The following is a 57,290-nucleotide window of genomic DNA, read 5'->3' as shown; positions in this document are numbered from 1 at the left end:
CGTTCTCCTCCATCTCCAGCAGATCCTCGTCGGAGACGCTGCTGTCGGCGGCGGCGACCATCGGGTCGATCAGGTCGAGCTTGCGGCCGGGCGTCTTGCCCGCCTCCATCGGTCCGCCGGAGACGAAGATCGTCGGGATGTTCAGCCGGAAGGCGGCCAGCAGCATGCCCGGCGTGATCTTGTCGCAGTTGGAGACGCAGATCATCGCGTCGGCGCAGTGGGCCTGGACCATGTACTCGACGGCGTCGGCGATCAGCTCGCGCGACGGCAGCGAGTAGAGCATCCCGCCGTGGCCCATCGCGATGCCGTCGTCGACCGCGATCGTGTTGAACTCACGCGGGATCGCCCCCGCCTCGCGGATCGCGGCGGACACCACGTCGCCGACATCGCGCAGATGAACATGGCCGGGGACGAACTGCGTGAAGCTGTTGGCCACGGCGATGATGGGCTTGCCGAAATCGCTCCCGGCTACGCCGGTCGCCCGGAGCAGGGCCCGGGCACCGACCATGTTCCTGCCGTGGGTGACCGTACGTGACCTGAGGGCGGGCATTGGACTTCTCCCATCGTTGCGAGTCTTCACATGGTACGACCATTGCCCGGGTGTTGAGACAACTGTCCATCGCTCGGAACGCGTACGGTGGCGAACCGCGTGGACCCGGCCACGAGCCGGCCCTTGCCGTCCCAGACGCCGGCCGTCTCGTCGATGCCGTCGCCGCCCACCTTCCAGGGCAGCGGCCGGACGTGGCCCGGACCCGGGTCGGACGTGGTGCGGACCCGGGTCGGACGGCTCGATCACGTCCGCCGGGCGGTTCGGGCGGCACGACGAACGCACAGCTGACGACGGTCACGTGCGAATGGCCGGTCCCTCATGCGCCCTTGGCGCGGCACGCCTGCGCGGTGCGTTGTCAGGACGGGACGCCTTCGCGGTGCGTCGTCAGGGCGGCATGCCTTGAGTGCCGCCGCCGGCGGCACTCTTTCAGGCTGCTCAGTCCTCGCCGTATCGGGCGGGCAGGACCTGGGCCGCGATCTCGTGCAGGCGATCGATCTCGGCCTTGGTCAGCGCCCGCTCCCGCTTGGTGATCCACTTACGGGCACGGCCGCCCTCATAGACGTCCACACCGCGGATCGTCATGATCTTCCACGGCACCGGTGGCCCGTAGATGGCCAGCGAGGGCACGACCGAGATCTCCTTGCCGTAGGCCTCGCTGATCAGCTCGCTGGCCCGCGACGCCTCCCACTTGGCCTCGGTGAGACGCGGCTTCATGTCGAACGGCCCGTGGAAGAGCTTCTTGCCCATCTGGACGCGTACGGGCAGGCGCTTGTCCCACTTCTCGGAGTCGACCGCGTACACGCCTGTCGGGCCCACCACGAGGTGGTCGATCTGGGCCTCGCTGTCCGGGATCGCCCTGGCGTGCAGCGTGCGGTAGCCGTTCCGTTCGAGCTTGCGCAGCTGGGCCTCGGTACGGCGCTCCGCGATGGACGAACGCCGCCAGGCCGGCACGGTCGACTTGGACCGCGCTCGGTAGACGGTGTCGAGGATGGCCGCGAGCACGCCTGCGGTCACGCCTACCCGCCAGTCGCCCACGAGGAAGCCCACGACCACGCCGACCGGGACCGCCAGCAGCGCGCGATTGCGCAGGCGGCGGACACGCGGTTGCTGGAGCAGGCTGCCCAGGGACGCGCGCTCGATGGGCGCGTAGGTTGACGTGGGCGCCGAGTGCTTGGCGGGGGCCGGCTCGCCTTCGGGTCGGTCACTCACCCAGATGGGTGACGAGGTGTGACCGTCTTCTCGCTGATGATCGGAGTCCACGTAAGTCACCGTAGCCCGAGGGTCTTGTCGTTTCCTAGTGTTGCCTTGTCCATAGTTTTATGGCCCAGCTCACCGTGTTCTACGCCCGTTTTCCGGGTATCTATTACGTTCTTCTCTAGAGAAGCCTAGTGTGCGGTAGCGTGCGAGAACTTCACGAGCTGTCGGCGCTCGAGCAGGCGCAAGCCATCCGTGACCAGGAGATTTCGCCGGTCGAACTCACTCAGCACTACCTCGATCGGATCGAGCGTATCGATCCGCGAGTGGGCGCGTATGTGACCGTGACCGCAGAGAGAGCACTCGAACAGGCGCGTCGTCTGACGAAGGAGCTGCCAGACGGACCGCTCGCCGGAGTGCCGATCCCTGTAAAGGATCTTAACCTGGTGAAGGACGTCCCGATCACGTTCGGGTCCTCGACATACCAGGGATTCGTCGCACCCGTGGACGACACGGTGGTCGAGCGCCTGCGTGACGCGGGCACGGTGATGCTGGGGAAGACCGCGACGCCGGAGTTCGGACTGCCCTGCTACACGGAGACCTACCTCTCGCCGCCCGCCCGCTCGCCATGGGATCTGAACACCTCGGCGGGCGGGTCGAGCGGCGGCGCCGCCGCGGCCGTGGCCGCCGGGCTGGCGCCGGCCGCGCAGGGCAGCGACGGAGCCGGTTCGATCCGTATCCCGGCGTCGGTGTGCGGGCTGTTCGGCATCAAGCCGACCCGCGGCCGGATCAGCTTCGCGCCGATCATCCCCGACCTCGCGGGCCTGTCGACGAACGGCCCCCTCGCCCGCAATGTCGCCGACGCCGCGGCGCTGCTCGACGTGATGGCGCACAACAGCCCCGGCGACCTGTACCTCGCGCCGCCGCACGACGGCACGTTCCTGGAGTGCGCCACGCGCGAGCCCGGACGGCTGCGCATCGCCCGCTACGCCCAGCCGGTCGTGCCCGGGGCCGACGTCGCTCCGGAGGTGCTCACCGCCTACGAGGCCGCCGCCGCGACGCTGGCCGCGCTCGGCCATGAGGTCGTCGAGATCGACCCGCCGTTCGGGGCTGAGACCGTGCCGGTGTTCACCATCATGTGGTACGCCTTCGCGTGCATGCACCCCGTGGCCGACGACCAGGTCGAACTGCTCCGGCCGCTCACCAGGCGACTGCGCGAGCACGGCTTCGCCACCTCCGCCCCGGCGTTCCTGCAGGCCCAGGCCGCCCTGCAGCTGGCCACCAGGGCGGCGCTCGCGGTGACCAACGCTTATGACGCGGTGCTCACTCCGACCGTCACCCAGCCGCCGCGGCCGGTGGGCTGGTTCGAGGACGTGGACGACGTCGAGGAGACGTTCGAGCGGATGAAGCGGTTCGCCGCCTTCCCCGCGATCTACAACGTCACCGGCCAGCCCGCCGTGAACCTGCCCCTGCACTGGACCGCCGACGGGCTGCCGATCGGCGTCATGCTGGCGGGCCGCCTGGGCGGCGAAGGCACGCTGATCTCGCTGTCGGCCCAGGTCGAGTCGGCCAGAGGCGGCTTCTGGGGCGACCGGCGACCGCCCGTCTGGTAGCCCCTGGAACCTTATAGCTGGTGGGTTGCCGGGCAAAGGCGTACAACCATCCGCATGCGTACCGTACTCATCCAGACCGACACGGCTGTGGCGGCCGACCTCAAGCCAGGCGAGACCGCCACGTTCGGTCGCGGCGCCGACGATGTCCCGGTCGACATCGTGGTGGCCGACCGGGCCGTGTCGCGGCTGGCGGGGCGGATCCAGGCGGTCGAGGACTACTGGCTCATCAGCAACCTCAGCGCCGAACGTACCTATGTGGTGGAGAACCCGGAGGGCGGCGGCGAGTTCGTCAAGGTGCCGCCGCTGCGGATGGGGATGCCGGTGCCGTTCGAGTTCTCGCGGGTGATCCTGCCGGCCGAGCACGGCACGACCGGCTTCCTGGTGTTCGCGCCCGAGCACGTGTACGGCACGTCGGCTGCGCTCCCCGGCACGGGCGCCACGACGAGGGGCGTCTTCCCGCTCGACCGGACGGCCAAGTACTTCCTCATCCTGGTCGCGCTCTGCGAGGCACGGCTGCACGACCCGTCGAGCACGGTCGTCCCGACGGTGCCGCAGCTGATCGAGCGGCTGGCGGGACACGAGCTGACCAGGAGCGGCGTGAACTTCCACATCGACTACCTGGCCGGGACCAAGCTCAGGGTCAAGCGGCCGGACGAGGGCGGCAAGGCCGACTGGCAGCGGGCCGCGCTGATCAACCTGGCCCTCCGGTTCGACCTGGTCACGGACGCGGACCTGCGACTGCTGCCGTGACAGGTCCATTAGGACTGATACTGGTCCCGATATTTCAGGACTTGCTGCACGTGGGTCTTCCACTTGGCCGGTACGCCCTGATCCCGCCGCACCGGCACCACACCGGAGACGTAGAGAGCGGCCAGCTTGGCGGCCGGATCCGCCGGCACAGTGGCGACCTGGGGGCCGAGCCCGCAGAAGAAGCGGCCCATGGCGGGAATGGACAGCTCGGGGGAGAAGGGCGGCTTGGGCACCGGGTCGTCGCTGCCGTTGGGCTGCCAGTACTGGAGGACTCTGGGGGTCCACCTGGCGATGCCGTACTCGTCGGCGGTGGGGTCGCTCAGGTCGGGGTCGAAGTCGCTGGCCATCTTGAGTACACCGGCGACCAGCGCCGGCGACAGCCCCTCGACGTCGTCGCACCAGGTGCCCGCCTGGATGATCAGGCTCCGGTACTTCTGGGGGATGCCCGCATCGTCCCGCAGCCCCATACCCACCCGCAGACCCCCTTTCCCGGTCGGCCGCCCCGTCGCGGTTGGTCCTGCGGATCCGGTCGGTCCCGCTGACTCGGACGAGCCTGGAGATCCGGACGGCGAGCCGAGCGCCGTGGTCGGCTGGTCGACGGGGCGCAGCGTGAGCACCGCGACGACCAGAGCCAGGGCAAGACCCACAGCTCCCACCCCGGCCACCACCCCCTTGCCCCGCCCCGCGCCCGGATCCGTACCCGCGTCCACTTCCGCGCCCTCATCGGGGCCTGCGCCCGCGCCTGGGCCAGCTTGCGAGCCAAGGCCAACGCCTGCGTCGGCGCCAACTTCCGCACCTGCGACGTCCCCTTCGCCTGCGTCGGCACTCGCGTCATCGCCCGCCACCATGCTTGCACCGGCGCGGTCGCTTCTGTGGACCGTGGCCTCGGGGCCGATGTCTGCCGCCATCAGTCGCCGCTCGGGATTCGGCTCCGGGAGCCCGTCGGCAGGGGGCAGAAGGGCGGTGGCGAAGGTGGCGATGCTTTGCCAGCGGTGGTCCGGGTCCGGGTCGATGGCCTTCATGACGGCCGCCCCCACCCGTACCGGCACCTCCGGCCGCAGCCGATGCGGTGCCAGGCGTACCGGACCCGAGGCGGGCAGTTGGCCGGTGAGCAGGTGGTAGGCCATGGCGCCCAGCCCGTGCACGTCGGCCCGCTCGTCCGGTGCGCCGTCGAGGCGCATCTGTTCCGGCGCCATGTAGCCGGGCGAGCCCGCCGCGATGGTGTGGCTGGTGGCGTCGGCCAGCGACCGGGCGACGCCGAGGTCGGCCACCATGAGGCGCTCGCCACCGCCCGGAAGCGAGCGGAACAGTACGTTCGACGGCTTGAGGTCGCGGTGCACGATGCCGAGCCGGTGCAGCACCGCCACGCCCTCGGCGATCTCGCCGAGGATGCGGAGCGCCTCGGGGACCGGCAGCGGGCCGTCGAGGACGCGCCCCGCCAAAGACCCCATGTCGGCATAAGTCATGACGAAGTATGGGCGGCTGTCCGGGAGTTCGCCGATGTCGTAGACCTGGACGATGCGCGGCGAGTCGGCCTGGCGCAGCAGCCGGGCCTCCTTGACGAACCGCTCGCGCACGGCCGGTTCGGCGGACCAGTTGTCGGCCAGCACCTTGATCGCCACATAGGAGTCGAGCCGGTCGTCACGGCCGAGCCACACCGACGCGAACGCGCCCGAGCCGAGAACGCGCTCGACGGGATACCTTCCGATCGCATCCACAGTTAAGTTGACCTCGTCTGGGGGATCTTGAGTCAGACTCTCTCACGACCGGGTCTGGCCGGACAGCCGAACCGGGATTACGTTCGTGGTGTGGACAGCGCGCTGGAAATTCTGGCTTTTCTCTTGGGGGTTTCGCTCGGTCTGTTCGTGCTGATCAGCCTGGTGGTCATGGTGCCCGGGCGGGGTTCGACGCGCAGGACGGAGACGGGCCCGGTGTGGCTGGGCGGTCCGTCCGGCAGCGAGCACGGCGTGAGCACGTCGGGCCTGGTTCTGGCCGACCAGGTCGCGCGGTGGGCGCCGGTGCCCGAGTCCGACTGGGTCGCGATGGCGGCGACGGCCGAGCCCGGCAGCCGCGTCGGCGGCGCCTCGGCGGGGTGGTGATGGCGATGCGTGGACTGACCTCGGCGCAGGCCGACGACATCAGGCAGGCGCTCCACCTCGCGGAGCGGCGCAGCGGCCTGCGTTTCGGCGCCTTCCTCGGCGCCCCGGTCGGCGGCCGGCGGCACTTCGCCGAGCGGCTGCACGCCGCGCTCGGCGACGAGGCCGACAAGGCGGTGGTGATCTTCGTGGACGTCGCCGGACGGGCGCTGGAGATCGTGACCGGCGAGAGCGCCCGGCGCAGGCTGCCCGACGGCGCGTGCCGGATGACCGCGATGTCCATGGCCACCGCGTTCAGCGTCGGCGACCTGGTGGGCGGGCTGTTGTACGGCATCGGCACGCTGGGCGAGCAGGCCACCGCCCGGCGATAGAGCGGGCGTCGCCTGCGCCCCCGCGGTAGGCGACGCCCACCCCGCCTTTCTAAGCGAGGCAGGCGGCGCGGTCAGCCTGGAGGCTTCCAGGGTGTCAGCGGAGCAGCAGGCCGGCGACGTGCTCGCTGACGCCGGCCAGCAGCGTGGCGGGCGCGATCGGGGCACGGGCGACGGCCGAGAACAGCGCGGGCAGGCCGGGCAGCGGAAACCCGTCGTCCTTCAGCGCGGCCGAGCCGATCTCGTTCTTGTCGAGCACGGACCGGCTGCGCTCCCAGGCGTCGAGCACCTCTTCCGGCGAGGGCACGCCGAAGCCGTGGCCGACGGGCGCCGCGTGCCGCAGGCGTACGAGCGGGGTCTCCGCGAACGCCAGCGCGGTGCGGGCCCGCACATGCAGGTCGGCGCGCTCCTCCGGCTCGATCCAGTCCATCGCCGTGCACGGGTTGCGGCAGGTCGCGATGCAGACGGCCAGCGCGCCCGCCACCTGGCTGTGCTGCCGGTCGAAGTACGCGCGCCAGCCCTCGGGTGGTTCGCTCGCCACCCGCAGGGTCCGGTTGGTGGCCGACTGCTCGGACTTGGTGTGGTCGCACTCGCGGTCGCCGATCACGCCGAACCTGCTGCCCGGCGCGCTCAGCCCCGCGGGCCAGCGCGCGGGGTCGCCCGCGTGGCCGAGGTGGGGTTCGTAGGCCAGCAGCGGCAGGTATTCGCTGGCGATGTGGACGGCGGCGATCATCGGGCTCAGCTCGCGGCGGTGCCAGCGGATGGCGATGACCTCCAGCAGTAGCCCGTAGGCGGGCCGCAGCGACTCCAGGGCGCCGCGTGGCTGCTCACGCGCGGTCTGCGGCATGTGGCAGGCCCGTGCCCGCCGCCGCAGCTCCGCGGGCACGGTCTTCGCTTCGGCCGCGAAGTCCTCCGCGTCCAGTGAGAGCAGCCGCTGACCGAACTCGCACACGCCGGCGATCTCCTCGGACGGGCACAGCGCCCCGAGGTCGGCGAAGGCGTAGCGACGGGCCAGCGCTACGAGCAGATCGCGAGTCGTATCCACCCGATTACCTTCTCATGGCCCGATGACCGCCGGTCCGGACACGGCGGCCAGGAGGCTAGCTCGGGCAGGGCGCCTTGATGCACTGGATGTCGCTCGGCGGCTCGCTGACCGGCGGCTCGATCGTGGGCTCCGTCGGCTCGGGCGTGGTGGGCTTGTCGGTCGGCTCGGGGTCGTCGGGGGTCGAGGTGGTCGTCGGTTTGGTCACGGTCGGGCGGGGGGTGGACGTCGCGGTGGCGGTCGGCGTCTGGGAGATGATCGGCCGGGTGGTGGGGGAGTGCTTCGACGGAGGCACCAGCGGCTTCTTGCTCGGTGTGGCGGAGGCCGGGTGGGTGCTCGAGGCGGGCGTGACGGGGGGCAGGACACTGCCGCTCTGCTCGGCCGCCTGGTCGCTGCGGATCCACACCGACCCGGCGACTGCCAGGGTCACCAGGACCGCGACGGCCACGGCCAGCGCGGCGGTCAGCGCGCGGCGGCTGCGTGGCGTGGGCGGCAGATCCAGTAAATCCGGCGAGTCCGGCAAGTCTGGCGCGGGCGGCACGTCCGGTGAGTCCGCTGAGGACGGCGAGGACGCCGAGGACAGCGAGGACAGTGAGGACGGCGAGCCCAGTGAGGACGGCGAGCCCAGTGAGTCAGGCGCGTCGAAGGACTTCCGCGCCGCCTCTGCCATCACCGCGGCCGACGGCCAGCGCCGGTCCGGCGTCTTCTCCAGCGCCCTCGTCACGACCTGGCGCGGCCCCGGCGGCACGTCGGCGGGCAGGTCCGGGACGGGGGCGTGCAGGTGCTTGTAGATGATCTGGACCGGGGTGTCGCCATCGAACGGCAGGTGCCCGGTCAGGCACTGGTAGGCGACCACACCGAGCGCGTAGACGTCGACGGCCGGGGTGACGTCGCTGGCCGTGGCCATCTCGGGGGCGCAGTAGCCGGCCGAGCAGAGCATGGCGCCCGTGGCCGTCAGCTGGACCGCGGAGACCGAGTGGGCGATGCCGAAGTCGGTGAGCGCGACGCTGCCGTCGAGGCGGATCATCAGGTTGGCCGGTTTGACGTCGCGGTGCACGATGCCCTGCGCGTGGGCGGCGGCCAGCGCGTCGCCGACCTCGGCGATCAGCCGCATGGTGGTCGCCGGGTCGAGCGCCTCGCGGCGCAGCACGCGGTCGAGCGACTCGCCCTCGACGAACTGCATCACCAGGAAGCTCACCCGGCGCCCGTCGACCTCGCAGGTGCCGTAGTCGTAGACGTCGACCACGCCGGGATGGTGCAGCGTGGCCATCGCCCTGGCCTCGTTCTGGAAGCGCTGGGCGAATTTCGGATCCTCGGTCAGCGCGGGAATCAGCACCTTGACCGCCACGGTCCGGCCGAGCACCGTGTCGGAGGCCCGCCAGACCTCGCCCATGCCCCCGCCGCCCACGCGGCTGACCAGCGTGTAGCGGTCGTTGAGTGTGGTCCCGGATCCGAGCACGTCTTCGAGGCTAACATCGCGACCTCGATGGACGCGCCGGATCCGGCGGTCAGAAGGCCCCTGTGGTAGTGCCTCCCGTTCCCGTGGCGGGGCTGGTGAAGGTGCTGTTGGCGCCGGGCTGCCACTGATCGGCGGTGTCGGGGAAGTTCGCCTCCTGGCGCTTGACGCACTTCCACTCGACGGAGGTGTTCGGCGGCAGCTTGGCGATCGTTCCGGTCCAGGTCGGGTACGCGGTCGGCGACAGCTTGACCGCGCTCGCCACCGACCAGTCGCCGAGCTGCGGGACGCTGCCCACGGCGTAGACGGACTGGCCCGCGGTGGTCGTGCCGTTGTCGCACCTGAACGTCATCGACGCCGGCGCCTGCCCGATCGTGAACGCGAACGTCTTGGCCGTCGTGACGCCCGTGCTCGCCGACTTGGCGACGATCAGGTTGCCGCCCGCGTTGTACCAACCGCTGGTGGCGGCGTCGAAGGCCGCCTTGGTGGCGTGCTGGGTGAGCGCGGTGCCGTTGAGCGTGACGGCGGACGCCTGCGTGCCCGCGACCAGCTCGACCACGTTCGTCCGGCTCGCGGGCGCGCCGGTGTAGGTGCCGCTGGACGCGGCCACCGTGACGGTCGCCGTGCCGCCGCTGAGCTGCTGGCTCAGCTGTGTCGTCCGTACGGCCCCGCTCTGGTAGCCGGTCGTGGCCCCGTCGTCCTCGTACAGGGTGAAGTTCGAGGCCGTCGCGTCGGCGTAGACCCGGGCCACCAGCTCGTTCCTGGTGGTGGCGTCGGTCCGTTTGCCCACCACGTTCATGGTCTTGTCGTCCACGTACATCTTCGGGATGATCGCCCCCGCCCTGGCGAACGCCGGCAGCCGGAACGCGCCGCCGACCCAGAGCGGCCGGTCGGTGAACCATTGGCCGGTGCTGGTGAGCTTCTCGCCCGTGGAGTAGTCGAACCAGGAGCCCGCGGGCAGGTACACGTCCCGCTTGCGCTCGTTCGCACCCGCGACGACGCCTACGAGCAGGTCGCGGCCGATGAGCTTCTCATGTCCCATCTCGCGGACGTTCGCGTCGTTCTGGTACTGGTACACCAGCGGCGGCACCACCGGCTCGCCGTACAGGTAGGCCCGGTGGGCCAGGGAGTAGTAGTACGGCGCGAGCTCGTAGCGCTGCCGGAGGTTGGCCAGGTTGCTGGCCGTGTGGCCGATCGAGTCCGGAGAGGTCTGCGCGCAGTTGCACAGGTTCTCGGTGTGCGGCCTGATCGGCACCTCGAACCAGGCGCCGTCGGCGAACCACTGCGTGTAGAGCTCGTTCAGGTCGGAGTCGAGCATCTCGCGGCGGAAACCGCCGATGTCGGAGCCGTAGTAGTCGATGCCCGACATCGACATGTGCAGCTGCGCGTTCTGCTGCTGGGCGAGCGCGGTCAGCTTGGAGCCGATGTCGGCCGACCACATGGCCACGCCGTACCGCTGCATCCCGGCCGCGCCCGAGCGGGCCAGGACGAACGGCCGCTTGGTGCTGGAGGCGTAGCCCCTGGCGATGCTCTCGGCCCACTTGAGGTTGTAGACGTTGTGGTAGTCGGCGTGGGCGTGCTTGCCGGGCAGGACGCCGGACGTCCAGTCGGACGCGTCGTACATCTCCGGCTCGCCGAGGTCCAGCCAGTGGCCCATGATGCCCTGGTCGATGAGCGGCTGGCGCTTGGTCGTCTGCCAGTAGTCGGCCGCGGCGTCCTGCGTCCAGTCGATCATGCCGCCGCGTCCCCACCAGTCGTTGGTGGTGAGGTAGACGGGCGAGCAGGTCGCGCAGCCGGCCCTGACGAGGTAGCCGCGGGTGGCGAGGTCGGCGTGCTCGGCGAGGTTCTTGCCGACGTACGACTCCTCGATGGTCATCAGGCCGATGCCCTTGGTCGCCTGATAGTCGGAAATAGTGGTCGTCGGGTTGGGAAAGTTGGTTGTGTCCCAGGAAAGCGTGCCCATGCGGGTGTTGTCGGACCCTGCCGTCACTCCACCGAACCAGGGCAGGTCCAGCACGAACCCGTCCACGGGGAACTTCGCGGCCCGCAGCCCGTTCAGCCGGTTGTCGATCTCGGCCCAGTTGTCGTAGCCGAACTCCGACACCCACATGCCGAACGCCTTCTTCGGCGGCACCGGCGGCCGGCCGGTCAGCTCCATGTAGTCCTTGCGCAGGTCGGGCAGGTCCGGTCCGGTCATCGTGTACCACCTGAGCTGGTCGCCCCAGGTGTCGACGGTCCACGGGTCGCCGGTCAGGTTCCACTCCTGCTTGTAGACCTGGTCGAGCAGCAGCCCGTAGTTCAGGTTCGACGCGCCGACCCCGAACAGCACGGGGATCTGCGCGTTGCCCACCGGCCCGTTGTCGGTGTCGTAGGTCATCGCGTTGCCGTACGTGCCTCCGGGAGTACGGCTACGCCCGACCCAGTCGCCGTCGGAGCTGCCGCCCATGAAGAACTGCTCGCCCAGCCCGTACGCGTTCTGGATCGAGCCCTTGGTGATCGTCAGGCCCTTCCACGCCTGGGTCAGGTTGCGCGGGCACGCCTCGTACAGCAGCCTGGCCGGGTCCGACACCCGTACGCACAGCGTGCCGGCCGTGACCTCGACCTTCATCGAGGCCGTGGTCAGCGTGTTGCCGTTCTGACTGAAGGTGGACGGTCCGGTGTAGTCCTTCTTCGCCACCTGTGGCGTGGTGAACAGCGCCGATCCGGTGCCGGGGCTGGTCCCCGCTGCCAGCTCGAAGTGGACGAGGTCGTCGTCGAGGAACTCGACGATCAGGTAGGTCGATCCGCTGGTGAACTGCACCCGCTGGACGGCCGCCTGAGCCTCGCCCGCGACGAGGAAGGTGCCGAGCAGGACCGCGAGCATGACCAACGCACGTTTCATGGCCTTCCCACCACCAGGTTGTCGAGGTTGATGCCGCCGGTGTTGGCCGCGTCATAGGCGATCTTGACGGTGTGCGCGCCCGCGGTGAGGGTCGTGGTGAGTGTGGCGGTGGCCCAGGTGTCCCAGTTCGCCTGGGCCGGCAGGGCGAGCGTGCCCACCGAGACTCCGTCCACGTAGACGGTCCTGGTGCTCGCCACCGTGGTCGAGTAGCGGAACTTGAGCTGGTGGTTGCCCGCCGCGTCCGCCTTGACCTGGAAGCTCACCGCGTCGCCCGAGCTCGCGAAGCCGTCCGCGAACCCGGTGCCGGTGAACCCGGCGTGGTCGGTGTTGGTCGTCGTGCCCGTGCCCGTGCCGAACTCCGCCTCGTACGCCGCCTTGTCCACGCCGTTGAGCGTGACGGTCCTGCCCGACGTGCTGGCGGCCAGCTTGACGTAGGTGAGTTGCCGCACCGGGTCCCACCACCAGCCCTCGGCCGCCGCCTGGAGCGCCGCCAGCGTGGCGCGCGCGGTCGCGCCGGTCACCGAGGTGGGCTTCGTGCTCGCCACCTGCAGCGTGCCGGTCGTGGTGAGGGCGGGCACGGTCACGGTCACCTGGTGGCCGCCCCAGTTCTCGGCCGAGCTGATGGTCCGGTTCGCGTTCGCCGAGTCCTCGAAGTAGGAGTACGAGGAGCTGCCCGACGGGTAGATCCGGAAGACCAGGTTCGGATAGCTGGTGACGCTGTTGCCGATCTCGCCGCCGAGCTCGTAGTCCGTGTTGAGGTTGAGCGGGATGATCGCGCCCGGCTTGGCGTAGACCGGGATCGTGTCGAGCGCCGTGGCATAGGACTTGGTGCCGGGGCCGGTGAAGCGGCCGCCGTTCCACAGGTCGTACCACTCGCCGGCGGGCAGGTAGACGTTCCTCGACGTCGCGCCCTGCGTGGTGACCGGCGCGACGAGCAACTGGGAGCCGAACAGATACTGCTGGTCCTGCGCCGCGGCCGTCGCGTCGCCGGGGAAGGCGAAGCTCATCGCCCGCATCATCGGCGCACCGGTGGTCGAACTGGCCTTGGCCTCGGTGTACAGGTAGGGGATCAGGTTCATCCGGACGTCGGCGAACTTCCGGAAGGTCGGCACGACCGTCGTGTCGCCGCTGCGCGCCTGCACGTTCCACGGCGTGCGGGCCTCGGACGTGCCCGGGTTCGACTTCTCGGAGTGGTACTGCATGACCGGCGAGAACGTCGCCTGCGCCGCCGCCCGCAGGTAGAGCTCGGCGCTGGGGAAGTCACCGGTGAAGCCCGCCAGGTCCCAGGCCGTGTAAGGCACCCCGGACTGCCCGGCGCTGAGCTGGGCCCTGACCGCCTCCTGGAAGGCTGCGAAGCTGGAGTTCTGGTCGCCGGCCCAGAAGATCGAGTTCTGCTGACCGCCGGACGTGGCCGCCCTGCTGAAGATCACATTGTCCGCGTTCTCGGCCTTGACGTAGTCGCGGTACGCCTTGGTGTAGCTGTTCGGATAGGCGTTGTGCATCGCGTCGCCCTTGCGGCCGTCGGCGAACGTGACGCCCCGGCCGAAGATCGCCTCGCTGCCGTCGGTCTTGAAGCCGTCGATGCCGACGTCGTTCATCAGATAGTCGCGCTTGCTCAGCCACCAGCTCGTCGCCGCCGCGCTGGTGAAGTCGGGGACCATGCTGTCGCCGAACCACTGCCCGGTCGGAATCCGGTACGGCGCGTTGGACGGATTTTTCGCGACATATCCCTGCGCCTGGGCGTAGGTCTTGTCGTTGAGATGCTGCTGCGGCGCGGTCGGGGGATTGGTGTCGAAGTTCTCCTTGAACACCGGGATCTGCCAGAGGATCATCTTGATCCCCTTGCCGTGGGCGTTGGCGACCATGGCCCTCGGGTCCTGCCACTCACCGCCCGCCGGGAACGTCAGGTCGCTGTAGGCGAGTTTCCCGCCGCCGGTGGAGGGCGTGTACGTGGCGCCGTGCCACAGGTAGAACGTGGCCTCGTCGCTCCACTGCTCCAGCACCATCGCGGTGTGCGGGATCCTGTTCGTGCCGACCTTGTCCAGCTCGCTCTCCACCTCGGCCTGGGTGTTCCACTCGTTGGCCGACATCCACACGCCGAACGCCCACTTGGGCGGCAGCTCCGGCCGGCCGCTGACCGCGGTGTAGTCGTCCACGATCTCCGCGGGCGTGCCGGCGAAGAAGTGGTAGTCCAGCGTCGAGTCGAGCGCGCCGCCCGTGTCGACGGTGAACCCCGCCAGGTCGCTGAGGTGGGTGTTGAGGTTGAAGATGGCGTAGCGAGTGCTGGGGAGGTAGATCCCGTAACCGGCCGAATTCAGGAAGAACGGCACGCTCAGGTAGGTGCGCCGGGTGCTGCCCTGGTCGCGGTACTGGTTGTAGACGTAGTTGTGCACGTCGGTGCCGCGCTGGTCGAGGCGGTCGTAGCGCTCGCCGAAGCCCTCGAACCGCTCGCCCGACGGCGACATGAAATGGTCCTCGATCTTGGTGACCGTGGTGGCGCCGTCGCTGGCCCAGCCGATGTTCCTGAAGGTGGCCGGGTCGTACTGCCGGGTGATCAGCGTCGTCCCGTCGCCCTTGTAGACCGACAGCCGGTAAGGCGACTTCTGGATCTTCAGCACCAGGGACGCGGTGGAGATGGTCAAGGTGCTCGCGGAGTCCGTAACCGTGTAGCCGGTCACGCCGGAAATATTCAGACCCTGCCCGCTGGGGGCGATCTGCGTGCGGAAGCGGTCGAGTGCCGGGAAGGTGAAGCGGATCTTCGGCGTGAAGCTCCCCGCGCTGTCGCCGGTCGTGACATCTACTGACGTGCTGTTGTTCGTGTAGCCGGTCACGTTCGTCACCGTGCTCCACGAGGTGACGGTGAACGCGAACGGGCCGGTGCTCTTCTGCCCGCCCCCGTTCACGTCCGCGTTGACCGTGTAGGAGATCTTGTCACCTCGGGCGAACGAGCCCAGGTTGATCTTCCAGTAGCTGTTGTTGCCGCTGTTGTGATCCCAGGCGGCGCCGATCGGGGTCTGGGCGGTTCCGTTCTTGGTCCAGGTCACCCAGACGGTCTGGCCGGTCTCGATGGGCCAGGTGGTGGCGTTGATCTGGACCGCGTCCCCGGCCATCGGGTCGCGGGGCGCGCGTTCCGTCGGCTCGCTGGAGTAGAGGTCGTCGATTCCGGTCGGGTTGTGGAAGATGCCGTCGAGCGCGTACGCGGGGACGGTCGCAAGAGAGGCCAGCAGGGCGATCACCGCGACGATGACGCCCGACCGTAACCGGATCACGGGGGAGCTCCTATCAGGTCGTGAACACGGGGGAGAGGTGTGGCCAGTGCTCCGCCGTACAGAGGACCGGCGGATGGTCGAGCGGCGCGGGCAGCGTGACCTCGCGCCCGCCGCGATGGGTGTGTCCGGTCCAGACGTCGACCCACTCGCCGCGCGGCAGGTAGACCGGCTGTTCGGTGAGGCCCGGCGCCGTCACCGGGGCCACCAGCAGCGCGTCGCCCAGCTTGTACTGCAGCGGCCGGTCCCAGACCCGCGGGTCGTCCGGATGGTCGAAGAAGAGCCCGCGCATCAGCGGCGCCCCGCCGCCGACCGCCTGGCGGGCCTGTCCCGTCAGGTACGGCACGAGCCGCTCGCGCACCTTGGCCAGCCGCCGGAAGACCGGCAGCACCCGGTCGTCGCCGGTCTGCTCGGCCACGTTCCACGGAGTGCGGTCCCTGACGGGCACGCGGTGGTGGTTGAACTCCGAGTGGTACTGCATGATCGGCATGAACGCCGACGCCCCGGCCGCCCGCAGATAGAGCTCGGCGTCGGGCAGGTCACCGGAGAACCCGGCCAGGTCCCAGCCCCAGTAGACGATCCCGCAGGCCGACGCGGTGATCCCGGCCCTGATGGACGACCGGAACGCCGCCCAGGTCGAGTCCTCGTCCCCGGCCCAGAACACGCCGTGCGGCTGTGAGCCGGCGAACCCGGCCCTGCTGAACGTCACGGGCGCCTTGCCGTACCGCTCCAGCAGCTCGCCGAAGGCCCGCGCGTAGTGCACGGGGAAGAGGCCGTTGCCGTCGTCGCCCCTGCGCCCGTCGGCGTAACGCAGGTCATGGCCCCACGCGTGCTCGCCGCCGTCGGTCTTGAACCCGTCCACGCCCACCTCGTCCACCAGGTAGGCCCGCTTGGCCGTCCACCAGTCGCGGACCTCGGGCGACGACAGGTCGGGCATGAGCGCCAGCGGGAACCACCAGCCCCGGTTCCGGTACGGCCGGCCGTCGGCCTCTCGGACCCCGTAGCCGTGCTCGACGAGCTGCCGGGCGTCCACGGCGGCCTGGTGCCGCGGGTGCGGCCGCATCTTCTGCAGCGGGATCTGCCAGAGCAGCACCTTGACGTCCCGCTGGTGCAGCTCGTCCACCATGCCCTTGGGGTCCGGCCACGGCCCGTCCGGCGGAAAGGTGTAGTCCGCCAGCCGGTGCGGCTCCTCCGACGGCTCGTACGCGGCCCCGCGGAACGCCGTGAACGTCGTCTCGTCGCTCCACGCCTCGATGACCAGCGCGCCGACCGGGATGTCGTGCTCGCGGTGCCGGTCCATCTCGGCCATCACGCGGTCCTGTGTGTTCCACTCGTTGCCGCTGGCCCACAACCGGAACACCCACGAGGGCAGCTCCGTCGGCCGCCCCACCTCGTCCAGGAAGTCCCGCAGCACGCCGGCCGGGGTCTCGCCGTCGTACAGCCGCACCGCGGGCTCACCGTCCGGCCTCACCTCGGCCTCCACGACCAGCCGGTCCGGCCGGGACGCGCCGACGTCGTACCAGGTCCGCCTGGACGTCTCGACGTGGAACCCCCAGCTCGCCGCCCCACCGACCACGAGCGCGAACGGCATCGGCAGGTACGTCCTGCCGTGCGCCCCCTGCGCCTTGTACTGCTCGAACACCACCGCGTCCAGCCGCCGCCCACGCTGGTCCACCGCGTCGAACCGCTCGCCGAACCCCACCACGTGCTCACCGTCGGCCAGCGCCAGCTCGAACCGCACCCGCCGCGCGCCGTCACCGCCGACCAGCCACCGCACGCTCCCCGGCACCACCCGGTCGGCACCGCGCACGACGAGCTTCCCGCCCGTCCGGCCCCACGCCGCCGCCGTCACCTCGAACCACCGGCTGGTACGGCTCGCACCGCCGTCCATCGCGGCCCGGAACCGGTAGGCGTACCGCTGCCCGGCGCGCAGCACGGGCGAGCGCGTCACCCACGACCCGGCGGCGGCCCGCGCGGCCCTGGCCTGCGCCGCGGCCAGATGCCCGCCGTCAACGGTCTCCGCCTTTTCCGCCGCGTCCGGGTCCGCCGCGTCCGGGTCCGCCGCGTCCGGGTCCGGGTCCGGTGCGGCACCCGCTCTGGTCAGCGGCAGTTCGACAGGCGCCGCCCCGTCGGCGGCCCACTCGCACACCACCGAGACGACCTTCGCCGAAGCCCGCACCCGCAGCTCCACCGCCTCGCCGTCCACCGGCCAGGCCGGTACGCGCTGGTCCTCGGTCGTGGCGTACGGATGCCCGGACCCGTACGGCCGATGCCGGATCATGCCCGCACCCCCAGCTCGTCGGCGAGAATCAGATACATCCCGTGCGACCACAGCAGCGGCGTGGCCACGGTGCCCCACCGGTCGAGCCACTCCTGGAGCCGCTCGGGCGCCAGCAGCCGATCGGACACCTGCTCGGGCAGGTCACCTTCGGCGGTCGCCTGGGCCGCCATCCAGTCCAGATACCGCAGGGCCTCCTCATGCCGCCCGGCCCGCGCGTGGTTCCAGCCGAGGAACCCGGCCAGCAGCACCCACCGCCCGCCGCCGTAGAAGGTGTCGGTCAGGTACCGGTACACCCCGCCGTCCACGGCGAGCTGCCGCTCCACCTCGGTCACCGTCGCCGCGCCGACCGGATGATCGGCCGCGTAGAGCCCGAACGGCTCGACACACGCGAGCAGGCTGGCGTCCACGGCGTCACTGCCCAGCCACTTCGTCAGACGCCCGCCGACCAGACCCTCGGCGGTCACGAGGGCGGCGATGCCGTCCACCGCCTGTCCGGCCGCCGCCGACTCCGGCCCGCTCAGCACGCCCAGCGCGATGGCCGCCCGCAACCCCGCGTGCACCGCCCCCAGCGTCGCCACGTGCCGCTGCTCGACGTGCTCCTCCCACCAGTCGTAACACGGCATGTCCCAGAACGAGGTGAGATACCGGGCTGCCGTCCGCACCCCCTTCTCCACCCCCGCAACCGCCCGGCCCTGCCGGAAGGAGTGCTCGCGCAGCGCCCAGAGCCACGTGCCGTACCCGTCGAGCTGGAAGTCCCACCAGTCGACGTCCCCGTCCACGCCGTCGAGCGTGAACCGGGTCGGCAGCATCTCGGCGGGCGAGACCGGCTCACCGCGCCCCGCCCGCGAGACGAGCGAGTCGACCTGCCCCGCCCGGTCGCCGATCACCCGGGCGCACCAGGCGTGGAAGGCGTCCGCACCGGCGGCGTCGCCGTGCCTGCTCACCCCCTCGGCGATGAACGCCCCGTCACGCAGCCACGAGTAGCCGCGGTAGGCGGAGAAAGTCGGGGACGCCGGGTAGGCGCCGGTGGGGGACTGAAGCCTCTGGATCACGTCGAGGCTGTGCGACACGAGGGTCAACGGTTTCTCCTAAGACAGCAGGGCGTCGACGTCGGCGGCGGCGGTCTTGAGCGCCTCCTCCACCGGCTTGCGCCCGGCGGCGGCCTCGGTCAGCTGCTTGGTCACGGCGTCCTGCATCTCCTGCTGGCGCTTGATGACCGGCGGCAGCGCGATCGACTTCAGCGAGTCGAACACCGCCTGGCGGTTGGCGGGCTTCGGGTCCTTGAGGTAGCCGGACAGCACCGCCTGGTCGGCGACCGGCGGCAGCTCCCAGGACGACTCGACGCGGGTGGTCGCCGCGGTGTTCGACGACGACAGGAACCGGGCCCAGGCCCACGCCTCCTTGCCGTGCTTGGTGCCCGAGGAGGCGGCGACGGCGTTGTGGAAGACGGCGCTGGCCTTGGCGGCGTCACCCGGCTCGACGACCACGTCCCAGGTGAACGGCGCGTCCTTCAGCCCGGCGAACTGCCAGATGCCGTTGTGCCACATGGCGAGCTTGCCGGACTTGAAGAGGTTCGTGTCGTAGTCGGCGGTGCCGCCGATCTCCGCCTCGGTCGGCATCGTCTTGCCCACCTTGGAGACCAGCCACTGCGCCGCCTTGACCCCGGCCGGGCCGTTGAAGGCCGACTTCTTGCCGTCGGCCGACAGGAACTCGCCGCCCGCCTGCTTGAGCGTCTTGTAGAACTCGAAGAACTGCACCGGCTGGAAGTCGCCGAAGACGCCCTTCTTCTTGTCGGTCAGCTTCGCGGCGGCGGCCTGCTCGTCGGCCCAGGTCCACTCGGCCGTCGGCGGGGCCACGCCGGCCTTGTCGAACAGGTCCTTGTTGTAGAAGAGCACGACCGTGGAGAACGACGCGGGCAGCGCGTACTGCTTGCCGTCGCGCTGGAAGGCGTCGAGCGACTTCTTGGCGTACACCGACGGGTCGCCGTCGCCCTTCACCGTGTCGAGGTCGAGCAGCGAGCCCGCGCTGGCGTAGGTGACGAAGTTCTCGTAGTTGAGCTCGAAGGTGTCGGGTGCGGTGCCGCCCGCGATGCTGGTCTGGAGCTTGGTGAAGTACTCGTCGAAGGGCGCGGTCTCCACGACCACGTCGATCTTCGGGTTCTCCTTCTCGAAGGCTTTCTCGATCTTGTCCAGGTCCTTCACGTGGTCGGGCGCGGCCGAGAACGTGAAGTACCGCAGCGTCACCTTGCCGCCCTCGCCGGACGGGGCCTTCGTCGCCGAGCCCTGGGAGCAGGCGGTGGCGAGCAGCGCGGCGGCCGCCAGGGAAGCGGCGACCCTGATTCTTTGTGACATGGGGGGTTCCTTTACTTACTTGAGCCCGCTCTGCGCGACGCTGGCGATGACGTGCTTCTGCGCGAAGACGTACAGGATGAGGATCGGCACCACACTGATCACCGAGCCCGCCATGACCACGTCCCACTCGGTGGTGAACTGGCCGTGCAGCGTGGCCAGGCCCAGCGGCAGCGTCATGAACTCGGGCGACTTGATGATGATCAGCGGCCAGAGGTAGCTGTTCCAGCTGGCCATGAAGCCGAAGATGGCGAACGTCGCCAGCGCCGGCCTGATCAGCGGCAGCACCACATACAGAAAAATGCGGAAATGTCCGGCGCCGTCCAGCACGGCCGCCTCGTCGAACTCCTTCGGCACCTGGTTGATCGCCTGCCGCAGCAGGAACACCCCGAACGCCGACGCGATGGTCGGCGCCAGCAGCGCGAAGTACGTGTCGACCAGGTTGAACGTCCGCATCTCGATGAACAGCGGCACGACCAGCACGGGCAGCGGCATCATCAGCGTCGCCAGGTAGACCGAGAACAGCGCCCCCCGGCCCGGGAACGGCAGCCTGGCGAACGCGTAGGCGGCCATCGCGCTGGTGACGAGCTGCAGCGTGGTGGAGGCCGCCCCGATCCAGGCGCTGTTCGCCACGATCCGCCAGAAGGGCAGCGTGTCGAGCAGCTTGCCGTACGCGTCGAGGCTCGCGTCGTCCGGCGTGAAGTCCGGCGGCACGGCCAGCACCGCGTCGCCCGGCGTGATAGACGTGATCACCGCCCAGGCGAACGGGAACAGCATGACCACCGCGCCGAGGCCCACCAGCAGGTAGCGGAGCGTCTTACCCATAGGTCACCCACCGCCTCTGCCCCCGGATCTGCACGATCGTCACGAGCAGCACCAGGGCGAACAGCAGCCACGACAGCGCCGAGGCCGCGCCCGCCCGGCCGTACCTGAAGGTGAGGTCGTAGATCTGCGACACGACGACCTGCGTCGCGCCACCGGGCCCGCCACCCGTCATGATTTTCACCTGGTCGAAGACCTGGAAGCCGTTGATCAGCGAGATCACCACCACGAAGAACGACGAAGGCGACAGCAGCGGCAGCGTGATGTGCCTGAACCGGCGGAAGGCCGTCGCCCCGTCGACCATGGCGGCCTCCTGGAACTCCTTCGGGATCGCCTGCAGCCCCGCCAGCAGGATGATCATCACGAAGCCCAGGTCCTTCCAGGCCGAGGCGAAGATGATCGACGGCATCGCCCAGTCGGGATCGGTCCACCAGCCGGGCCCGCTGACGCCCAACAGCCCCAGCGCCCAGTTGACCACCCCGCTGGCCGGGTTGAGCAGCCACTTCCACATCAGCGCCACCACGACCCAGCTGGTGATGACGGGCAGGAAGTAGACGCCGCGCAGCAGCCCGCGCCCCGGCATCGCCCGGTTCAGCAGCAGCGCCAGCCCCAGCCCGCCCAGGTAGACGAGCGGCAGGTAACCGGCGATGAAGTACAGCGTGTGCAGGAACGCGGCCCTGGTCCCGGCGTCGCCGAGCAGTTCGAGGTAGTTGCCGAGGCCGACCCAGCGCATCTCGGTGATGAGGTCCCATTCGTGGAGGCTCGTCCAGAACGAGGCGACCATCGGGATCAATGTGTACAGGGTCAGCGGGATCAGGCTGGGCAGCAGGAACACGGCCACGGTCCCGGCATACCGCCACCGTCGCCGTGGCGCGGTCCTGGCGCCTGTACGGCGGGCGTGCCCCGAGCTTGTGCGGTCGGCCGTCATGGCGTCCGTGCGGGTCATGGCGTCGTCCCGATCAGGCGGGCCCGCACCAGGCGGCCCTGCTCGCCGGCGGCCCCGGCGGCGTCGAAGGGGGTGGCCAGCACGAGGGCCGCCGCGCCCTGGGCCCAGCTGGTGTCGTCCCAGCTCTCCACCTCGATCGAGATGTCCCGCCGCCCCGGGTACAACTGCGCTCTGACGGCCGGATCGAATCCCGCCTGCCAGAGCGGCCAATCGGCCGTACCCTCGCCGAGCACCACCACGACCTCGGGATCGACCACGTTGATCAGCCCGGCAGCGGCCCGCCCGAGCACGGCCCCCGCCTCGGCGAACACCTCCCGAGCCACCAAATCCCCCGCGGCCCCGGCCCGCCCCAGCGCGGTCACGGCCGCCGACCGGCCACCCGCCGACCCCGCGCCTTCCGGAAAGCCCGCGCTTTCCGGAACGGAGCCCGCGCCTTCCGGCGAGGAGGCCGAACCGCCATTCTTGGCGAGGGCCGCGGCCAGCAGGCCCGCCGAGCCGACGTACGCCTCCAGGCAGCCGCGCGCCCCGCACCCGCACACCGGCCCCGCCGGATCGACGGGCACGTGCCCGAACTCGCCGGCCCCGCCCCTGGCACCCCGGTACACCCGCCCGTCGGCCACGATCGCCGCGCCGACGCCGCGCCCGATGGTCAGCACCAGGAAGTCCCGATGGGTTCGCCCCCTGCCGTACAGCCGCTCGGCCGCCGCCAGCGCGTTGACGTCGTTCTCCACCAGCACGGGCAGTTTGAGCCGCCGCCGCAGCCGTTCGCCCACCGGCATGGCCTGCCATCCCAGGGTCGGCGCGTTGACCGTGCCGACCGCCTGGTCCTCCACGCTGCCGGGCACCCCGACCCCGATCCCGAGCAGCGGCGGCACCTGCCCGTCGCCGGTCGAGGTGGGCGTACGCGCCGTCAGCCCGTGCCCGGTGCCCGAGACCACCGACTCGACGGCGTCGGCCAGCCGGTCCAGCGCCTCGGGGGACGACGGGTCGAACGCGCACTCCCAGGCCCCGAGCACCTCGCCGTCGAGCCGTACGTCGACCAGCACCAGATGGTCGGCCGTCACCTTCACGCCGAGCGCCCGGCCCGCGCTGCCCACCAGCCCGAGCCGCTGGGCGGGCCGCCCGCCGCGCGACGGCTTGAGGTCGAGCTCCTCGAGCATGCCGTAGCCCATGAGCTCGCGCGTGAGCTGCGTGACGCTCGCCGGGCTCAGATCCAGCTCGCGCGCTATCTCGGTGCGGCTCAGCGGCCCGACGGTGCCGAGCAGCGCGAGGATCGCCGTCCTCGTGAGATCACCGCGATCAGTACCTGCCATGTGATGAGAACGACTTTCTTTAGAAATAAAGTTAGTGGTGAAAATATGAAGCCATGGCAGGCCGCTGTCAAGAGTCCGGGCACACGAAAGGGGGCCTCCGTCACCGGAGGCCCCCTTCTCAAGAGCTACGCGCTAGGACGCGTCCTTCGCGCGGTTGCGCAGCGCCCGGCTGACGCCGTCGGCGCCCTCCAGGATCATCCGGCGCAGCGCCTGCGGCGGCTGCTCCTTGGCCAGGTAGTCCTCCGCCGCCCGCACGGTCTCGGGCTCGATGAGCAGCGCGGGGAAGCAGCCGACCGTGAACGTCTGCGCCTGGTCGAACGTCCACTCCCGGTAGATCCGGCCGATCTCCGCGAAGTACTTCTCCCGGTACGGCGCCAGCAGCTCCGGGTGGTGCGGATCCTGGAAGCCGTTGACCGTCGTACGCGCGATGTGGTTGGCCAGCTTGCCCCCCACGATCGCGGCCCACGCGGCGGCCTTGCCCTCGGCCGTCGGGATGGCCGCCCGGCACAGAGCGGCGGACCGCTCGCCAGTGGCGGTGGCGTCGCGCGCCAGCTCGGCGTCGATGTCGGCACCGCTCAGCTTGCCGCCGACGACCAGCGCGTGGATGAGCGTCCAGCGCAGGTCGGTGTCGACCGTCAGCCCCTCGGGCACGGCCGAGCCGTCGAGGATGCCCGAGAGGATCGCCAGGTCGGCGTCGGACGTGGCCGTGGGCGCGAACGCCTGCAGGAAGGCGAGCTGCGGGTCGGAGCCCGGCGCCGCCGCGGCGAGCAGCGAGCGCAGCTCGGTGGCCAGCAGCGACAGGCCCTCGGCCCGCCACGCCGGGTCGGCGTACTGCTGCACGGCCATCCGCGCCTGCCGGAGTACGGTCTGGAGGACCGTGATGTCCTTGACCGTGCCGATGCCCGAGATGACCAGCTTGACGTAGTCACGGGTGGACATCTCGCCGTCGCGGGTCATGTCCCACGCGGCCGACCAGCACAGGGCCCGGGGCAGCGACTCGGTGAAGGCGGCGATGCCGCCGTCGACCAGCGTCCGCAGCGACCGCTCGTCCAGGCGGATCTTGGCGTAGGTCAGGTCGTCGTCGTTGACCAGGACCAGGTCGGGCTGCTCCTCCCCGACCAGCTCCGCGACGCTCGTCTTGGCGCCCACCACGTCCAGCTCGACCCGCTTGGTCCGCGTGAGCACGCCGTCGGCCAGCGAGTACAGGCCGATCGCGACGCGGTGCGAGCGCAGCGTCGGGTAGTCGGCGGGCGCCTCCTGCAGCACCTCGAAGGTCTCGAAGCGGCCGTCGGCGACGGTGAACGACGGGCGCAGCGTGTTGACCCAGGCGGTCTCCAGCCACTCCTTCGACCACGACGACAGGTCGCGCCCCGAGGTCCGCTCCAGCGCGCCGAGCAGGTCCTTCAGCTCGGTGTTGCCCCAGGCGTGCTCGCCGAAGTAGTCGCGCACCCCGGCCAGGAAGTTGTCCAGCCCGACGTAGGCGACCAGTTGCTTGAGCACCGAGGCGCCCTTGGCGTACGTGATGCCGTCGAAGTTGACCTCGACCGCCTGCATGTCCGGGATGTCCGCGGCGATCGGGTGCGTGGACGGCAACTGGTCCTGGCGGTAGGCCCAGGACTTCTCCACGTTCGCGAACGTCGTCCAGGCGCCCTTGCCCCACCGGGTCGCCTCGGCCTGGGCGAGCACCGACATGTAGGTGGCGAACGACTCGTTCAGCCACAGGTCGTCCCACCAGCGCATGGTCACGAGGTCGCCGAACCACATGTGCGCCATCTCGTGCAGGATCGTCTCCGCGCGCCGCTCGACGACGGCGTCGGTGACCCTGGACCGGAAGATGTAGTCCTCCAGGAACGTCACGCAGCCCGCGTTCTCCATCGCGCCGGCGTTGAACTCGGGCACGAACAGCTGGTCGTACTTGCCGAACGGGTAGCGGACACCGAACACCTGGTGGAAGAAGTCGAAGCCCTGCCGGGTGACCTCCAGGATGTTGTCGGAGTCCAGGTGCTCGGCGAGCGAGGCGCGGCAGTAGATGCCCAGCGGGATGCCGTCATGCTCGGAGGTCACCTTGTGGTAAGGACCGGCCACCAGCGCCGTGATGTAGGTCGACATGACCGCTGTGGCCGGGAACAGCCAGCGCTTGGCCGCCGGCACCGCGCCGTGCTTGCCGACCTGCTCGGGCAGCCGCTCGGTCGAGGTGGCCGCCGCGTTGGAGACGACCTCCCAGTCGGCCGGGGCCAGCACGGTGAGCTGGAAGGTGGCCTTGAGATCGGGCTGGTCGAAGCAGGCGTACATGCGGTGCGCGTCGGCCGTCTCGAACTGGCTGTGCAGGTAGATCTTCTGGTCCACCGGGTCGACGAAGCGGTGCAGCCCCTCGCCGCTGCGCATGTAGACGCAGTCGGCGTCGACGCGCAGCTCGTTCGACTCGGCCACGGAGGGGAGCGGAAAGCGCCCCTTCTCGGCGTCGTAGGCGGAGACGTCGAGGTCGTCACCGTTGAGCGTGACCTTGCGGACGTGCGCGCCGTGGAGATCGATGAACGTGGCCGACCCCGGCTGGGTGCTGCTGAACCGGACGGTCGTGACACTCTCGAAGCGCTCGTCTCCCTCGGTCAGGTCGAGTGCGACCTCATACGACTCGACCTTCAACAGCCGGGCGCGCTCGCGAGCCTCGTCCCGGGTCAGGTTGCCTGCCAAGTTCCACTCCTTTTCGCCACTTCGTCTTATTTTGTCGGTATCCTGCCACGCAAGGAATAGGACATCGATACCCCAGGTTATGGCCCACGTGACAGACACGACCCCCGTAGAGCTTTGGTTCGATCCTTTCTGCCCATTTGCCTGGGTGACGTCACGATGGCTACTCGAAGTCGAGAAGGTCCGTCCGATTGATCCTCGCTGGCGCATTATGAGCCTGTTCGTTCTCAACGAGGATAAGGACGTCTCCGACGACTACCGCGCGTCGAACGCCAAGGGCCTGAAGCTCGTCCGCGTCATCGCGGCCGCCGCCGACCGGCACGGCGAGGAGTACATCGGCCGCCTCTACACCGAGTTCGGCACCCGCCTGCACAACGAGGGCCGCGACCGCGAGCTCGCCACCCTGCGCGCCATCGCCGAGGAGTCGCTCGAGGCCGTGGGCCTCGACAAGGGCCTCGCGGCCGAGGCCATGGACTCGACGGAGTACGACGAGGCCATCCGCAAGTCGCACAACGAGGGCATCACCCTGGTCGGCCAGGAGGTCGGCACCCCTGTCATCCGCGTCGGCGCCAACGCCTTCTTCGGGCCGGTGGTCACCACCATCCCGCGGGGCGAGGACGCGGGCCGGCTCTGGGACGGCGTGTTGCTGGTCACCGAGTTCGACGACTTCTTCGAGCTCAAGCGTTCGCGCACCCGGCGACCGAGTTTCGACTGACTTTCAGCTCGAAGTGGCTGAACTGTAGCGGCGCAATCCGCATCCATCCTTGGCGCCCAGCCGTACCCTCCTTTGGAGGAGCCGCACGAGGCGCCACGCCCTCGCTTTGCGACGGCGGGCGCGCAAGGATGGGGGCTATGCGTCAGCTGTACATCGGCGGTGCCTGGACCGCTTCGGTCTCCGGCGAGCCCATCGAGGTCGTCAACCCGGCCACGGAGCAGATCATCGACCGGGTGCCGGCCGGCGCCCCCGAGGACGTAGAGGCGGCCGTGCGCGCCGCGCGCGCTGCCTTCCCGTCCTGGTCGGCCACGCCCGCCGCCGAGCGCGGCAAGCTGCTGGGCGCCGTCGCCGAGCTGCTGACCGAGCGGGCCGGTGACATCGCCAAGACCATCGCGACCGACATGGGCTCACCCCTGGGCTTCGCGCTCAAGGTGCAGACGCTGATGCCCGCGGGCGTGCTGGCCGCCTACGCCCGGCTGGCCGAGAGCCATCCGCGCGAGTCGCGCATTGGCAACTCGCTGGTGGTCAAGGAGCCGGTCGGCGTGGTCGCCGCGATCACCCCGTGGAACTACCCGCTGCACCAGATCATCTGCAAGGTCGCCCCGGCTCTGGCCGCCGGCTGTACGGTCGTGCTCAAGCCGTCCGAGGTGGCGCCGCTGGCGGCGTACGCGCTGACCGAGATCTTCCACGAGGTGGGCCTGCCCGCCGGCGTGTTCAACCTGGTCAGCGGGCGCGGCCCGGTGGTGGGCGAGGCCCTGGCCGCGCACCCGGAGGTCGACATGATCTCCTTCACCGGCTCGACGGCCGCCGGGCGCCGGGTGGCGTCGCTGGCGGCCGAGTCGGTCAAGCGGGTGGCGCTGGAGCTCGGCGGCAAGTCCGCCAACCTGATCCTGCCCGACGCCGACCTGGGCGCCGCCGTCAAGGTCGGCGTCGCCAACTGCTTCGTCAACGCCGGCCAGACCTGCTCGGCGTGGACCCGCATGATCGTCCACCGCGACCAGTACGACGACGCGGTCCACCTGGCCGTCGACACGGCGCGCCGCTACACCGTGGGCGACCCGTTCGACGAGACCACCCGGATCGGCCCGCTCGTCTCCGCCGCCCAGCGCGACCGCGTGGTCCGCTACATCAACCGCGGCGAGGAGGAGGGCGCCAGGCTGGTGACCGGCGGCACCGAAGCCCCGCACCCGCGCGGCTTCTACGTCGAGCCGACCGTCTTCGCCGCGGTCGAGCCGGGCATGACGATCGAGCAGGAGGAGATCTTCGGCCCGGTCCTGACGATCATCCCGTACACCAGCGAGGACCAGGCCGTCCGCATAGCCAACGACACTCCCTACGGCCTGGCCGGCGCGGTGTGGGCGGGCACCCAGGAACGCGCGGTCGCGGTGGCCCGCAGGCTGCGCACCGGGCAGGTGGCGATCAACGGCGGCGCCTTCAACCCGCTCGCCCCGTTCGGCGGCTACAAGCAGTCGGGCATCGGCCGCGAACTGGGCGAACACGGGCTGGAGGAGTTCCTGGAGATCAAGGCAATGCAGCTTTAGAGCAGCATTCCGCCCGTCGCCAGCAGATTCTGTCCCGTGATCCACCGTCCGTCGGGTCCGGCCAGGAACGCGACCACGGCCGCGATGTCGTCGGGCCGCCCCAGCCGCTGCAACGCGGTGAACCCGGGCATCCGCTCCAGCGCCTCGGGCGGGTTGCTGTCACGCAGCATGTCGGTGTCGGTCGCGCCGGGGGAGACGATGTTGGCGGTGATGCCGCGCCCGCCCAGCTCGCGCGCCGCGACCTTGGTGAACTGCTCGACGGCCGCCTTGCTCGCCGCGTAGAGGGAGATCCCCGGGCCGGGCACCCGGGTGTTGAGCGTCGAGACGTTGATGATCCGCCCTCCGTCGCGCATCACCCGCCCCGCCCACTGGATGGCCAGGAACGTCGAACGCGCGTTGACCGCGAACAGCCGCTCGTAGGTCTCGTCCGTGATATCGGCGATGAGCCCCTGGCCGGTCTGTGCCGCGTTGCCGACCAGGATGTCGAGCCCGGGCAACCGCTCCTCCGCCTCGGCGAACAGCCGGTCCAGATCGGCCCTGTCCCCCTGGTCGGCCTGTACGGCATGCGCTCCGGTCGCCGCGGCCACCTGCTTGGCCGCCTCGGAGTCACTGCGATAGGTGAAGATCACATCGGCCCCGTCACCGGCCAGCCGTTCGACGATGGCCCGGCCGATGCCCCGGGAGCCCCCTGTTACCAGTGCGCCCTTGCCCGAAAAATCGCTCATGCCGCCAACCTACGTCCTGATCATGATCTTGCGGGACTCCGTCTTCGGCAGCCGGTCGACGAACAGCTTCCCGTCGAGGTGATCGCTCTCGTGCTGGAAGCAGCGGGCCAGTGAGCCACGCGCCTTGACCCGCTGCGGGCGGCCGAGCCGGTCGAACCCCTCGACGGTCACCCCCGAGGCCCGCGCCACCGGGGCGTAGATCGGCGTGCCCGTCTGCCGGTCGGGCACCGACAGGCAGCCCTCCTCGTCCAGCGCCTCTTCCGGATCGTCCACGGTCAGGATGGGATTGACCATGTGCCCCTTGCGTCCGCTGATGTCATAGACGAACAGCCGCCGCGACACCCCGATCTGCGGTCCGGCCAGGCCGACGCCGTCCACCGCGTACATCGCCTGGAACATCTCGTCGATGAGGCGGCGCAGCTCGCGGTCGAAGCCCTCGACGGGCTCGGCGGGCGTGCGCAGCACAGGATCGCCGACGACGCGGATCTCGCGCATGATGGTCTGCTCCCGTAAGGACTGGATTACCGATGGCTCCTTACTCTAGCCAGCCGACGCGCTGGTGCGAGGGACGCGGGCGGCGCTGTGGAAGACTGGTCGCGTGCGTGTCTACATCGGTGCCGACCATGCCGGCTATGAGCTCAAGAACCACCTCGTGTCCTGGCTCAAGGACCACGGTCACGAGGTGACCGACTGCGGTCCGTTCGTCTATGACGCCGAGGACGACTATCCGGCGTTCTGCCTGCGGGCCGCCGAGGGCGTCGCCGGCGATCCCGGCAGCCTGGGCGTCGTCATCGGGGGGTCGGGCAACGGCGAGCAGATGGCCGCCAACAAGGTGCGCGGCATCCGTGCCGCCCTGGCCTGGAGCGAGGAGACGGCCAGCCTCGCCCGCGAGCACAACAACGCCAACGTGGTCTCCCTCGGCGCGCGCATGCACTCCGCCGACGAGGCGACGGGCTTCGTGGAGACCTTCCTCGCCACGCAGTTCTCCGGCTCGGAGCGACACGCCCGCCGCATCGCGCAGGTGGCCAGCTACGAGACGATCGGCCAGCTGCCCTCTCTGCCCTAAGCCCGCCGCCTGGGTTCGCGCTTGGGCATCTCGTCACGCAGGGGCCGCCGGTCGGCGGCCTCCTGCTGCTCCTTGGAGGGCCGCGACACGTCGCGGGCCCGCATCGCGGTGATCGCGGTGATCTGCAAGCTCTGCAGCGCCATGCCCGCGAGCCTACGTCAGAGGGGCCGACGTCAGAAGGGCCGACGTCAGAACGACAGTCCCGCCCACGGCTTCGGGCTCCACGCCATGGCCGCGTCGAGCCTGCGCACCGAGCCCGCCGAGTGCTCGCGCAGCAGCCCCGCGTCGAGCTGGGCCGCGAGCAGGCCGTCGCCCATGTACGCCGAGCCGAGCGACGAGACCGGCAGCGACATGTCGGGCTCGTCCTCCACCGGCTTGCACTCGGCGCCGGAGGCGTCGGCGCTGAGCCGCCAGCGGCGGGCGTTCCACGGGCATACGTCGTCCTCGACCTCGATCACCACGTCGACGGCCGACGAGTACGCCCGCGAGGTCAGCGCCCGGTCCACCTCCACGAGGCGTACCCACAGCTCGTCCGCGCAGCTCGCCCGGAGCTGCCGTGGGTCGGCGAGCAGCGCGATGAGCGCGTCGTCCACCGGCCTGCCGCCCTCCACCCGGGAGATCAGATCGCGGTCGAGCACGCTGCGCCACAGCAGCGCGCGGGCGGCGGGGTCGGCCGCCTCCAGCTCCTGCAGCTTCAGCAGCCCGTTGGGCACGCCGTCGTCGTCCCAGTTCGCCTTGATCCTGAACAGCGCGTAACCACGCACGCCCCGGTCATCCTCGGCGATCACCGAGCGGAGCGGCCCGTTGCCGTGCCGGTCGAACTCCTCGTCGGCCAGTACGGCGCTCCAGAACTGCTCGTTACGGAGATAACGCCCGGGGCGCGCGGCCACGACGGAGGCGAACAGCCGCTCGAACTCGGCTCGGGCCTCGGCCGGCTTGGCCACCCTGATGCGTAGTGACGGGTCCGTGGGGGCGTTCGCGACGAAGGCCGAGCCGTGCTTGGAGATGCTGAACCCCATCTCGCTCGACGCTCTGCCGTACCCGAACCTGCCGTAGATGACGGACTCGGAGGCGTACAGGGCGGCGACGGACTCGCCGCGCTCGCGCACGTCGGACAGCTGCCTGCGCATCAGGCTCGACAGCACGCCGCGACGGCGATGGGAGGGGAGCACGCTGACGGCCGTCACGCCCGCGACCGGGATCTGCGCGCCGGGGACCGTCATGGTGAAGGAGAAGACGGCGGTGACGCCCGCTATGACGTCGCCGTCGAACGCGGCAAGCGTCCGATCGAACTCGGTCTGCGCCTTGAATCGTTCTGATTCCTGAGGATGCGGCGCCCAGCCGAACCCCTCGGAGAGCACCTCGGCGAACGCCGGCCACTCGGCCTCGTTCACCGGACGGATCGGATACGTCATCCGTCCAAGGTAGGAGCGGGCAAAGGGGGAGGGCCACCCAATATACGTCCTTAATGATCAAGGCCTTGGTCAAGTGGGCTGCCCAAAGGGAGGCCAGACCGATACAGTCAGGCGCATCATGAGTTCCCGTCCGGCGCCGCTGATTCCACCACGGCTCCGCGCAATCCTTGTGCGGGTGCCGTTTCTGGTGTCCGCGGTCCGGTTCCTCAGAAGAGGCTCCTTGGCCCGAGACCGCAACCTGATGGTCACGTTGACGATGCTGACGCTCGTCATCGGACTGCTGGCTGCGCAGATCTCGACCGAGTGGTTCTCGCCCTCGCTGCTCATCCTCATCCTCCTCGTGGGCGGGTTGCAGCTCCGGCTGGGCAGTCTGATCAAGCTGCTCGTCGCGGTGGCCATCTCGCTCGGCTACATCGCAGGGACGCTCGGGATCGGCCGGATCGGCATGGGGCTCATGGTGACGATCGGCTTCACCACGGTGCTGGCGGTGCTGATGGCCCGCACCCGCGGCAAGCTCGGCGTGCAGGGGCTGCGCGGCGACGCCATGCTGCTGGAGCTGCGCGACCGGCTCAAGAGTCAGGGCGAGCTGCCCCCGCTGCCCAAGGACTGGGGCGGCAAGGTCGTGCTCAAACAGGCGGGCGGCTCCTCCTTCGGCGGCGACTTCCTGGTCTCCATGCGCGACGGGGACAAGGTGGAGATCGCGCTCGTCGACGTGTCGGGCAAGGGCGTCGACGCGGGCACCAGGGCGCTGCTGCTGTCCGGCACGTTCGGCGGACTGCTCGGCTCAGGCGTCGACTTCCTGCCGGCCTGCAACACCTACCTGCACCGCCAGCGCGGTGACGAGGGCTTCGTGACGGCCGTGCACGTACGCCTCGACCTGGCGACGGGCGACTACACGATCACTTCGGCCGGTCACCCGCCGGTGGTCAAGTTCGACGCGGGCGCGGGCACCTGGCAGGTCGCCACGGCCAAAGGCGTCGTTCTCGGTGTGGTCCCCGACCTGCACTGCGAGCCCGACAGCGGCACCCTGCGCAAGGGCGAGGCGCTGCTGCTCTACACCGACGGGCTGATCGAGCAGCCGGGACGCGACATCGACGCCGGGCTCGACAAACTGCTCGGGGAGGCCGAGCGGCTGCTCACCTCGGGATTCCGCGACGGCGCTCGCGCCCTGGTCAACGCCATGGCGTCGGGCCACAACGACGACTGCGCGCTGGTTCTCATCTGGCGCCCGTGACGAATCACACGGGTCAAGCGGTGAACGCGGTCACTGGCAGTGCCTGATCGATCTTGAGATCCTCGAAGGGTTCACCGCTCCGGGTCCCGGTGGAGCGGCGCGGCTTCACCGGGGCCCGGTCTCTACAGCCGGTGGGTCCTCACAGCCGGCCTTCGCGGCCAGCCCTCACAACCGGCCCTCACAGCCAGCCCGAGTCGCTCGCGATGCGGACCGCGTCGATGCGATTGCGGGCCCCGGTCTTGCACATGATCCGCGACAGGTGGTTGCGTACGGTGCCGACCGACAGGAAGAGCTGGTCGGCGATCTCCGTCGAACGGGCCCCGCCCGCCGCGATCCGCAGCACGTCGAGCTCGCGCCTGGTCAGCGGGTTGGTGGCCGACTGGAGCGCGGCGATCGCCAGGTCGGAGTCGACCGCGCGGCGCCCGGCGGCGACCAGCCGCAGGCTCTCGGCGAGCTGCTCGGGCGCGACGTCGAGGCTCATGAAGCCGAGCGCGTGCGTGGCGAACGCCCTGCGCACCTGACCGGGCTTGGCCTGCGCCGACAGGATGAGCACGTGGCAGCCCCGCTCGCGCAGCCGGGCCGCGGGAAACAGGCCGCCCCCGCCGGGCAGGTCCAGATCGATGACCGCGGTGTCGGGCGCGCACGCCGCCGCCGCGGGCAGGACGCCTTCCGCGTCCGCCACCTCGGCGACCACCTTCAGGTCGGGCTCCGCGTCGAGCGAAGCGACCAGTCCGCGCCGGACCAGCGGCAGATGCTCGGCGACCAGAATCCGGATCAAGGCTCCACCTCCGTCATCTCCCAGAGTGATCGCTTGATCGCGTACTGTCAACGTAATCTGCCGAGCTCGCAAAGGGTGCGCAAGCCATCGAGGCGTGAGGACTTCGACTACTCTGGGGCTGTCGAGACCTTCTGTCTGCCCTGGAGCGGGACTAGATGAACTGGCTTTACCTCGCGGGGATCATCGTCTTCCTGATCGGGCTGATGGCGTCCGTCGCGTTGCACGAGCTCGGCCACCTGGTGCCTGCCAAGATCTTCGGCGTCAGGGTGCCCCAGTACATGGTCGGCTTCGGCACGACCGCCTGGTCCATCCGGCGGGGCGAGACCGAATACGGCATCAAGTGGATCCCCCTGGGCGGCTACATCCGCATGATCGGCATGCTGCCGCCACGGCCCGGCGACGATCCGACCAGGTTGAGGAGCAGCTCCACGGGCCCGTTCCAGGGCCTCATCGAGTCCGCCCGCGACGTGGCGCAGGAAGAGGTGCGACCGGGCGACGAGGACCGGGTGTTCTACCGGAAGAAGTGGTGGCAGAAGGTCATCATCATGTCCGGCGGCCCGTTCATGAACTTCGTGCTGTCGTTCATCCTCTTCTCCGTCCTGCTCGTCGGCATCGGCCTGCCCACGCTGACCCCCGTGGTGTCGCCGAAGACCAACACCTGCGTGATCCCGGTCAGCGAGCAGCGGACCGACTGCCGGGCCACCGACCAGCCGACACCGGCCGCCCAGGCCGGCATGAAGCCCGGGGACCGGATCGTCTCCTTCGGCGGCCAGAAGATCACCACCTGGGACGACGCCACCCGCCTGATCCGTTCGCACCGCCCCGGTCCCGTCGCCGTCGGCATCATCCGCGCCGGTCAGCCGATGACGCTCAACGTCACCCTCATCTCCCAGGACCGGCCCTCGGCCACCGACCCGAAGAAGATCGACAAGAACGTCGGCTTCCTCGGTGTCATGCCCACCGAGGTCATGCAGCCGCAGAGCCTCGGCGTCGTCGTCGGCTACATGGGCCAGCTCACCGGCCGGGTCGCCGAGTCGCTGCTGAACCTGCCGCAGAAGATGGTCGGCGTGTGGCACGCCGCGTTCTCCGGCGACAAGCGCGACCCCGAGGGCCCGGTCGGCGTCGTGGGCGCCGGGCGCATGGGCGGTGAGATCCTCTCCTCCGACCTGTCGAGCAAGCAGAAGGTCGCCTTCCTGGTCAACCTGCTGGCCGGGTTCAACCTGGCGATCGGCATGTTCAACCTCATCCCGCTGCTGCCGCTCGACGGCGGCCACATCGCGGGCGGTCTCTGGGAGGGCCTCAAGCGCGGTTACGCCCGCGTCAGGCGCCGCCCCGAGCCCGGGTACGTGGACATCGCCAAGGTGCTCCCGCTCACTTACGCCCTGGCCTTCGTCATGATCATCATGGCCGGCCTGCTTGTCTACGCCGACCTGATCAACCCGCTCACCCTCACCGGCTGACCCGCCTTCTGGCAGCTACGGCGTACCCGCGAAGCCACGGGCCCGCCGACAACCTGCTCGGCGAGCAGCTCGACCGGCGCGCCGACTACGTGGTCGGAGACCCCAAGCCGAACTCAACGCTCTGGTGGCCGCGGCCGTGGGCGTCCCGATAGGGCTGGTCACAGGAGACGACGTGATCTGCGCGGTCGCGGAGAAGACGTTTCCTGGCGTGGTCACCGTCCCGGTGAAGACAGCGCTGGGACGCACGGCCATCAGCAAGCACCCGGCGGTCGCCCGGGAGGCCATCGCCGCCGGGGCCGGCGCCATCTCGGGAACGCTTCGGCCGGTGACCGTCCCCGACGAACTGGCCATAGAGGCCGAACTACGGCCCCATGGGGCCGTGGAGCTGGCCGCCCTGGTGCCGGGCACCGAGCGGACGGGCGCGCGTACGGTCCGCTATCAGGCTGCCAGTCCCAGGACGGCGTTGGACGTGCTCCTTGTCTGGTCCGCGCTGACCAGCCACTATCTCAGCCGCTGAATCACCACCTCAGGCGCCGGCCGGTGCCAGGGCCTGTAGGGGGATCGGCAGCGCCGAATGAGGCCTGTGCATCAGGTCCTCGTCGAGGCGAACACCGCTTTCCAGCTCCACCACGGCCAGGCACGCCGCCGTGATGTCCACTGATGCCGCCGCGCCCTCGCTGTCGTAGCCGCCGGCGAGGATCTTGGTGAAGGGCATCAGAGGGCCGAGGAGGTCTGTCCATGGTGTGGAGGGCAAGGAGGCCGGCTCGGGATGGTCGAGGTATCCCTCAGCGACCCCGTACCGGACGTACATGCTGGTGCTGCCGTTGATGTCGAAGGACACGTACCAGTGCCGGAAGCCGTCGCCGGCCAGCCTCTGGATCATCTGCTCACGGTCACCGAGGTTGACCCAGTCCAGAGTGACGACCCCGGAGCCGACCTGATAGAGGTGGAGGGCGCCCCTGCGGTGCGGCTCATTGGGGGCATGGTCGAAGTGGAGGCGCCTCACGGCATCCTCGACCGACAGAACTCCGGAGTCGGGGACCGTCACCGTGTACGCGAAGGTGTCGAGTCCAAGGTAATCCAGCATGTCGTGGTAACGAGCGACGATGTCATCGAACATGAGGTGATCAACCTTTCTCGGCCGCGGGTCCCCTTGTCAGAACATCGAGATGTGTACATGGTCGAAGTGGTTCTCGGTGATGCTGCCGCGGTCGGACATCGGGCTCCAGCCCGAGCCCTGATTGATCCGCTGCTTCCAGATGACGTACTTGACCCCGAGCTTGTCCTTGTTCTCGATCGCCCAGGCCGCGATGCGGTTGCCGAGTGCCTGGTTGGCCTCGGTGGGCATGGTGCCGCCGGTGCTCATCATGAAGTCGCACGCGCGCCCCAGCGGGTGCTCGCCGCCGCCGCCCGAGCGGAAGCAGCCGACCTCGAACGGCAGTGAGAAGTCCTTCTGGATCAGCCCGCGGATCACCCGCATGCGGGCGGTGATGTTGTCGGCGCCGGACGGGAGCTCGGGCGCCCAGCTGCCGTCCGAGCGGCGGCCGGGGCCGAACGGGATGAGGTCCTTCAGCTTCTTCTGGATGTCCTTGATGAGGTCCTGCGCGTCGTCCCGCTGCTTGGCCACGTTGGCCGCGTCGTCGCGGATCTTCGTCTCCAGGGCGGTCGCCTGGTCCGCGGCCGCCTTCTTCAGGTTCCTCAGGGTGGCCACGCTCTGCACGATCGCCTGCTGCGAGGCCGTGAGCTGCTCCAGCACCGCCGCGCTGGAGCTGTCGCTCGGGAACGTGAGGTTCGGCAGCGAGCCGGTGCCGTTCTGGTACTGCAGCTGCGCGAGCTCGGCGACGCGCTTCTGGGCGGTGACGAGGCTGGCATCCGCCGCCGCGAGCCGCTTCTTGGTCGTCTCCGAGTCCTCTTTCGCCTTGGCGAGTTCGACGCGCTTGAGGTTGTAGGTCTCGATGAGCTTGTCGACCTTCTGGTCGAGCTCCTTCAGCTCCGCGCGGAGCTTGGCTTCGCTGGGCTTGGGCGCGGCCGGCGCGGCCGAAGCCGGTACGGCCGTGAAGGCTCCGAAGGCCACACAAGTGGCGGTGATGAGACCGATGGCAAGACCCGTGGGGGACGCAGTCGCCACGTGAGGGGTTCCTCTCCCTGACTGCCGACCGGGTTAGCTGACGGGTTCGGGCAGGGAGATGCCGCCTTACCACCGAAGTGGATTCACCCCAAGATGCGATGGGTCCCCGGCTCCCAGGTCACGCACCCGGGATTAGGCCAACACCGACCATTTCGGTCGGTGCTTCAGGGGATATTAGTGGTAAACCCAAGGTCATGGCGACTTCAAGCAGAAATCAATTAGAGATCTACCTGTGATCGAAGCATGCGTGCGGCCTCCTCCGGCAGGACATCGTTGACGAACGCGCCCATGGCCGACTCCGAGCCCGCCAGATACTTGAGTTTCCCGGGCGCCCGCCTGATGCTGAACAGCTCCAGGTGCAGATAGGCCAGGTCACGGTCCTGCCGCACCGGCGCCTGGTGCCAGGCCGAGATGTACGGCATGGCGACACCGAACAGCCCGTCGAGCGCCCGCAGCACGGAGGTGTAGAGCGGCGCGAAGGCGGCGCGTTCCTCCTCCGTCAGCGCGGCCAGGTCCGGCGTCTGCCTGTGCGGATACACGTGCACCTCGAACGGCCAGCGGGCGGCGGCGGGTACGAACGCCGTCCACAGCTCGTTGGCCGCCACCACACGCACCCCGGCGGCCCGCTCGGCCGCCAGCACGTCGGCGAACAGGTTGCCGCTCCGGTGCCGGGAGGCCGCGCCGAGCTGGAGCTTGGTCCGCGGGGTCACGTACGGGTAGGCGTAGATCTGCCCGTGCGGGTGCGGCAGCGTGATGCCGATCTCCTCGCCCCGGTTCTCGAAGCAGAAGACCTGCTCCACGCCCTCGATCGCGGACAGTTCGGCCGTACGGTCGGCCCACGCCTCCATGACCAGGCCCACCTGCTCATCGGAGAGCCGCGAGAACGACGACGAGTGCTCGGAGGTGAAACACACCACCTCACACCTCCCCACACCCGGCCGGACCTCACTGAGCCCCCCGGCATCCTCATAAGTCCCGAAATTTCCGGAAAAAGAGGGGAAGCGGTTCTCGAAGACCACCACGTCATAGTCGTGTGCCGGGATCTCCGACGAGCGTGTCTCAGACGACGGGCACAGCGGGCATTCGTCGGCCGGAGGCAGGAACGTACGCGTCTGGCGGTGTCCCGCCATCGCGATCCACTCCTCGGTGAGCGGATCGTAGCGCAGCTCCGACGCCACCGGCCTGGGGTCGAGCGCCCGCCGGTCGATCGCGCTCCGGTCGGCGTCGTCGCGCCGGTCGAAGTAGATCAGCTCTCGGCCGTCGGCCAGGTGGGTGATGGTGCGTTTCACTGCGAGTCCTCCGCGATGATCAGTTCGCCGGCGCGTTCGCCCAGCTCCATGCGTGCCTCCTCGGGCAGCCCCGAGTCGCTGATGACCACGTCGGCCTCCGTCAGTTCGGCGATCGTGCTGATGCCGACGGTGTTCCACTTGGTGTGGTCGGCGGGGATGACCAGCCGGTGCGCCGCGGTCACCAGCTCCCGGTCGGTCTCCGACTCCAGCAGGTTGGGCGTGGTGAACCCGGCCCGCACGCTCATTCCGTGCACCCCGAGGAACAACGTGTCCACGTGCAGCCGGCGGATCGCGGCCACCGCGACCGGGCCGACGAGGGCGTCGGACGGTGTGCGTACGCCGCCGGTCAGCACGACCGTGCGGTCGGCGCGCGGGCTGCGGTGGAAGACGTCGGCCACGGGGATCGAATTGGTGATGACCGTGAGCTCGGGCACCGAGACGAGGTGGTGGGCCAGGGCCCAGGTCGTGGTCCCGGCCGAGAGCGCCACCGCGGTGCCGGGCCGTACCAGCTGGGCGGCGCGGCGCGCGATGGCCTCCTTCTCCTGCTGCTGGCGGGCGGACTTGGCGGTGAAGCCCGGCTCCTCGGTCGAGCCGGGACCCAGCGCGGTCGCGCCGCCGTGTACCTTCTCCAGCAGCCCGCGCTCGGCGAGCACTTCGAGGTCGCGACGGACCGTCATGTCTGAGACGCCGAGCTCGCGAACGAGGTCGGCCACCCGAACGCCGCCGCTGCTGCGCACGCGTTCGAGGATCGCCTGCTGGCGCTGCTGTGCGAGCACGCCCCCGCTCCTTCCAACAGATTCCACCAAATTATGACACGGATATGTTGGGGAATGTTAGGTCGCATGGCTTGTGCGGTAGACCGTGGCACGAGAGGTTGAGAACGCGCACCCGATCATTGGAGGCATCCATGGCCAAGCGATCTCGCAAGACCAAGGCACGCAAGAAGAAGAAGGCCAACCACGGCAAGCGCCCCAACGCGAACTGACGGCGGACCGGCCGCGGTGAGCTCCCTTCACCCCGGCCGGTGAAGCGGCCTAGCCGGGCAGGTCGTGCAGGGCCTCATCGATGCGCTCCTGCGGGAGGGCGTAGTCCTGCATGCGCCCGGACAGGTAACGATCATAGGCGGCCAGGTCGAAGTGGCCGTGCCCGCACAGCGCGGTCAGGATCACCTTCTCCTCGCCGCTCTCCCTGCACCGCAGCGCCTCGGCGATGGTCTCGGCCAGCGCGTGCGTCGGCTCGGGCGCCGGGACGATGCCCTCGGTACGGGCGAAGCGCACACCTGCCTCGAAGCACTCGGTCTGGGACTTGGTCACCGCCTCGAACAGCCCCAGTTCGTACATGTGCGACAGCAACGGCGACATGCCGTGATAGCGCAGCCCGCCCGCGTGGATCGGGTCGGGCACGAACCCGTGGCCCAGCGTGTGCATCTTGAGCAGCGGTGTGAGGCCGGCCGTGTCGCCGAAGTCGTAGGCGTAGACGCCCCGCGTGAACGACGGACAGGCCTCGGGCTCGACGGCGCGTAGCGTCACGTCGAGGTTCCCGGCCAGCTTCTCGCGCAGGAACGGGAAGGTGAGCCCGGCGAAGTTCGAACCGCCTCCGGTGCAGCCGATGATCAGATCGGGCATCTCCGCCAACTGGGCCAGCGCCTCCTCGCCGATCACCGTCTGGTGCATGAGCACGTGATTCAGCACCGAGCCGAGCGCGTAGCGGGCGTCCGGGTTCGCGCCCGCCACCTCGACCGCCTCGCTGATCGCGATGCCGAGGCTGCCCGGCGAGTCGGGGTCGTCCGCCAATACCTTGCTGCCCGCCCCGGTCACGGTCGAGGGGCTGGCGTGCACCGTCGCGCCGTACACCTGCATGAGCGAGCGCCGGTATGGCTTCTGATCATGGGAAGCGCGGACCATCCAGATCTGACACTCCAGATCGAACTGCGCGCAGGCGAAGGCCAGCGCTGAGCCCCACTGTCCGGCGCCGGTCTCCGTGGTGAGCAGCCGTACGCCTTCGCGGGCGTTGTAGTAGGCCTGCGGGACGGCGGTGTTGGGCTTGTGCGACCCGGCGGGGGAGACGCCCTCGTACTTGTAGTAGATCCGGGCAGGCGTGCCGAGCGCCTTCTCCAGCCGCCGCGCCCGGAGCAGCGGGGTCGGCCGCCAGAGCCGGTAGACGTCGAGCACCTCCTGCGGGATGGCGACGTACCGCTCGGTGCTCACCTCCTGGCCGATCAGCTCCATCGGGAACAGCGGCGCCAGATCGTCGGGTCCCACCGGCTGCCGCGTGCCCGGATGCAGCGGCGGAGGCGGCGGCGCGGGCAGATCGGGAACGATGTTGTACCAGTTGCTGGGAGTCACCGACTCAGTGTGCGCCGGTTACCGCCCTCCCTCAATCAGCACCGCCATACGCGCGGGATGATCAGCGCGCACCGCTACGTCGGCGCCCCGCAGCGGATCGGCCTCCCGCTCGTAGCGCGCGTAGGCGGGCAGCCGCCACCGCTCGTTCTCCCCGGTCATCCGCCCCAGCGCCCCCTCGGACAGCCACAGATGGACGCTCACCTCGAACGGCAGCCCCCGGCCCAGCAGCAGCGTCCCGTCGAGCAGCAGCACAGCCCCTTCAGGCAGCGTCTGGTACGGCAGGCGGTACGCGCGGTCGGCACGGCTGTCCCAGAGCGCTCGCAGCACCTTGCCGGACCCCCGGGGCCCCAGCGGCCCGAGCACCTCCCGGGTCAGCGCTCCCGTGTCGAGCCAGTCGTCGTAGAAGGCGTCGGGGTTCGTCCGGCCGTACTCGAGCCTGAGGGACGCGGGCCGCAGGAAATCGGCGGCCGACACCCGCAACACGGCCCTGCCGCGCATCCTGAGCGGCGCGACCAGCTCGTCCGCCAGCCGTTCGGGATGGGCGGGCGGCGCTCCGTCCACGGCGACCCGCGCGTAGGAGCCGCGCGGCAGACCCGCGATCCGCTCGGCCAACTCCTCGACCAGGGCCTCTCGGGAGATCGCTCGCGCACGCATCGATCCGAGCCTACGCGGTCGTACCGCGGCTCAGCGCGGTCGATCAGGCGGTGCCGTGGCGCGCTTGATCAGGCGGTGCCGCGCGGCCACGTGGACCCGTCGTCCTGCCTGGCCCGCTCGGCTGCCCTGCGGACACAGTCGGGGCAGACGGGCACGTGCCTCGACCGGGCCAGCGCTTCCGGCGTGGGGTCGCGCGTTGTGCCCGTCGCGGTCATGTTCGGAGGAAGCGCGGTATCGGGGTCGACCAGGAACATGGTGACGCGTTCCGGGTCGTAGCCGAAGGTACGTTTACAGCCGTAGCACCGGCCGATCGTCGTGATCCCTTTGTCCGCCATACGGCCTCCCTATCGGGCACGCCCCGTTTTCCGAGATCATGAGCGTAACCGAGCTTGGCTCACCAGGCGCGAAAACAGGCGAAACCGACCGCGATGACTCCTAAGGGCCCGATTCGCCAAGTTCGTCGAGCGCGCGTTTCCAGGGGTAGGCGTCGATGAGGTCGTCTCCGGAGCTCGGGGCGTCGGGCTCGAACTGGCCGGGCTCGAACACCACGCGGACCCCTTCGGCACGCAGGTCTTCCATGCTGCGTACGAAGGGCGCGCGTGCGGCCAGGGCGCTGTTGACGAAGGGCACGACGACGACCGGAATCCCAAGCCCCGGGGCCTCGGAGAGCAGGCCGAGCGCATAGGTGTCGGCAATGCCCTGGGCGAACTTGTTGACCGTGTTGTAGGTCGCCGGCGCGACGATGATCGCATCCGCTCGTGGCGCCTTCGGCTCGTCCGGCCTGCGGTACTGGCTGAGAACGGGCCGACCGGTCTGCCGCTCCAACGCCGGACCGTCGATGAAGGCGAGCGCGGCGGGCGTCGCGATGATCTGCACGATCCACCCTTCCCCCTGGGCCAGGCCGACCAGCCGGCCGACGTCCCCGGCCGGTCCGGCCGCGCACACGATGACGTAGAGAACGTTGCCGGATCGGGTCACGCGCCCACTCCCCACGTGATTGTCGGCCGCTACTCGTCGCCCGACGATGGTCGCAGGCGGCGGCGGTACCTGTATATCAGCGCTTCCCCGGAGGTCACCGCCATGAAGCAGCCGGCGATCATGTAGATGATCTGCTCTACCCAATGAGCTGCCGGACCCCAGTGAGCGGTGACGAACCCGTCTGGAGTCCCCGTCAAGATCTCGGCTACTCGGGGGATGACGATGAGAAGACCCAGGAACAGCCCAGACCAGTTCGCCCAAGCGCCCTGCCGATCCATCCCTTTGGCATTGGCCGCACGAATTTGGGTGCGTAATGATCTGCGATCTCCGTGTCGCTCCACGAGCATCAGCTTGGCATTTCCGTACTGCCAGAGGAAGATCCAAGCGCTTTCGTACGGCGAACCACCTGGAACAAGCTTCAGATCGCTGTGGGGCTCCCCAATCTCCGCTCCCACGATCTCCCGGCACTCTCCCGGCACGCGGAGGCGGGCAACCCCCTCGCCGAGCCCACGGGAGCTCATGACCGCCATCGCGCAAGCGCTCGGGAAGGCGCTGAAGATCAAGTAGAAGGAACAGAGATCTGGTCAGAGGGCCGTGCGGCCCTGCTTGCGAGTCCCCGCTCCTCCCCCCTTGATCACCGCCCTATCGGGCACGCAAGGGGGCACGCGCCCACTGGCGACGGTCTTACAGGGCGTCGAGCCTCTACAGGGCGTCGCCGTTTTCCCACCAACCCCTTCCGGCCGCCGCAGCTGTTTCATCACCCCCGCCTTATAGGCGTTCTGTTCATGAAGATCAGCAAGAGGCGTTCTGGACCGAGTTGGGCGGCTCGGCCACGATGAGGCCATGACGGAGAATGGATCAGCGCAGCGGCCGACGACGGACGGGGGAACAGGCTTGCGCCTGAACTGGACCGCAGTGAGCGCTCTGGCGGGTGCGATCGCCGCCGTGGTCGCGCTGGTCGCCTACCTTGCGCCGCCGGCCCCGCCTCCGCAGTCCCAGCCCGACGCGGTGGTCCCCACCCCGGCCCCGCAGTTACCGTCATCGGACCCGGCCACCACCCCGGCCCAGCAGTCACCGTCATCAGACCCGGTCACCACCCGGCCCGCACCGCCGACCCCGCGCCCATCGCCAAAATCCAGCACACCCAAGCCACCAAAGCCAAGCTCCTCGCGAGCGGTCCCCGCTTCCGCCGAACCGCTGTCAGCGGTCCGGCCCGGCGGCTGCGACGACGCGGCGGCGGCGCTGACCGCATATCGCCGGAACGCGGGGGCCATCCGCAGCAGCCAGGCAGCCGCGGCTCAGCAGACGTACAGCGACCTGATGAGCGCGGTACTCGACGCGGAAGGAGTAGTGGGGTCGAAAATCAGTCGGCTGGCCGCCGAATTCCGGGAACTGAACTTCCGCTTGACCGGCATGACCGGCGGCGATCCCAACCAGGTGATCACGGATATCAATACAGACGTCGCGGAGCTCAACAGACTGTGCGAATCCAGCTGACCCGACGACACATCACAGCCGGCATGGCGCGCGACGACGGCTGCCAGGCAGCGAGGCAACTGGATCCGCACTCGAGCGCCGCGCCCGCGCGCTCATCGCCTCCGCCAGGGCAAACCCGACGCGGTCTCGGTCCAGCACGAACACCCTCGCCGCGTCCACAGGGGCGAGCCGCCGCGAGTTGATGCCCCGTATGGGTCACTCCTCCACGCGAGCGGCGCTGATCCACCGGCACGCGACACAGGGCCGACCAGGCCATCGCACAATCGTCAGGCAAGGAGCCGGCGGGGCGCGGAAGATCGAGTAGAAGTAGCGAAAATCACGAAGGCCAGGTCACCTCATGCGGCTGACCTGGCCTTTCGGCTTTGGAGCGGACGACGGGAATCGAACCCGCGTAGCTAGTTTGGAAGACTAGGGCTCTACCATTGAGCTACGTCCGCGCGAACCAGTCGGAGTCTGGTCTAGACTTCAACCGGTCGTCAGGGCGTAAGCGTACCGGAGTCACGGAGCGCGTGCGTACCCGGCGAGACGGGGCGTGGCGCAGCTTGGTAGCGCGCTTGCTTTGGGAGCAAGAAGTCGCAGGTTCAAATCCTGTCGCCCCGACCAGCATGATCAGCAGGAAGGCCACCCCAGAAGATCGGGGGTGGCCTCTTGCTTGTCTACAGCTCGTCGGAGCGACCGGAACGTGGTGCCTGGGCTTGGAACGGCTGATCGCCCGGCCCTGGACCCGAAGCCGGGACGCGGTGTCCCGGCTCGCCGCCTTCGTCGCCGACTACGGGGTGGAGTGAGCGGTGTCTCCCGGCGGGGTGTCGTCGTCGGGACCCTCATCGGTGTCGGGGTGTTCGCTGCGCCGGCTGCGTCCGTGGTACTCCGAGTCGGGGTCGCTCTCGGCCTGGGCGAAGGGGTTGAACGGAGAGGTCTCCGGGGGGTCGGGGGGACTGAAGGGCTTGAATGGCGGAGTCCAGGCGGCGGTCTCCTGAGGGTCCGTTCCGGAGAAGGGTACGGGCGAATTGGGCTCGGACCGCGGGTTCTCCTGTCCGTAGAGCGCGCCGGGTAGGGCACTTTCCTGTTCGTCGCGGGCGGCGGCCTCGAGGGCTTCCAGGAGTTGCAGCCTCCACTGGTCTCCCTCGTCGGGCTCGGCGGTGCTGTGGTGGGGGGTGGGCGTTGGGCCGGGTTCCGCGTATCCGGCGGTGGCCAAGCGGGTCCCGCGGCGAGACTTGGCCACCAGCATCATGAACACGGCCAGCAGGGCCGCTACGACTACCACGGCCGAGGTGATCACCGTTGGAGTGGACAAGCTCGACAAGGGGCTGGTGACCGCGGCGTTGAGGTGCGTGGGGAGGGCTCCTGGCGTGGTGCTGGACGCCGTCGGCGTGGCAGCGGTGTCCTCCGCGATGGCGAGCTCGGTTGTAGGGGTCGTGGTTGGCGTGGGCGTGGACGAAGTGGTGGTCGCCGCTTCAGTGGAGGTGGCGGTCGGTTCGGCTTCGGAGGTGGCCGCGGCTGACGGTGAGTCCGACGTCGTGGCGGTATTCGTGGGCGAGGGCGAGCCCGGTGTCGTGGAGGTGTCTGTGGGGGAGGGCGAGTCGGATGTTGTGGGGGTGGGGGTGGGGGAGGGCGAGTCGGATGTTGTGGGGGTGGGGGTGGGGGTAGCTGATGACGAATCCGACGGAGTGGTGGTGGGCGTGGAGGAAGGCGTATCGGAGGTGGGAGTGGCAGTCGGTGTGTCTGACGTGGGCCGTGGAGTAGCTGTGGTCGAAGGCGCGTCGGATGTCGAGGTGGGTGTGGCTGATGGTGCGTCGGAGGTCGACTGGGGAGCGGTCGGGTCAGCGTGGTGGTCGGGCCACTGCTGCTGGCCCTCGTCGCTGCTGGACCGCTCGTCGGGCGTCCGGTGGCCGGGTTGGTCGTCGGTGATCTGCGCGTCGGTGGACCGGGGGCCTGGTTGTTCCTGGGGGACGTGGGTGACGGATCGTGCCTCGGAGGTTCGGTCGGCGGGTTGCTCTTGGGGCCGGTGGGGGCCGGGTTGTGCCTCGGTGGTCTGGTACCACGAGGTCGAGTTGTAGGCCGCGTCGATGAACTTCTGAATCTCTGATGTCATGGAAATGTGGATCTCCCGGACTAGGCCGGATTTACCCATGCAGATCCTGACACAAGTGATGATTAAGGACTGATGTGGCTAAACCGGAAGCCTGTGGTACGGCGAGGGTACCTTGCCATTTGCGCAGGTCAAGTGCCACTCAAGAGATGACTAAGAGATCATCTATAAGTAAAAGGCCAGGTCAGATGCTCTGTCCTAAAAGCTATATAACGTGAACTATGTAGAAAGATCTACCAAATTCCGTAGCCTTTGCCCCCGGCTTCCGCGGGTTTGCGAGGGGAGGCCGGACGTGTACGTGTGGGGTCACGAGGACGACAGCCGTTCCTCGGTGTCAGCTGATCGGTGCCCTCCGCGTGTAGTTGCGCGGTATCGCGACAAACCACGACGTACTACCTTGGCGCGGTGAATTCGATCATTTCCCTCTTACTCGCCGCGGCGGTAGCCGCGCCGGGCGCGCCCGACAAGGGGCGCTCGGAGCCGGTGGCGGACCCCGTCTACCCCGCCTACGGCAATCCCGCGATCGACGTCCTCCACTACGGGCTGGAGCTGGACTGGAAGCCGTCCAAGCGGTTGCTCACCGGTAAGGCCCTGCTCACCGTCAGAGCCGTCAAGAAGATCGACAAGATCGCGCTCGACTTCGGCCACGCGTTGCAGGTGGACGAGGTGACGGTCGCGGGTAAGCAGGTCAAGGCCCGGCATCCGGGTGACGACCTGGTGATCCCGTTGCGTTCCCCGGTGGCGGCGGGCAAGCGGGTCCAGGTGGCCGTCCGCTATCACGGCACTCCCAAGCCCGTGCGCACCGGGCAGTACCGCTCCGACACGAGCATGCTCGGGTTCCGCTCGGCGGGCGACGGGTCGGCGTGGGCGTTGCAGGAGCCGTACGGGGCCTTCACCTGGTTCCCGGTGAACGACCAGCCGTCCGACGAGGCGCGCTACGACGTGGCGGTCACGGTGCCGCGCGGGTGGGCGGCCGTGGCGCACGGGCGGTTCCAGGGCCGGAAGGGGAACACCTACCGCTGGCGGTCGACCGAGTCGGTGGCCAGCTACGTCACGCTGCTCACCATCGATCACTACGATCGCTTCAACGACAAGGGGCCGCGCGGGATCCCGATCACGTACTGGCTCCGCAAGGGCGACCAGTCGCAATACCTTCCCATCGTTCGGCAGACGCCGGCCATCCTGCGCTGGCTGGAGAAGCGGCTGGGGCCATACCCCTTCTCCAGCGCGGGTGTGGTCGTCACCAGCGACTCGGGGATGGAGACCCAGCAGATGGTGACGCTGGCCCCTGACTTCCTCACGCCCAATGTGGTCGCGCACGAGATGGCGCACCAGTGGTTCGGTGACGCGGTCACGCCCCGGACCTGGCGGGACGTGTGGCTGAACGAGGGCTTCGCGATGTACTTCGAGTGGCAGTGGGCCGGCGACCACGGGTCCAAGAAGCTGGAGAGCTATCTCAGCGACGCTCGGGCGGTCGACGGACAGCTGCGCAAGATGGCGGGGCCGCCTGGGCACTACAAGTCGGACATGTTCGGGGCGAGCAACGTGTATTACGGTCCCGCGCTGATGCTGCACGAGATCCGCAAGCAGCTCGGGGACAAGCGGTTCTTCGCGACGTTGCGAGCGTGGGTGCAGGAGCACAAGGGGACCACGCAGGACCGGGCGTCGTTCGTGTCGTGGCTGAACAACAAGACAGGGGAAGATTTCACCGCCCTGATCGACGACTGGCTCGACTCGCCGACGACGCCGGCGACATCGTAAGGGCTAGCCCATGAGCTGTCGCACCCGTACGTGCACGTGCGGGTGCGTGGCCATCAGGCGGCCCTTCTTCGTACGGCCGGCCACCAACCCCAACGCGGGCACTCCGCGCCGCAGGTCCGTCAGGGGGATGCCGTCCTCCTCGTGCACCTTGAGCAGCGCCGAGGCGAGCAGGCCCGGCTGGCCGAGCAGGTCGGCGGCGGCGCGGTCGGCGGCCAGTTCCCTGGAGCGGCTGAGCCAGCGCAGCGGCAGGTGCGCGATGAAGCTGGCCAGCCCCGCGGCGGCACCACCCGCCAGCATCGCCAGCCCGATGAACAGCCCGAAGGGGAACTCCTCCAGGAACAACCCCGGAGCCTCCACCGCGACCCGCCCGGTGCCCTTGGCGAATGTCGCCAGCGCGATCGCGAACGAGCTCGCCAGCGTCATCACCGCCACGTCCTTGTGCCGGATGTGCGCGATCTCGTGCGCGAGCACCGCGGTCAGCTCACCCGGCTCCAGGCGGGCGCGCAGCCCCTCGGTGACGATGATCGTCGAGCTGCGCCGTGAGCGGCCGACCGTGTAGGCGTTCGGGGCGGGCGACGGGCTGATCGCCAGCCGCGGCTTGGCCACATCGCTCAAGGCGCAGAGCCGATCGAGTACGGCGTGCAGCTCCGGCTCCTGCTCGGCCGTGACGTACCGGGCCCTGGTCATCCGCCGCGCCATGGCCTCAGTGGACCACCACTGCACGAGCAGGACGAGGACGGCTCCGAGGGCGACGTACAGGACCGGAACCTCTATCAGCACGAGACCGGCCAGAACAGCCGAGTAGATGGCCACGAGCAGGGCCATAGGGATGAGCATGCGCACCTTCGGAACCTCCAGCCGACGACGACGGGCCGGAAGGTCTCCCTCGCCACACAGGGCCCGCCTGACCGGGCCGAGAGGGCCGTCATGACGATCAGGCGTGTTCGGAGGTACTCCCCTTCACTTCAAGAAAGGGTAATAAATCAGGCCTCGGTACGGAAGAGGGCCCACACAGCTTTGCCACCCCGAGCCAGCGGGTCCCAGCCCCAGCACTGGCTGTAGGTCTCGACGATGTAAAGGCCGCGACCGTTCTCGGAGATGAAGTCGGGCTCCTTGGGGGTGGGGATCTCGTCGCTCGGGTCGGCCACGGCCAGCAGCACGTGGGGGACGACCCGCATCAGCAGCAGCTGGATCTCCCGCCGGCCTCTGGCGTACATCGCGTACCTGACCGCGTTCGTGACCAGTTCGGACACGACCAGTGCGGCGTCATCGCCCAGTTCCGGCAGACCCCACCCGCGTAACGTGGAGCGCGTCACGTCCCTGGCGGTCTTCACCGAGTCGGCCTGGAAGGGCAGCGGACACGAGGTCGTGTACGGCTTCCCGGCGCTCAACAGGCTGTCGAACCCCACCTCGCGGGTGATCTGCAGGCAATCGGCAGTGGCCAAGGGGTCCTCCACCATCCCGCCGATACCTCCCGATTGCTTCTGGGTTCGTGCATGTTTGGCCCAATATGCACTAGGCCATCATGGGACACGACTCCCGGTCGCTGCAAGACCCAAATGCACGTGCATGTGCAATGTGCAGCCGCATGGGCGGTTACCGGTAGGGGTATCCAATTCGGACACCAGGTTGAGACCTTGTCATACGCGGCAATGTGGTGTCACTGTGTGTGCGGACCTTGATAGGAGGCAGAGTGACGCAGAACCAGCCGGGTTCCGGCCCTACGGCGCTGCGCATCCTCCTGGGCTCCCAGCTGCGCAGGCTCAGGGAGGGGAAAGGCGTTACTCGCGAGGAAGCGGGCCACCTCATCAGGGGGTCCGAATCCAAGATCAGCCGCATGGAGCTGGGTCGCGTCGGCTTCAAGGAGCGCGACGTGGCCGATTTGCTGACTCTTTACGGGGTCGTGGACAACCAGGCACGCGCAGCCGTACTCGATCTGGTGGCCACGGCGAACGAGCCCGGTTGGTGGCACCGGTTCAACGACATCCTGCCCACGTGGTTCCAGGCGTACGTCGGCCTCGAGGAGGCAGCGGCCAGGATCAGGACCTACGAGGTTCAGTTCGTCCCCGGCCTGTTACAGACCAAGGAATACGCCCGGGCGGTGGTCACGGCGGGCTCGGCCGGCATCGGTGCGGAGGAGATCTCCCGCCGGGTGGATCTCCGGCTCGAACGCCAGCGCATGTTCGACAGGCCCGACGGCCCGGTCTTCTGGGCGGTCATCGACGAGGCCGCGCTGCGCCGCCCCATCGGCGGCGCCGAGGTGATGCGGGCCCAGCTCGAACACCTCATCGACCTGATGCGCCAGCCCAACATCACCATCCAGGTCATGCCGTTCAGCTTCGGTGGCCACAGTGCCGAGGGCGGGGCGTTCACCGTCCTGCGCTTCCCCGATCAGGACCTGCCGGACGTGGTGTACGTCGAGCAACTCGCCAGCGCTCTCTACCTGGACAAACGCGAGGACGTCGACCGCTACACCGAGGTGATGGAGCGACTCTGCGCCGTCAGCACGACGCCCGATGAGACCATCGAACTGCTGCGGGTGATCGCCGAGGAGTTCTGACGGGTCGTCTCGTCGTCGTTGGGTACGCATCTACCCTAGACTGGCGAACGGCGCTTGGATCCCGCCAAGGCGGAGCATGCCCAGCGCCGCTCATGTGGGCGCGGCGCGTGAGCCGTACCAAATCTGGACGCGCCCGCGATCACTCGAAGCTTGATCAAGGAGACCACCCCGTGAAGACCGCTGTCGAGGAGCTCAGCCCGACCAGGGTGAAGCTCACTGTCGAGGTGCCGTTCGAAGAGCTGCGCCCGAGCCTGGATGCGGCGTACAAGAAGGTCGCGCAGCAGGTGCGCGTCCCCGGGTTCCGCCCTGGCAAGGTTCCGGCCCGCATCATCGAGCAGCGCTTCGGCCGCGCGGTGGTGCTGGAGGAGACCCTCAACGACGCGGTGCCCAAGCTGTACGGCCAGGCCGTCGACGAGGTCGACGTCTTCCCGGTCAGCCAGCCTGACATCGAGATCACCAAGATCGAGGACGGCGAGCAGGTCGAGTTCACCGCCGAGGTGGACGTCCGGCCCAGCTTCGACGTACCCGACTACGCGGGCGTCGAGATCACCGTCGACTCCGCCGAGGTCGCCGACGAGGACATCGACAGCCAGCTCGACGCGCTGCGCCAGCGCTTCGCCACGCTGACCGGTGTCGAGCGCCCCGCGGCCGCCGGCGACTTCGTCGTGATGGACCTGCGCGCCGAGATCGACGGCGCCAACATCGAGGAGCAGCAGGCCAACGAGGTCTCTTACGAGGTCGGCGCCGGCTCCGTGCTGCAGGGCCTCGACGACGCGCTCGTGGGCATGTCCGCGGGCGAGGAGAAGAGCTTCAAGACCGAGCTGGTCGGCGGTGAGAACGCCGGGGAGGAAGCCGACGTCATCATCACCGTCAAGACGGTCAAGGAGAAGGTCCTGCCCGAGCTCGACGACGAGTTCGCCCAGCTGGCGAGCGAGTTCGACACGCTCGGCGAGCTGAAGGACAGCATCCGCGAGCAGGCCCGCCGCAACAAGCTGGTCGACCAGGTCGTCCAGGCCCGTGAGAAGGCTGTCGACGCGCTGCTCGAGAAGATCGAGATGCCTATTCCCGACAGCGCGCTCAAGGCCGAGGTCGACGCTCGCAAGCACAACCTCGAGCACCAGATCGCCGAGAGCGGGCTGAGCCGCGACGCCTTCTTCCGCCTCTACCAGACGACCGAGGAGGAGCGCTTCGCCGAGTTCGACAGCAGCTCCGCCAAGGCCATCAAGGTGGGGTTCGTCCTTGACAAGATCGTCAAGAGCGAGGAGCTGGGCGTCTCCGAGCAGGAGCTGACCAACTTCGTCGTCCGCCGGGCCATGGAGATGGGCGTCCAGCCCAACCAGCTGGCCCAGCACCTGGCCGACAACGACCAGCTCACGCTGGCCATGGTCGAGATCGTCCGTGACAAGGCCAAGTCCGTCGTCGGTGACGCCGCCAAGGTGGTCGACTCCGAGGGCAACGAGGTGGACCTCAAGGCCATCTACACCGAGCTCAACGGCGCGGAGGCCGAAGAGGAGCCCGCCGACGAGTCGGCCGAGGAGAAGGCCGACGCCTAGCCACAGAAACGGCACCAAGCCCCCGATCCGGATGGTTCGGGGGCTTCGCGCTGCTCGGCGCGCCCTTACCTGCGCCGTCAGCGAACAGTAGGCAGACGGGGCATGACCTGTGTGCCCCGCGCGTTAGGGTCACAGGCAAAGCCAATCGATTACGACGCATCGGAAGGTGACGCTGTGACCAGCCCGCCGACCTTCTATCAGCCTGAGTCGCGAGGCCGTGAGAACGGCTCGTCCTTCCGGCTTGAGGACCAGCTTTACCAGCGCCTGCTGCGCGAGCGCATCATCGTGCTCGGGCAGGAGGTGAACGACGAGATCGCCAACCGGATCTGTGCCGAGCTGTTGCTGCTCGCGGCCGACGATCCGGACCGTGACATCTGGCTCTACATCAACTCGCCTGGCGGGTCGGTGACAGCCGGCATGGCCATCTACGACATGATGGAATATGTGCCCAACGACGTGGCCACGGTCGCCATGGGGCTGGCCGCCTCCATGGGGCAGTTCCTGCTGTCGGCGGGCGCGAGAGGCAAGCGCCACGCACTGCCGCACGCGCGCATCATGATGCACCAGCCGTCCGGCGGCATCGGCGGCACCGCCGCCGACATCGCCATCCAGGCCGAGCAGATGCTCTACGTGAAGAAGACCCTGGCCGAGCGGATCGCGTTCCACACGGGGCAGTCGCTCGACCAGATCGAGTCCGACTCCGATCGAGACCGCTGGTTCACGGCCGAAGAGGCCAAGGACTACGGCTTCATCGACCAAGTCGTGCGCAGCGCGAGGCAGGTGCCCTCGCAAGGCGCCGTCTCCTAGGGGAGTTGAAGTGAACATCGAAAGCCGGTACGTTCTCCCCTCCTTCGTCGAACGCACGTCCTATGGCGTGAAGGAGATGAACCCGTACAACAAGCTCTTCGAGGACCGCATCATCTTCCTCGGAGTGCAGATCGACGACGCGTCGGCCAACGACGTGATGGCCCAGCTGCTGACGCTGGAGTCGCTCGACCCCGACCGTGACATCAGCATCTACATCAACTCGCCGGGCGGTTCTTTCACCGCCATGACGGCGATTTACGACACGATGCAGTTCGTCCGGCCGGAGATCCAGACCGTCTGCCTGGGCCAGGCCGCCTCCGCGGCGGCCGTGCTGCTGGCCGGTGGCACCCCGGGCAAGCGGTTCGCGCTTCCCAACGCCAGGGTGCTCATCCACCAGCCCTCCACCGAGGGTGGCGGCCAGGGAAGCGACATCGAGATTCAGGCCCGCGAGATCCTTCGCATGCGCTCCCTCCTGGAGGAGATCGTGGCGAAGCACTCCGGAAAGCGCCCTGCGGAAGTCCGAAAGGACATCGAACGCGACAAAATTCTCAACGCGGACGAGGCAAAGGCGTATGGTCTGATCGACGACATCATCCCGTCGAGGAAGAAACGAGCTCAGGCCGTCGCTTCCTGATGAGATGTGACGCACCGGAGCGCTGCCCAATAGGGCACGTTCCGGTGCGACTCGCCGCCAGGGGGCTCACTGAGGGCCCAGAAGACGGTAACGTCGAAACCTGAGCGGTTCGGACCCGGTCCGGTAGATACGGATCGCGGGAGCAGGGCGGTCCCACGCAAAGGAGTATCTGGGGTGGCACGCATCGGCGACGGGGGAGACCTGCTGAAGTGCTCTTTCTGCGGGAAGAGTCAGAAGCAAGTCAAGAAGCTCATTGCCGGTCCAGGCGTCTACATCTGCGATGAGTGCATTGACCTCTGCAACGAGATCATCGAGGAGGAGCTCTCCGAGTCCTCTGAGCTCAAGTGGGACAACCTGCCCAAGCCGAGGGAGATCTACGAGTTCCTCGACGCCTACGTCATCGGTCAGGACAAGGCGAAGAAGGCGCTCTCGGTGGCGGTCTACAACCACTACAAGCGGGTGCAGTCCGGCGACCGAGGTAGAGACGACGGTCTTGAGCTGGCCAAGAGCAACATCCTGCTGCTGGGCCCCACGGGCTCGGGCAAGACACTGCTCGCACAGACGCTGGCGAAGATGCTCAACGTGCCCTTCGCCATCGCCGACGCCACGGCGCTCACCGAGGCCGGATACGTAGGCGAGGACGTCGAGAACATCCTCCTCAAGCTCATCCAGGCCGCTGACTACGACGTCAAGAAGGCCGAGACCGGCATCATCTACATCGACGAGGTCGACAAGATCGCTCGCAAGAGCGAAAACCCGTCGATCACGCGCGACGTCTCCGGTGAGGGCGTCCAGCAGGCGCTGCTCAAGATCCTGGAGGGCACGACCGCGAGCGTGCCGCCGCAGGGCGGGCGCAAGCACCCCCACCAGGAGTTCATCCAGATCGACACGACGAACGTGCTGTTCATCTGTGGCGGTGCCTTCGCCGGTCTGGAAAAGATCATCGAGTCGCGCATCGGCAAGAAGGGCATCGGCTTCAACGCCATCATCCGGTCGAAGGAAGAAGTCGACATGATCGACATCTTCTCCGACGTGATGCCCGAGGACCTGCTGAAGTTCGGCATGATCCCCGAGTTCGTCGGTCGTCTGCCGGTCATCACCTCGGTGCACAACCTCGACCGTGAGGCGCTCATCCAGATCCTCACCGAGCCCCGCAACGCGCTGGTCAAGCAGTACCGCAAGCTGCTGGAGCTCGACGGCGTGGAGCTGGAGTTCACCGACGGCGCGCTCGAGGCCATCGCCGACCAGGCGATCCTGCGCGGCACCGGCGCCCGCGGTCTGCGCGCCATCCTCGAAGAGGTGCTCCAGTCGGTGATGTACGAGGTGCCGTCGCGCCAGGACGTCGCACGCGTGGTGATCACCCGCGAGTCGGTGCTCGAACACGCCATCCCGACGCTCGTACCCCGCGACCAGCTCGCTGCGAAGCAGCAGCGCACACCGCGGGAAAAGTCCGCCTGATCCTTTCCCTTTCGGCCAAGCGCCCCGCGGAGTACCACTCCCCGGGGCGTTTCGCTTTCCTCCTTCCCTAGAATTGGTCACTGTGACAACGCCAGAGCTGCCTACCCAGTACACCCCGGCCGACGTCGAAACCCGGAGCTACGAGCGCTGGGTAGCCGGAGGCTTCTTCCACGCCGACCCGGGCAGCCCGCGCGTGCCGTACAGCATCGTCCTTCCCCCGCCGAACGTGACCGGCGTCCTGCACATCGGGCACGCGCTCGACCACTCCATCCAGGACGCGCTCACCCGCCGGGTCCGCATGCAGGGGCGCGAGACGCTGTGGCTGCCCGGCATGGACCACGCGGGCATCGCCACCCAGAATGTCGTCGAGCGTGAGCTGGCCAAGCAGGGCCTGTCGCGCCACGACCTCGGGCGTGAGGAGTTCGTGGAGCGGGTCTGGCAGTGGAAGGAGGAGTCCGGTGGCCGGATCCTCGGCCAGATGCGCAAGCTCGGCGACGGCGTCGACTGGTCGCGCGAGCGCTTCACCATGGACACGGGGCTCTCGCGGGCCGTCCAAACGATCTTCAAGCGGCTGTTCGACGACGGGCTGATCTACCGGGCCGAACGCATCATCAACTGGTGCCCCCGCTGCCTCACCGCGCTGTCCGACATCGAGGTGGAGCACAGCGAGGACGACGGCGAGCTCGTCTCCATCCGCTACTCCGACGAGATCGTGGTGGCGACCACCCGCGCGGAGACCATGCTCGGCGACACCGCCGTGGCCGTGCACCCCTCGGACGAGCGCTACGCCCATCTGATCGGCACGCTCGTCGAGGTGCCGCTCACCGGCCGTCAGATCCCGGTTGTCGCCGACGAGCACGTCGAGCCGGCCTTCGGCACCGGCGCGGTCAAGGTGACGCCGGCCCACGACCCCAACGACTTCGAGATCGGGAGGCGCCATTCGCTGCCGTCGCTGACCATCATGGACGAGCGCGGCGTGATCACCGCGCATGGGCCGTTCGAGGGACTCGACCGGTTCGAGGCGCGACCCGCCGTGGTCGCCGCGCTCCGCGCCGAGGGCAGGATCGTCGCCGAGAAGCGCCCGTACGTCCACTCGGTCGGCCACTGCTCGCGCTGCAAGACCGTGGTGGAGCCGAGGCTGTCGCTGCAGTGGTTCGTCAACGTCTCGCCGCTGGCCAAGGCCGCCGGTGACGCGGTGCGCGACGGCCGCACCCGCATCCACCCGCCCGAGCTGGCCAAGCGCTACTTCGACTGGGTCGACGACATGCACGACTGGTGCATCTCGCGCCAGCTCTGGTGGGGGCATCGCATCCCGGTCTGGTACGGCCCGGCCGGCGAGGTCGTGTGCGTGGGCCCCGACCAGGACCCGCCCGCCGGTTACGTCCAGGACTCCGACGTGCTCGACACCTGGTTCTCCTCAGGGCTGTGGCCGTTCTCCACTTTGGGCTGGCCCGACGCGACGCCGGAGCTTGAGCGCTTCTACCCGACGTCCGTGCTGGTCACGGGCTACGACATCTTGTTCTTCTGGGTCGCGCGGATGATGATGTTCGGCCTGTACGCCATGGACGGCGAGCCGCCGTTCCGCGTGGTGGCGCTGCACGGCATGGTCCGCGACCAGTACGGCAAGAAGATGTCCAAGTCGTTCGGCAACGTCGTCGACCCGCTCGACTGGATCGAGCGCTTCGGCGCCGACGCCACCCGCTTCACCCTGCTGCGCGGCGCGAATCCCGGCGCCGACGTCGCGGTGAGCGAGGAATGGGCGGCCGGCTCGCGCAACTTCTGTAACAAGATCTGGAACGCCACGCGCTTCGCGCTGATGAACGGCGCGGCCACCGGCTCTCTCGACGGGCTCGACCTGACGGCGGCGGACCGATGGATCCTGTCGCGGCTGCAGAGCGTGATCTCCTCGGCCGACGCGGCCTTCGAGGAGTTCGAGTTCGCCAAGGCGTCCGATCTGCTCTACCACTTCGCGTGGGACGAGGTCTGCGACTGGTATCTGGAGCTGGCCAAGATCCAGCTCGGTGAGGGGCTGGAGCATACGCGGCTCGTGCTGGGCCACGTGCTCGACACGCTGCTGCGGCTGATGCACCCGCTGGTGCCGTTCGTCACCGAGGAGCTGTGGCGGGCCGTCACGGGTGGCGAGTCGGTCGTCGTGGCATCGTGGCCGCAGGTCGACTCCGGCCGTACCGATCCGGTGGCCGAGGCGGAGATCGTCGCGCTGCAGGAGCTGGTGACGGAGGTTCGGCGGTTCCGTTCGGATCAGGGGCTGAAGCCCGGCCAGAAGGTGGCCGCGCGGCTCGGGCTGGCCGGCACGGCTCTTACGGGGCAGGAAGGGGCTATTCGCTCGCTCCTGCGGCTGACGGAGCCGTCTGACGCCTTTTCAGCCACCGCCCGCTTCACCGTGGGCGGGGTGACCGTGGAGATCGACACCGCGGGCGCCATCGATGTGGTGGCCGAGCGCAAGCGGCTGGAGAAAGATCTGGCGGTCGCCCGTAAGGAGGCGGCCCAGGCCACGGCCAAGCTGGGCAACGAGCAGTTCATGGCCAAGGCGCCCGAGGACGTGGTCGCCAAGGTCAGAGGGCGTGCGGAGCAGTCGGCGGCCGACATCGCGCGGCTCGAGAGCCAGCTCGCCGGCTTGGTGGTTTGAGCGAGACACACCGGGGGAAGACCTATTCGTTACCGAAGTTGGGTCTTCCCCCGCGCTGGGGCTGCTAGAGTCTTCAACGCAGGGCAGTGGTCCTGCCAAACTCTCTGATCACTTCCGAGCTTCAGGCTGTGTCCGCATGCGATTGGACACGGACGAGAAGTTCGGGTAAGTTTAGAGGGTTGCCCCGGAACGAACCGGATCCGGACGATTTGACAAGAATCGCCCAAATCTGGTAAACTGGGTAAAGCGAAATGAGCGCCTCTCGCAGGTTGGGGAGTACGCGTCCGTTTCTTGAGAACTCAACAGTGTGTTAAAAGCCAGTGCATGATGCACAACCCCGTC

General features: G+C 69.0%; 50 protein-coding genes, 2 tRNA genes, 1 pseudogene and 1 riboswitch (1 of these 54 running past the window's edge). Of the genes and pseudogenes, 21 read left to right on the top strand and 32 right to left on the bottom strand.

The window, feature by feature from the left end; genetic code table 11:
• Together ilvD and ACGFNP_RS56100 are read right to left on the bottom strand one after the other, a co-directional pair.
• Positions 1-550: the beginning of a dihydroxy-acid dehydratase gene (gene ilvD, locus ACGFNP_RS56105; RefSeq protein WP_393332667.1), read on the bottom strand. Its footprint begins 1,289 nt before the window's first position; the window shows 550 of its 1,839 coding nt (coding positions 1-550); its start codon is at positions 548-550; its stop codon lies off the left edge, out of view.
• Between the two features lie 435 nt (positions 551-985).
• Positions 986-1,810: a nuclease-related domain-containing protein gene (locus tag ACGFNP_RS56100; protein ID WP_393332664.1), complete on the bottom strand. Its 825-nt coding sequence runs from the start codon at positions 1,808-1,810 to the stop codon at positions 986-988.
• A 140-nt stretch (positions 1,811-1,950) separates the two neighbouring features.
• Between ACGFNP_RS56100 and ACGFNP_RS56095 the strand changes: the two genes are divergently transcribed.
• Together ACGFNP_RS56095 and ACGFNP_RS56090 are read left to right on the top strand one after the other, a co-directional pair.
• On the top strand, positions 1,951-3,357 hold the full coding sequence (locus ACGFNP_RS56095; RefSeq protein ID WP_393332661.1) for an amidase: 1,407 nt from the start codon (positions 1,951-1,953) through the stop codon (positions 3,355-3,357).
• Positions 3,358-3,411: 54 nt separating this feature from the next.
• Positions 3,412-4,107, top strand: coding sequence for a winged helix-turn-helix domain-containing protein (locus ACGFNP_RS56090; RefSeq protein ID WP_393332658.1), 696 nt, complete (start codon positions 3,412-3,414; stop codon positions 4,105-4,107).
• A gap of 8 nt (positions 4,108-4,115) precedes the next feature.
• Here the strand turns inward: ACGFNP_RS56090 and ACGFNP_RS56085 are convergent, their stop codons facing one another.
• Positions 4,116-5,825, bottom strand: coding sequence for a serine/threonine-protein kinase (locus ACGFNP_RS56085; protein WP_393332655.1), 1,710 nt, complete (start codon positions 5,823-5,825; stop codon positions 4,116-4,118).
• 123 nt (positions 5,826-5,948) lie between these two features.
• Here ACGFNP_RS56085 and ACGFNP_RS56080 point away from each other — a divergent pair, with 123 nt between their 5' ends.
• Both ACGFNP_RS56080 and ACGFNP_RS56075 read left to right on the top strand, forming a co-directional pair.
• Positions 5,949-6,206, top strand: a complete 258-nt coding sequence (locus tag ACGFNP_RS56080; RefSeq protein WP_393332652.1) for a hypothetical protein — start codon at positions 5,949-5,951, stop codon at positions 6,204-6,206.
• A gap of 5 nt (positions 6,207-6,211) precedes the next feature.
• Positions 6,212-6,574: a DUF5130 family protein gene (locus ACGFNP_RS56075; protein ID WP_393332649.1), complete on the top strand. Its 363-nt coding sequence runs from the start codon at positions 6,212-6,214 to the stop codon at positions 6,572-6,574.
• Between the two features lie 94 nt (positions 6,575-6,668).
• Here ACGFNP_RS56075 and ACGFNP_RS56070 read toward each other — a convergent pair whose 3' ends face one another.
• The 11 genes from ACGFNP_RS56070 to pepN form a co-directional block, all read right to left on the bottom strand.
• Entirely contained in the window at positions 6,669-7,616 is a 948-nt protein-coding gene (locus ACGFNP_RS56070) for a hypothetical protein (RefSeq protein WP_358332429.1), read from the bottom strand.
• 55 nt (positions 7,617-7,671) lie between these two features.
• Positions 7,672-9,072: a serine/threonine-protein kinase gene (locus tag ACGFNP_RS56065; RefSeq protein ID WP_393332646.1), complete on the bottom strand. Its 1,401-nt coding sequence runs from the start codon at positions 9,070-9,072 to the stop codon at positions 7,672-7,674.
• A 49-nt stretch (positions 9,073-9,121) separates the two neighbouring features.
• Positions 9,122-11,950: a TIM-barrel domain-containing protein gene (locus ACGFNP_RS56060; RefSeq protein ID WP_393332643.1), complete on the bottom strand. Its 2,829-nt coding sequence runs from the start codon at positions 11,948-11,950 to the stop codon at positions 9,122-9,124.
• Positions 11,947-15,219 carry a TIM-barrel domain-containing protein gene (locus ACGFNP_RS56055; RefSeq protein WP_393332640.1) on the bottom strand — a complete coding sequence of 1,091 codons (3,273 nt, stop codon included), beginning with the start codon at positions 15,217-15,219 and terminating at the stop codon, positions 11,947-11,949. Before ACGFNP_RS56055 ends, ACGFNP_RS56060 begins: the two co-directional genes overlap by 4 nt.
• A 13-nt stretch (positions 15,220-15,232) precedes the next feature.
• Positions 15,233-17,497, bottom strand: coding sequence for a TIM-barrel domain-containing protein (locus ACGFNP_RS56050; RefSeq protein WP_393332638.1), 2,265 nt, complete (start codon positions 17,495-17,497; stop codon positions 15,233-15,235).
• Complete coding sequence (locus ACGFNP_RS56045; protein ID WP_358332911.1) at positions 17,494-18,567, bottom strand: glycoside hydrolase family 15 protein; 1,074 nt, start codon at positions 18,565-18,567, stop codon at positions 17,494-17,496. The genes ACGFNP_RS56050 and ACGFNP_RS56045 overlap by 4 nt, the downstream gene beginning before the upstream one ends.
• Positions 18,568-18,585: 18 nt before the next feature.
• Positions 18,586-19,848: an ABC transporter substrate-binding protein gene (locus ACGFNP_RS56040; protein WP_393332637.1), complete on the bottom strand. Its 1,263-nt coding sequence runs from the start codon at positions 19,846-19,848 to the stop codon at positions 18,586-18,588.
• 15 nt (positions 19,849-19,863) lie between these two features.
• On the bottom strand, positions 19,864-20,670 hold the full coding sequence (locus ACGFNP_RS56035; protein ID WP_393332634.1) for a carbohydrate ABC transporter permease: 807 nt from the start codon (positions 20,668-20,670) through the stop codon (positions 19,864-19,866).
• Positions 20,663-21,613 carry a sugar ABC transporter permease gene (locus ACGFNP_RS56030; RefSeq protein WP_358332408.1) on the bottom strand — a complete coding sequence of 317 codons (951 nt, stop codon included), beginning with the start codon at positions 21,611-21,613 and terminating at the stop codon, positions 20,663-20,665. Before ACGFNP_RS56030 ends, ACGFNP_RS56035 begins: the two co-directional genes overlap by 8 nt.
• Complete coding sequence (locus ACGFNP_RS56025; RefSeq protein ID WP_393332632.1) at positions 21,610-22,926, bottom strand: ROK family protein; 1,317 nt, start codon at positions 22,924-22,926, stop codon at positions 21,610-21,612. The genes ACGFNP_RS56030 and ACGFNP_RS56025 overlap by 4 nt, the downstream gene beginning before the upstream one ends.
• Positions 22,927-23,058: 132 nt before the next feature.
• Positions 23,059-25,617, bottom strand: coding sequence for an aminopeptidase N (pepN, locus tag ACGFNP_RS56020; protein WP_393332629.1), 2,559 nt, complete (start codon positions 25,615-25,617; stop codon positions 23,059-23,061).
• 79 nt (positions 25,618-25,696) lie between these two features.
• On the opposite strand from pepN, the gene ACGFNP_RS56015 reads away from it, so the two are divergent.
• Both ACGFNP_RS56015 and ACGFNP_RS56010 read left to right on the top strand, forming a co-directional pair.
• A complete protein-coding gene (locus ACGFNP_RS56015) occupies positions 25,697-26,329 on the top strand; it encodes a disulfide bond formation protein DsbA (RefSeq protein WP_358332400.1) in 633 nt (210 codons plus the stop codon).
• A gap of 137 nt (positions 26,330-26,466) precedes the next feature.
• The gene (locus ACGFNP_RS56010) at positions 26,467-27,870 is read left to right on the top strand and encodes an aldehyde dehydrogenase family protein (RefSeq protein WP_393332625.1); all 1,404 of its coding nucleotides are present in this window, start codon (positions 26,467-26,469) and stop codon (positions 27,868-27,870) included.
• Here the strand turns inward: ACGFNP_RS56010 and ACGFNP_RS56005 are convergent.
• Positions 27,867-28,595, bottom strand: a complete 729-nt coding sequence (locus tag ACGFNP_RS56005; protein WP_358332394.1) for an SDR family oxidoreductase — start codon at positions 28,593-28,595, stop codon at positions 27,867-27,869. The genes ACGFNP_RS56010 and ACGFNP_RS56005 overlap by 4 nt on opposite strands.
• Before the next feature lie 9 nt (positions 28,596-28,604).
• Positions 28,605-29,090 (bottom strand): peptide deformylase, encoded by a 486-nt coding sequence (gene def, locus ACGFNP_RS56000; RefSeq protein ID WP_393332621.1) that lies wholly within the window; start codon positions 29,088-29,090, stop codon positions 28,605-28,607.
• Between the two features lie 103 nt (positions 29,091-29,193).
• On the opposite strand from def, the gene ACGFNP_RS55995 reads away from it, so the two are divergent.
• Positions 29,194-29,661, top strand: a complete 468-nt coding sequence (locus tag ACGFNP_RS55995) for a ribose-5-phosphate isomerase (protein ID WP_393332618.1) — start codon at positions 29,194-29,196, stop codon at positions 29,659-29,661.
• Here the strand turns inward: ACGFNP_RS55995 and ACGFNP_RS55990 are convergent.
• Positions 29,658-29,804, bottom strand: coding sequence for a hypothetical protein (locus ACGFNP_RS55990; protein ID WP_358332385.1), 147 nt, complete (start codon positions 29,802-29,804; stop codon positions 29,658-29,660). The two genes, ACGFNP_RS55995 and ACGFNP_RS55990, sit on opposite strands and share 4 nt — an antisense overlap.
• 45 nt (positions 29,805-29,849) lie before the next feature.
• Positions 29,850-31,076, bottom strand: coding sequence for a GNAT family N-acetyltransferase (locus tag ACGFNP_RS55985; protein WP_393332615.1), 1,227 nt, complete (start codon positions 31,074-31,076; stop codon positions 29,850-29,852).
• Between the two features lie 118 nt (positions 31,077-31,194).
• Between ACGFNP_RS55985 and ACGFNP_RS55980 the strand changes: the two genes are divergently transcribed.
• The gene (locus tag ACGFNP_RS55980) at positions 31,195-32,310 is read left to right on the top strand and encodes a PP2C family protein-serine/threonine phosphatase (protein ID WP_358332379.1); all 1,116 of its coding nucleotides are present in this window, start codon (positions 31,195-31,197) and stop codon (positions 32,308-32,310) included.
• A 178-nt stretch (positions 32,311-32,488) separates the two neighbouring features.
• Here the strand turns inward: ACGFNP_RS55980 and ACGFNP_RS55975 are convergent, their stop codons facing one another.
• On the bottom strand, positions 32,489-33,088 hold the full coding sequence (locus ACGFNP_RS55975) for a response regulator transcription factor (RefSeq protein WP_358332376.1): 600 nt from the start codon (positions 33,086-33,088) through the stop codon (positions 32,489-32,491).
• Between the two features lie 155 nt (positions 33,089-33,243).
• Between ACGFNP_RS55975 and ACGFNP_RS55970 the strand changes: the two genes are divergently transcribed.
• Together ACGFNP_RS55970 and ACGFNP_RS55965 are read left to right on the top strand one after the other, a co-directional pair.
• Positions 33,244-34,548, top strand: a complete 1,305-nt coding sequence (locus ACGFNP_RS55970; protein WP_358332373.1) for a M50 family metallopeptidase — start codon at positions 33,244-33,246, stop codon at positions 34,546-34,548.
• Between the two features lie 118 nt (positions 34,549-34,666).
• Positions 34,667-35,065 (top strand): annotated as a pseudogene (locus tag ACGFNP_RS55965) (M55 family metallopeptidase); the annotation flags it as partial.
• Positions 35,066-35,074: 9 nt separating this feature from the next.
• On the opposite strand, the gene ACGFNP_RS55960 reads toward ACGFNP_RS55965, so the two are convergent.
• From ACGFNP_RS55960 to ACGFNP_RS55945, 4 genes are all read right to left on the bottom strand, one after another.
• Positions 35,075-35,668 carry a hypothetical protein gene (locus ACGFNP_RS55960; RefSeq protein WP_358332370.1) on the bottom strand — a complete coding sequence of 198 codons (594 nt, stop codon included), beginning with the start codon at positions 35,666-35,668 and terminating at the stop codon, positions 35,075-35,077.
• A 36-nt stretch (positions 35,669-35,704) separates the two neighbouring features.
• Entirely contained in the window at positions 35,705-36,676 is a 972-nt protein-coding gene (locus ACGFNP_RS55955) for a hypothetical protein (protein ID WP_358332368.1), read from the bottom strand.
• A gap of 6 nt (positions 36,677-36,682) precedes the next feature.
• Positions 36,683-36,825, bottom strand: a riboswitch (cyclic di-AMP (ydaO/yuaA leader).
• 69 nt (positions 36,826-36,894) lie between these two features.
• On the bottom strand, positions 36,895-37,965 hold the full coding sequence (gene galT / locus ACGFNP_RS55950) for a galactose-1-phosphate uridylyltransferase (RefSeq protein ID WP_393332610.1): 1,071 nt from the start codon (positions 37,963-37,965) through the stop codon (positions 36,895-36,897).
• Positions 37,962-38,741: a DeoR/GlpR family DNA-binding transcription regulator gene (locus tag ACGFNP_RS55945; RefSeq protein ID WP_219537457.1), complete on the bottom strand. Its 780-nt coding sequence runs from the start codon at positions 38,739-38,741 to the stop codon at positions 37,962-37,964. The genes galT and ACGFNP_RS55945 overlap by 4 nt, the downstream gene beginning before the upstream one ends.
• Before the next feature lie 131 nt (positions 38,742-38,872).
• Between ACGFNP_RS55945 and ACGFNP_RS55940 the strand changes: the two genes are divergently transcribed.
• Positions 38,873-38,950 (top strand): 50S ribosomal protein bL37, encoded by a 78-nt coding sequence (locus tag ACGFNP_RS55940; protein WP_372455117.1) that lies wholly within the window; start codon positions 38,873-38,875, stop codon positions 38,948-38,950.
• Positions 38,951-38,999: 49 nt separating this feature from the next.
• On the opposite strand, the gene ACGFNP_RS55935 is transcribed toward ACGFNP_RS55940, so the two are convergent.
• The 5 genes from ACGFNP_RS55935 to ACGFNP_RS55915 form a co-directional block, all read right to left on the bottom strand.
• Entirely contained in the window at positions 39,000-40,310 is a 1,311-nt protein-coding gene (locus tag ACGFNP_RS55935; protein WP_358332364.1) for a TrpB-like pyridoxal phosphate-dependent enzyme, read from the bottom strand.
• Between the two features lie 18 nt (positions 40,311-40,328).
• Positions 40,329-40,964, bottom strand: coding sequence for a uridine kinase (locus tag ACGFNP_RS55930; protein ID WP_393332606.1), 636 nt, complete (start codon positions 40,962-40,964; stop codon positions 40,329-40,331).
• A 68-nt stretch (positions 40,965-41,032) separates the two neighbouring features.
• Entirely contained in the window at positions 41,033-41,299 is a 267-nt protein-coding gene (locus ACGFNP_RS55925; RefSeq protein ID WP_358332358.1) for a hypothetical protein, read from the bottom strand.
• Positions 41,300-41,399: 100 nt separating this feature from the next.
• A complete protein-coding gene (locus ACGFNP_RS55920; protein ID WP_358332355.1) occupies positions 41,400-41,942 on the bottom strand; it encodes a flavoprotein in 543 nt (180 codons plus the stop codon).
• 29 nt (positions 41,943-41,971) lie between these two features.
• On the bottom strand, positions 41,972-42,463 hold the full coding sequence (locus ACGFNP_RS55915; protein WP_393332602.1) for a hypothetical protein: 492 nt from the start codon (positions 42,461-42,463) through the stop codon (positions 41,972-41,974).
• A gap of 373 nt (positions 42,464-42,836) precedes the next feature.
• Here ACGFNP_RS55915 and ACGFNP_RS55910 point away from each other — a divergent pair, with 373 nt between their 5' ends.
• Positions 42,837-43,439, top strand: a complete 603-nt coding sequence (locus tag ACGFNP_RS55910) for a hypothetical protein (protein ID WP_393332600.1) — start codon at positions 42,837-42,839, stop codon at positions 43,437-43,439.
• Positions 43,440-43,802: 363 nt separating this feature from the next.
• Here the strand turns inward: ACGFNP_RS55910 and ACGFNP_RS55905 are convergent.
• Positions 43,803-43,876 (bottom strand) — tRNA-Gly (locus ACGFNP_RS55905).
• A gap of 89 nt (positions 43,877-43,965) precedes the next feature.
• Here ACGFNP_RS55905 and ACGFNP_RS55900 point away from each other — a divergent pair.
• Positions 43,966-44,042 (top strand) — tRNA-Pro (locus tag ACGFNP_RS55900).
• A gap of 166 nt (positions 44,043-44,208) precedes the next feature.
• Here ACGFNP_RS55900 and ACGFNP_RS55895 read toward each other — a convergent pair.
• A complete protein-coding gene (locus tag ACGFNP_RS55895; RefSeq protein WP_393332598.1) occupies positions 44,209-44,718 on the bottom strand; it encodes a hypothetical protein in 510 nt (169 codons plus the stop codon).
• On the opposite strand from ACGFNP_RS55895, the gene ACGFNP_RS55890 reads away from it, so the two are divergent.
• Entirely contained in the window at positions 44,711-45,496 is a 786-nt protein-coding gene (locus ACGFNP_RS55890; protein ID WP_393332596.1) for a hypothetical protein, read from the top strand. The two genes, ACGFNP_RS55895 and ACGFNP_RS55890, sit on opposite strands and share 8 nt — an antisense overlap.
• A 437-nt stretch (positions 45,497-45,933) precedes the next feature.
• Complete coding sequence (locus tag ACGFNP_RS55885; RefSeq protein ID WP_393332593.1) at positions 45,934-47,289, top strand: M1 family metallopeptidase; 1,356 nt, start codon at positions 45,934-45,936, stop codon at positions 47,287-47,289.
• 3 nt (positions 47,290-47,292) lie between these two features.
• On the opposite strand, the gene ACGFNP_RS55880 is transcribed toward ACGFNP_RS55885, so the two are convergent.
• Both ACGFNP_RS55880 and ACGFNP_RS55875 read right to left on the bottom strand, forming a co-directional pair.
• On the bottom strand, positions 47,293-48,114 hold the full coding sequence (locus ACGFNP_RS55880) for a M48 family metalloprotease (protein WP_393332590.1): 822 nt from the start codon (positions 48,112-48,114) through the stop codon (positions 47,293-47,295).
• 158 nt (positions 48,115-48,272) lie between these two features.
• Positions 48,273-48,734: an ATP-binding protein gene (locus ACGFNP_RS55875; RefSeq protein WP_246654869.1), complete on the bottom strand. Its 462-nt coding sequence runs from the start codon at positions 48,732-48,734 to the stop codon at positions 48,273-48,275.
• A 248-nt stretch (positions 48,735-48,982) separates the two neighbouring features.
• Here ACGFNP_RS55875 and ACGFNP_RS55870 point away from each other — a divergent pair, with 248 nt between their 5' ends.
• From ACGFNP_RS55870 to ACGFNP_RS55845, 6 genes are all read left to right on the top strand, one after another.
• Positions 48,983-49,849 carry a helix-turn-helix transcriptional regulator gene (locus ACGFNP_RS55870; protein WP_358332286.1) on the top strand — a complete coding sequence of 289 codons (867 nt, stop codon included), beginning with the start codon at positions 48,983-48,985 and terminating at the stop codon, positions 49,847-49,849.
• Between the two features lie 170 nt (positions 49,850-50,019).
• Complete coding sequence (gene tig, locus ACGFNP_RS55865; protein ID WP_358332283.1) at positions 50,020-51,402, top strand: trigger factor; 1,383 nt, start codon at positions 50,020-50,022, stop codon at positions 51,400-51,402.
• Positions 51,403-51,576: 174 nt separating this feature from the next.
• A complete protein-coding gene (locus ACGFNP_RS55860) occupies positions 51,577-52,209 on the top strand; it encodes an ATP-dependent Clp protease proteolytic subunit (protein ID WP_358332908.1) in 633 nt (210 codons plus the stop codon).
• A gap of 10 nt (positions 52,210-52,219) precedes the next feature.
• On the top strand, positions 52,220-52,843 hold the full coding sequence (locus tag ACGFNP_RS55855) for an ATP-dependent Clp protease proteolytic subunit (RefSeq protein ID WP_214637437.1): 624 nt from the start codon (positions 52,220-52,222) through the stop codon (positions 52,841-52,843).
• Positions 52,844-53,017: 174 nt separating this feature from the next.
• Positions 53,018-54,301, top strand: a complete 1,284-nt coding sequence (clpX, locus tag ACGFNP_RS55850; protein ID WP_358332280.1) for an ATP-dependent Clp protease ATP-binding subunit ClpX — start codon at positions 53,018-53,020, stop codon at positions 54,299-54,301.
• A gap of 73 nt (positions 54,302-54,374) precedes the next feature.
• Positions 54,375-56,948 carry a valine--tRNA ligase gene (locus ACGFNP_RS55845; protein ID WP_393332583.1) on the top strand — a complete coding sequence of 858 codons (2,574 nt, stop codon included), beginning with the start codon at positions 54,375-54,377 and terminating at the stop codon, positions 56,946-56,948.
• Positions 56,949-57,290: the final 342 nt, after the last annotated feature.

It is taken from the genome of Nonomuraea sp. NPDC049269 (genome assembly GCF_043197155.1).
Taxonomy (GTDB): domain Bacteria; phylum Actinomycetota; class Actinomycetes; order Streptosporangiales; family Streptosporangiaceae; genus Nonomuraea.
Note: the sequence above shows the minus strand (reverse complement) of the source record. Positions and strands in the feature narration are given on the sequence as shown.

Excerpts from the sequence above, each read along its gene's own strand:
- ACGFNP_RS56025 (WP_393332632.1), bottom strand. The coding sequence starts at position 22,926 with ATGGCAGGTACTGATCGCGGTGATCTCACGAGGACGGCGATCCTCGCG.
- ACGFNP_RS56075 (WP_393332649.1), top strand. The coding sequence starts at position 6,212 with ATGCGTGGACTGACCTCGGCGCAGGCCGACGACATCAGGCAGGCGCTC.
- ACGFNP_RS55960 (WP_358332370.1), bottom strand. The coding sequence starts at position 35,668 with ATGTTCGATGACATCGTCGCTCGTTACCACGACATGCTGGATTACCTT.
- ACGFNP_RS55985 (WP_393332615.1), bottom strand. The coding sequence starts at position 31,076 with ATGACGTATCCGATCCGTCCGGTGAACGAGGCCGAGTGGCCGGCGTTC.
- def (WP_393332621.1), bottom strand. The coding sequence starts at position 29,090 with ATGCGCGAGATCCGCGTCGTCGGCGATCCTGTGCTGCGCACGCCCGCC.
- ACGFNP_RS55880 (WP_393332590.1), bottom strand. The coding sequence starts at position 48,114 with ATGGCCCTGCTCGTGGCCATCTACTCGGCTGTTCTGGCCGGTCTCGTG.
- ACGFNP_RS55970 (WP_358332373.1), top strand. The coding sequence starts at position 33,244 with ATGAACTGGCTTTACCTCGCGGGGATCATCGTCTTCCTGATCGGGCTG.
- ACGFNP_RS56010 (WP_393332625.1), top strand. The coding sequence starts at position 26,467 with ATGCGTCAGCTGTACATCGGCGGTGCCTGGACCGCTTCGGTCTCCGGC.
- ACGFNP_RS56005 (WP_358332394.1), bottom strand. The coding sequence starts at position 28,595 with ATGAGCGATTTTTCGGGCAAGGGCGCACTGGTAACAGGGGGCTCCCGG.
- ACGFNP_RS55990 (WP_358332385.1), bottom strand. The coding sequence starts at position 29,804 with ATGGCGCTGCAGAGCTTGCAGATCACCGCGATCACCGCGATGCGGGCC.
- ACGFNP_RS56060 (WP_393332643.1), bottom strand. The coding sequence starts at position 11,950 with ATGAAACGTGCGTTGGTCATGCTCGCGGTCCTGCTCGGCACCTTCCTC.
- ACGFNP_RS56030 (WP_358332408.1), bottom strand. The coding sequence starts at position 21,613 with ATGACCCGCACGGACGCCATGACGGCCGACCGCACAAGCTCGGGGCAC.
- ACGFNP_RS56090 (WP_393332658.1), top strand. The coding sequence starts at position 3,412 with ATGCGTACCGTACTCATCCAGACCGACACGGCTGTGGCGGCCGACCTC.
- ACGFNP_RS56040 (WP_393332637.1), bottom strand. The coding sequence starts at position 19,848 with ATGTCACAAAGAATCAGGGTCGCCGCTTCCCTGGCGGCCGCCGCGCTG.
- ACGFNP_RS55940 (WP_372455117.1), top strand. The coding sequence starts at position 38,873 with ATGGCCAAGCGATCTCGCAAGACCAAGGCACGCAAGAAGAAGAAGGCC.
- ACGFNP_RS55980 (WP_358332379.1), top strand. The coding sequence starts at position 31,195 with ATGAGTTCCCGTCCGGCGCCGCTGATTCCACCACGGCTCCGCGCAATC.
- ACGFNP_RS55925 (WP_358332358.1), bottom strand. The coding sequence starts at position 41,299 with ATGGCGGACAAAGGGATCACGACGATCGGCCGGTGCTACGGCTGTAAA.
- ACGFNP_RS55930 (WP_393332606.1), bottom strand. The coding sequence starts at position 40,964 with ATGCGTGCGCGAGCGATCTCCCGAGAGGCCCTGGTCGAGGAGTTGGCC.
- ACGFNP_RS56035 (WP_393332634.1), bottom strand. The coding sequence starts at position 20,670 with ATGGGTAAGACGCTCCGCTACCTGCTGGTGGGCCTCGGCGCGGTGGTC.
- ACGFNP_RS56050 (WP_393332638.1), bottom strand. The coding sequence starts at position 17,497 with ATGATCCGGCATCGGCCGTACGGGTCCGGGCATCCGTACGCCACGACC.
- ACGFNP_RS56015 (WP_358332400.1), top strand. The coding sequence starts at position 25,697 with ATGGCCCACGTGACAGACACGACCCCCGTAGAGCTTTGGTTCGATCCT.
- ACGFNP_RS55915 (WP_393332602.1), bottom strand. The coding sequence starts at position 42,463 with ATGAGCTCCCGTGGGCTCGGCGAGGGGGTTGCCCGCCTCCGCGTGCCG.